The organism is Streptomyces triticagri (assembly GCF_003429565.1).
Taxonomy (GTDB): domain Bacteria; phylum Actinomycetota; class Actinomycetes; order Streptomycetales; family Streptomycetaceae; genus Streptomyces; species Streptomyces triticagri.
On the sequence record NZ_QUAK01000046.1, the window covers coordinates 1 to 50230 of the forward strand.

Consider the following 50230-nt stretch of genomic DNA (forward strand, 5'->3'; position numbering starts at 1 on the left):
GCCGCCGAGCCCGCGGCCGTGGACCTCGGAGCAGCCGCCCTGCCCGTGCTGCTCCGGAAGGCCGCGCTGCCGGCCGCCGCCCTCTGCGTCGCCGTGGTCCTCGTCCGCGGCCTGCGCCGGGCGAACCGCCGCGGCTGACGCCGGACGGGCCCGCGCAGCGGCCGCGTGGTCAGGCCTCCACCGGGAAGTCCGCGCGCACCGTGAGACCTCCGTCCGCGTTCGCCGTCGCCGTGATCGTGCCGTGGTGGGCGCGGACCACCGCGCGGGCGATGGCGAGGCCGAGGCCGTGGCCCGTACGGTCGCTGCGCACCCGGGAGTCGGCGCGGTGGAACGGCTCGAAGAGACGGTCCGTGTGCTCGGCGTCCACCCGCGGCCCGGAGTTGGTCACCTCCAGGGTCACCGGCCCCTCGCCGTACACCGACACATGGGCCCAGCCGTCCGGCACGTTGTGGGTCAGGGCGTTGTCCAGGAGGTTGTGCACCAGACGCCGAAGGAGCGCCGCGTTCCCCACCAGCGACCGGCCGGGCTCCAGGTCCGACTCCAGGCCGATCCCGGCCGTACGGGCTCGCGCCGCCAGCTCGCCGCAGGTCTCGGCGACGATCGCGGCGAGGTCCACGGGCTCGGTGTCGGGCTGCGCATGCTCGGCGCCGGCGAGCTGCAGCAGCCCGTGCACGATCTCGATGCTGCGCTCGTTGGCCGCCGCCAACTGCGGGGCGAGCCGGGCCAGTTCACCGCCCGACTGGTCCGTCGAGGCCAGCTGCAGCGCGGTGCGGGTGGCGGCCAGCGGTGTCAGCAGCTCGTGCGAGGCATTCGCGGCGAACCGCTGATGGGCCGCGAAGGAGCGCTCCAACCGCGCCAGTGTGCCGTCGAACGTGTCGGCCAGCCGCCGCAGTTCGTCCCGCGGACCCTCCGCATCGATCCGGTACGAGAGATCACCCTCGCCGGCCCGGGCGGCCGCCTCGCTGATGGCGCCCAGCGGGGCGAGCAGCCGGCGCGAAAGCAGCCACCCCGCGGCGAGCCCCAGCACCGCCACCACCGCCGCACCCGCAACGGACACCGTGAGCACCGTCGCCCACACGTCCTCCTTGGAGCGGACCTGCCGCGTGTCGGCGTACGAGCCGGGTGGATCGGCGTACGAACCGGGCGGATCGACGTACGGCGGCAGCTGCGGCAGCTCGTCCGCGGGCATCCCCGGCACGAAGTCCGGCACCACGCCGGGCCGCACCGGCGCCGAGCCCAGATCGTAGGACGGCAGATACCGCATCCCGAGATACACCGCCGCCACCATCAGCGCACCGGACACCACGAGCACACCCGCGAAACCGAGGAAGAGCCGGGTGTGGATGCTGACCCGGCGCAGCCCGATCACGCCCGCTCCGCCAGGTAGTAGCCGGCGCCGACCGCGGTGTGCAGGAGCGGCGGATCACCCAGCTTGCGCCGCAGGGTGTGCACGACGAGGCGCACCGCGTTGGTGAACGGATCGGCCGCCTCGTCCCAGGCCTTCTCCAGGAGGTACTCGGCGCCGAGCACCCCGCCGTCGGCCCGGATCAGCAGCTCGAGGACGGCCAGCTCCTTCGGCGTGAGCCGGATCTCCCGGCCCGCCCGCACCGCCTGCCGGCGATGGGTGTCGAGCGTGAGGTCCGCGACCCGCAGCACCGGCGCGAGCGCGGGAGCACTCCGCCGGTACAGCGCCCGCAGCCGGGCCACCAGCTCCGGGAAGTCGAACGGCTTGGCCAGATAGTCGTCCGCGCCGAGGCCCAGACCCGCCACCTTGTCACCGAGCCGGCCCGCGGCGGTGAGCATCAGGATCCGGCAGCCGGGATGCTCGGCCACCGTGCGGCGGCACACCTCGTCGCCGTGCACCTCCGGCAGGTCCCGGTCGAGGATCACGATGTCGTAGTCGTTGACCGTCAGCTTCTCCAGGGCCGCGGCCCCGTCGTGGACGGTGTCGGACGAGATGCCCTCGCGGCGCAGACCGAGCCCGATGACCTCGGCCATGAACTCCTCGTCCTCGACGATCAGTACGCGCATCGCCGGTGGTGCCTTTCCTCGTGTGCTGTGGCCCCATCCCTATCAGAGCCGGTGTTTGGCCGATGTATGAGAAGCCGCCGGACCCGGCCCGCCGCCGAACGCTGTCGAAAGCGTCCGATTCCTAGCGTGAGCGCGCACCGTACGAAGCCGACTCCCCGAGCCGCCTCCGTGGCCTGCTCCGAGTCCGACCGTGGAGACACCTTCCATGAACCTGTTCAAACGGGCCTGGTGGCGCCTGACCGCCACGCTCGGCAAGACCCTGCTGCTCACCGGCCTGTTCTTCGTCGTCTGCGCCCTCGTCCTGTCCGGATTCCTCATTCGCTCGGCCGCCGACCGGGCCGCGGCGGACGCGAAGGACCAGGTCGGCGCGGTCGCCACCCTGTCCTTCGACATCAACGCCCTCATGGAGTCCGGCCGGGCCGAGAACGGCGGGGCCTCGGGCGCGCGGATCGACCCGGACGACCGCCTGCGCAGCGGAAAGGCCGACGCACTCGGAAAGTCCCCGGTCGTCACCCGGTTCAGCTACAAGGTGGAGTCCGCAGGCCTCGCCACCGAGGACCTGAAGCTCTACCGGGCCGTGCCGCCGCCACCGGCCGCCGACACCGAGTCCGGCGACTTCTTCAAGGTCGAGGGCGTACGGGACCTCGCCGCCATGCCCTCGTTCCGCAACGGCACCTCGAAGCTCGTCGCCGGCAAGGGCATCGGCCCCGACACCGGGGACGGTGTCCTCGTACTGGAGAAGCGCCTCGCCGACGCAAACAAGCTCGAGGTCGGCGACGAGGTCACCATGCGCTCCTTCCCCGGCGACGGCAGCAAGGGCAAGAAGAGGCAGTTCACGGTGGCCGGCATCTACACCTCCGACACCGCGTCCAGCAGCCAGTACACCCCCGCGCTCGCCGACCCCGGCAATCTCGTCTACGCCTCCCCGAACGCGGCCGGCGCCCTGTCGGCGGTCACCCCCACCGACGAGGGCTCGGACATCCAGGAGGCCACCTTCACCCTGCGCAACCCCGGGGACCTGCCGAAACTCAAGAAGCAGGCCGCGGCGCTCGGCCTCGACCCGGACATCTATCCACTCGCGGTCAACGACAAGCAGTACAAGCAGCTCGTCGGCCCCATCTCCAAGACCGCCGGCTTCGCCACCCTCACCGTCTGGCTGGTCTCGCTGGCCGGGGTCGCCGTACTCTCCCTGATCGTCGCGAGCTCCCTGCGCGAACGCCGCCGCGAACTGGGCATCCTGCTGGCCCTCGGCGAACGCAGACCGCGCCTCCTCGGCCAGCATCTCGTCGAGATCGCCGCCTGCGCGATCGTCGCCATCGGCCTCGCCGTCCCCGCGAGCCAGGCGCTGGCCGGTACCGCGGGAAGCAGCCTGCTCGCCGGCGAGGTCTCCGACGCCGAGAACGACAAGGCCGACGAGGAGAAGAACTCGTACGCCGACTCCATGGGCGGCGCCGCACAGGACGAGGAACCGGCCGCCGAGCCCATCGAGGACCTGGACGTACGCCTCACCGGTGCCGATCTCGCCAAGGTCGGCGCCGCCGGACTCGGCATCGCCGCCCTCGCCACCCTCATCCCCGGCTACCGGGTCCTGCGCCTGAAGCCCCGCCAGATCCTCACGAAGGGCGACTGACCATGCCGTACGACGACCAGGCCCCGGTGCTGCAGTTCTGCGGCGTCGACAAGAGCTACCCGCTGGGCAACCGGGCCCGCCGGCGCACCGTCCTCAAGGACGTCAGCCAGGACTTCGCACCGGGCCGCATGTACGCCGTGGTCGGACCGTCGGGCAGCGGCAAGACCACCCTGCTCTCGCTCGCCGGCGGCCTCGACGCACCCTCCGCCGGTACGGTCCGCTTCCGCGGCCGGGACCTGGACCGCATCGGGCTCGACACCTTCCGCCGCCGGCACGCCGCCACGGTCTTCCAGTCCTTCAACCTCATCGGCTATCTGACCGCCGCACGGAACGTCACCTCGGCCATGGAGATCACCGGCGTCCGCCGGCGCGGCCGCAAGGACCGTGCCGACGAGCTCCTCGGCCTGCTGGGCATCGCGGCGGAGGACCGGCACCGGCGGATCCAGGAGCTGTCCGGCGGCCAGCAGCAGCGAGTCGCCATCGCCCGCGCACTGGCCTGCGAGGTCGACATCCTCTTCGCCGACGAGCCCACCGGCAACCTCGACCAGGACACCGCGGACGACATCGTGGACATCCTGCGGAAGGTCGCCCACGACGACGGCAAGTGCGTCGTCGTGGTCACCCACTCCGCCAAGGTCGCCGCCGCCTCCGACGAGGTCCTGCACCTCAAACGCGGCCGCCTGTCCCGGCGTTGACACCGGCCCGGCGCCCCCGGTGTGCACCCGCTGCTCGGCCTCCGGATGCGACAGGCCGTACGTCACGCTAGGCATGGACGTATGAACGCTTGGAGCATGCCCGTCGGCCGGGCGCGGGTCACCACGGCCTACAAGAAGCCCGGCGCCTGGGCGGCCGGATTCCATACCGGCGTCGACTTCGCCGTGCCGACCGGCACACCGGTCGTCGCCGTCGGGCCCGGGTCCGTGGTCGTCGCCGGCAATCAGGGCGCGTACGGGAACTGCGTCATCGTCGGTATGACGGACGGCAAGTACACCCTGTACGCCCACCTCAGCCGGATCGAGGTCAAGGTGGGCCAGAAGGTCACCGGCGGCCACCGCCTCGGCCTGTCCGGCGCCACCGGCAATGTCACCGGCCCGCATCTGCACTTCGAGGCCCGCACCACCAACACCTACAACGGCCACACCGACCCGCTCGCCTATCTCGCCGCACACGGCGTCGGCGGCACCGGGAAGCCCGCCAAGGCTCCCGCGAAGAAGGCCGCCGGCACCTACACGGTGAAGGCGGGCGACACCCTCGGTGCCATCGCCGCGGCCCAGCTCGGCAACGCCGCCCGCCACCCGGAGATCGCCGCGCTCAACGGCATCGCCGACCCGAACCTCATCAAGGTCGGGCAGAAGCTGAAACTCCCGCCGAAGTAGCCCGTCCCGCGCACCGGACGTTTCCGGCCACCGACCCGCCCGCCGTTGATCACCTCAGGGGTAGAATTCTCAGGGCTGTGAGACCGGGGCGGCCGGGGAGAGCGGCCGGACGAAGGGGCGGAGATGGCTGGACGCAGGAACGGGCACAAGGACGCCGTCGAGGCGGTCGTGGCGGACTGGGCGAGAGAGCGGCCCGAACTCGACACCAGCCCCCTGGAGGTGCTGGCCCGACTGCATCGCTCCTTCCTGCGTTACAACGCCCAGCTGACCAGCTCCATCGAGCGGCACGGCCTGTCCGTCGCCGGCTTCGACGTCCTCACCGCACTGCGCCGGGCCGGCGCCCCCTACCGGCTGACCGCGGGGCAGCTCGCCGACCAGGGCCTGGTCTCCTCGGCGGGCGTGACCCTGCGCATCGACCGCCTGGAGAAGGACGGCCTGATCGTCCGCGAGCGCGACGCCGACGACCGCCGCGTCGTCTACTCCCGGCTCACCGACGACGGCCTCGCAACGGTCGACCGCGTCTTCGCCGAACACCTCGACAACGAACGCCGCATGCTGGCCGAGGTCACTCCGGCCGAACGCCGCCAGCTGGCCCGCCTGTTGCGCAAGCTGGAGTCCTCGATACTCGCCGCCGACGACGCCTTCGACGAGGCCGAGGAGTCGGCGTAGCGCGCAGGCCGCGGGCGTACGACTGCGGGGCGGCACCACCGAAGTGGGCCGCCCCGCAGTCGTGTTCAGCGCCTCACTCGCTGCGCAGCATGTCCTCGACCCGGCTGCGGATCCCGTCCGTCGCCAGACCGCGGATCGTCAGCGTCGTACGCCGCCGCAGCACGTCGTCCGCCGTCTCGGCCCACTCGTGGTCCCTGGCGTACGCCACCTGCGCCCAGATCTCGGGGGCGTCGGGATGGATGCGCTCGGCAAGCGCCGGGTCCTCGTTCGCCAGCCGGGCGATGTCGAAGGACAGCGAACCGTAGTGCGTGGCCAGGTGCCGCGCCGTGTCCGCCGCCATCCGCGGCCCGGGCGCAGAGCCGTCCGCGAGGAGCCGGTACGCCACCGCGTTCGGGTTGGCGATGCCCGGCAGCGGAAGCCGCTTGGGCAGCGCCGACACCGGCTCCATGTCCTCGCCGAGCGGGTGCCCGGGCAGCTGGGCCAGCTTGTTCATCACGGTGCGGCCGATGTGCCGGAACGTGGTCCACTTGCCGCCCGCGACCGACAGCATTCCGCCGCGGCCCTCGGTGACGACCGTCTCCCGCTTGGCCTTCGAGGTGTCGCCCGGTCCGCCGGGCAGCACCCGCAGTCCGGCGAACGCGTAGGTGATCAGATCCGGCGACAGCTGCTGGTCGCGCACCGAGAAGGCCGCCTCGTCCAGGATCTGCCTGGTGTCCTGCTCGGTCACCGCCACATCCGCCGGATCGCCCTCGTACTCCTCGTCGGTCGTACCGAGCAGCAGCATGTCCTCCCACGGCAGGGCGAACGTGATCCGGTACTTGTCGATGGGCGTGGCCAGCGCGGCCTTCCACGGCGCGGTGCGCTTGAGCACCAGGTGCGCGCCCTTGGAGAGGCGGATCGACGGGGCCGCGTTCGCGTCCTCCATGGCCCGCAGCTTGTCCACCCACGGGCCGGTCGCGTTCAGCACGAGCCGGGCGTCCACGCCGAACTCGGTGCCGTCCGTACGGTCCCTGAGCTCCGCACCGGTGACCCGTCCGCGGGTGAAGCGCAGCCCGGTGACCTCCGCGTGATTGAGCACCGCGGCCCCCGATGCGACCGCCGCGCGGACCGTCATCAGGGCCATCCGGGAGTCGTTCATCTGGTCGTCGCCGTACACGGCCACGGCCTTGAGGTTCTCGGTGCGCAGTTCGGGCACGTCCTGCGCCGCGCGCGACGGGCTGAGCAGATGCCCCACCCCGTCACCGAACGCGGACAGCGCCGAGTACGCGAACACACCCGCGCCCAGCTTCGCGGCGCCGTGCGGCCCGCCCTTGTACACCGGCAGGTAGAAGGTCAGCGGATTGGCGAGGTGCGGCGCCACCTGACGGGAGACCGCACGCCGCTCGAAGTGGTTCTCCGCGACCAGCTTGACCGCACCGGTCTGCAGGTAACGCAGGCCGCCGTGCAGCAGCTTGGAGGACGCGGAGGAGGTGGCACCGGCGAAGTCGCCGGCGTCCACCAGGGCCACCCGCAGCCCGGCCTGTGCGGCATGCCAGGCGGTGGAGATGCCCAGGATGCCGCCGCCGATCACCAGGAGGTCGTAGGTAGCCCTCGACAGCTGTTCCCGGGTCTCGGCCCGGCTCGGATTCGAGCCGTCGGCCGGGTGCAGCCCGAGAGCCGGGAAAGCGGGGCTGCTCTGCAGGGTGGTCATGAGTCTTACTCCTCGTCCTCGATCCAGCCCATGGTCCGCTCGACGGCCTTGAGCCAGTTCTTGTACTCGCGGTCCCGCTGATCCGCTTCCATGCGGGGGGTCCACTCGGCGGCCCGGCGCCAATTGGCGCGCAGGGCCTCGGTGTCGGGCCAGAAGCCGACGGCGAGGCCGGCGGCGTAGGCCGCGCCGAGGCAGGTCGTCTCGGCGACCATCGGGCGCACCACCGGCGCGTCCAGGAAGTCCGAGAGGGTCTGCATCAGCAGGTTGTTGGAGGTCATGCCGCCGTCGACCTTCAGGGCCGTGAGCTCGACGCCGGAGTCCTTCGTCATGGCGTCGGTGATCTCGCGGGTCTGCCAGGCGGTGGCCTCGAGCACGGCGCGCGCGATGTGCGCCTTGGTGACGTACCGGGTCAGACCGGCGATCACGCCGCGGGCGTCGGAGCGCCAGTACGGGGCGAACAGACCGGAGAAGGCCGGCACGAAGTACGCGCCGCCGTTGTCGTCGACCGAGGACGCCAGGGTCTCGATCTCGGCGGCGGAGTTGATCAGGCCCATCTGGTCGCGCATCCACTGCACCAGGGAGCCCGTGACGGCGATCGAGCCCTCGAGCGCGTAGACCGGCTTCTGGTCGCCGATGCGGTAACCGACCGTGGTGAGCAGGCCGTTGTACGAATTGACGGGCGTCTCACCGGTGTTCATCAGCATGAAGGTGCCGGTGCCGTACGTGGACTTGGCCTCGCCCTCGTCGAAACAGGTCTGGCCGAAGAGCGCGGCCTGCTGGTCACCGAGCGCGGAGGCGACCGGGACGCCGTCCAGGACGCCGCCCTTGGTGGCGCCGTACACCTCGGCGGAGGACCGGATCTCCGGCAGCACCGCGGCCGGGATGCCGATGGAGTGCAGGATCTTCTCGTCCCACTGCATGGTGTGCAGGTTCATCAGCATGGTGCGGGACGCGTTGGTGACGTCCGTGACGTGCTGACCGCCGTCGGTGCCGCCGGTGAGGTTCCAGATGACCCAGGAGTCCATGGTGCCGAAGAGGATGTCGCCTCGCTCGGCGCGCTCGCGCAGCCCCTCGACGTTGTCGAGCAGCCAGCGGACCTTCGGCCCGGCGAAGTAGGACGCCAGCGGCAGGCCCGTCTCACGGCGGAAGCGGTCCTGGCCGACGTTGCGGCCGAGCTCCTTGCACAGGGCGTCGGTGCGGGTGTCCTGCCAGACGATGGCGTTGTGCACCGGCTCGCCGGTGTTCTTGTCCCAGAGCAGCGTGGTCTCGCGCTGGTTGGTGATGCCGATCGCCTTGACGTCGGCGGAGGTGATGCCGGCCTTGGCGACGGCGCCCGCCACCACGCTCTCGACGTTGGCCCAGATCTCCTTGGCGTCGTGCTCGACCCAGCCGGGCTTGGGGAAGATCTGCTCGTGCTCGCGCTGGTCGACGGCGACGATCCGGCCGTCCTTGTCGAAGACGATGCAGCGGCTCGAGGTGGTGCCCTGGTCGATCGCCGCGATGAACGGCCCGGCGCCGTGCGAGTGGGTGGTGTGTGCGTCGGTCACTGTGTGCTCCAAGAGTCTCGTGCGGTACGGCGTGCTCAGGCGAAGGCGATGTTGTACACACCGCCGGCGATGGCGCCACCGATCAGCGGTCCGGCGACCGGCACCCAGGCGTACGTCCAGTCGGAGCTGCCCTTGTTCGGCAGGGGCAGCAGCGAGTGCACGATGCGCGGGCCGAGGTCACGGACCGGGTTGATGGCGTATCCCGTCGGGCCGCCGAGCGAGAGGCCGATGCCGACCACGACGAGCGCGGTGATGAGTGCGCCGAGCGGGCCGAGGCCGTTGCCGTCGTCGTTCAGGCCCTGCGTGAGGATCGCGATGACCAGCACGAACGTGGCGATGATCTCGGTGGCCATGTTCTGTGCGGCGTTACGGATCTCCGGCGCGGTGGAGAAGATGCCGAGCACCGGACCGGGCTCGTCGGAGGCCGGCTTCTTGTCGCCGCCGGCCTGGCCGACGATCTCCGGGTCCGTCAGATGGGCCTGGAACTGGCCGTAGTACGTGATCCAGACCAGCACGGCGCCGATCATCGCGCCGAGCAGCTCGCCCGCCAGATAGACCGGAACGTCGCTCCACTCGGTGCCGCCCTCGACCGCGAGGCCGAGCGTGACCGCGGGGTTGAGGTGCGCGCCGGAGACGCCGCCCGCCAGATAGGCGCCGGTCAGGACCGCGAAGCCCCAGCCGAAGGCGATGGCGACCCAGCCGGCCTCATAGGCCTTGGAGCGCTTGAAAGTGACAGCGGCGCAGACGCCGCCGCCGAGCAGGATGAGTAGGGCGGTACCGATGGTCTCGCCGATGAAGATGTCGGAGCTGGACACCCGCGACTCCTTTGTCCTTCGTCCAGGGTGGACACCGAGAACGCGACACCACGAGTCCCGCCGGTGGTTCGCGCCCTCAGGTGAGGGCGTTGCTCGGATCCGCCTTGCCACACACTACCCCGTATTGCCGGTAGGTGTTCGACAATGCCGACCGATGAACGGCAGTTTTCCCTCGCGTCAATGGCCCGTCAAGGGCTGTGGGGGGCGAATCACGATCGTTACCGCCTGGGCGCTGCAGTACGGGATCGGCGCCCGGCAGGACATGCCGGACGGGTGGGTGCGACTGGCCGGTAGTAGGTGCCGGAAACGTTTCGCGCGAGGGTTCGACGGTACGCGGAGGGCGCCCTTCGCGCGAGAGGGACGCAGCGGGAAAGCGCGGGTCTGCGTGACCGGGTCCGTCGTGAGGGAGCGGTGCCGGTGCCGTCCGGCCGGTCCGCCCGCAGGATCCTGCCGCGCTGCGGCTCAGAAGCGTCCGGCGCCCAGGTCCCGGGACACCGCGCGGGCGCAGTCCCGCACCGCCGCGATCAGCTCGGCGCGCAGCTCGCCGTCCGCACACACCCGCTCCACCGCGCCGGTCACGCCGACCGCACCCACCGGCATCCGGCGCCGGTCGTGGATCGGGGCCGCCACCGATGCCACCCCGGTCCAGGTCTCCTCGACGTCCGCGGCCCAGCCGCGCGCCCGCGTCACGTCGAGCACCCCCTCGAAGTCCTCGAGGCCGGTCACCGTACGGGCCGTGAAGTCCTTCCGCTCCGACTCCACCACCTCGCTGTGCGCCACCGGGTCGTACGCGGAGAGAACCTTGCCGAGCGCCGTGGAGTGCAGCGGATGCATCGCCCCGACCTCGAGCACCTGCCGGCTGTCGTCCGGCCGGAACACGTGGTGCACGATCAGCACACCCTGCTGGTGCAGCACCCCGAGATAGACGCTCTCGCCGCTGGAGCGCGCCAGATCGTCCGTCCAGACCAGGGCGCGGGCGCGCAGCTCGTGCACGTCCAGATAGCTGTTGCCCAGGCGAAGCAGCTCCGCGCCGAGCTGATAGCGGCCGGAGGACGGGTCCTGCTCCACGAAACCCTCCTGCTGCAGGGTGCGCAGGATGCCGTGCGCGGTGCCCTTGGCCAGGTCGAGCGAGGAGGCGATGTCGGAGAGGCCGAGCCGTCGCTCGCCGCCGGCCAGGAGGCGCAGCATCGCCGCCGCGCGTTCGAGCGACTGGATGTTCTTGGCCACCGCGTCCGCTCCTCCGCGTCCGATCCCTGGTTCCACATCGGCCGGCTCCGGCGACCGTACGGTACGTCGTCGGCAGTGGTTCGACAATGCTGAACACTATCGGTCCATGCCGACCTTGTCCTAATGGCTGCGCAATGGCTGCGCAATGGCTGCGCATGCCGAGGCACTCGGCTCCCGCACTTCGCGGGCGCCGCCGCACCACCCCAGCATCATGGTCCTCACTTGGACGCCCCATACGGTGGGGGCCCCGTCCCGGCTACGCTGGCCGGGTGCGCCCTCGCCTGAGGGCGCAAAGCCGACAGCCGTCGCACTCCAGGGAGCTTTTCCATGGCCTCGTTGCCGACCGCAGCATCCGACAGCCGGTCCCGCGCAGACGCCCTGCGTCACGCACTCGCCACCCGGGTGGTGGTCGCGGACGGTGCGATGGGCACCATGCTGCAGGCCCAGGACCCCAGTCTCGAGGACTTCCAGAACCTCGAGGGCTGCAACGAGATTCTGAACGTCACCCGCCCCGACATCGTCCGCTCGGTCCACGAGGAGTACTTCGCCGTCGGCGTGGACTGCGTCGAGACCAACACCTTCGGCGCCAACTTCGCGGCCCTCGCCGAGTACGACATCCCCGAGCGCATCCACGAACTCTCCGAGTCCGGCGTCCGCATCGCCCGCGAGGTCGCCGACGAGTTCACCGCCTCCACCGGACAGCAGCGCTGGGTGCTCGGCTCGATGGGCCCCGGCACCAAGCTGCCCACCCTCGGCCACGCCCCGTACGGCAAGCTCCGCGACGCCTACCAGCAGAACGCCGAGGGCATGATCGCCGGCGGCGCCGACGCGCTCCTGGTGGAGACCACCCAGGACCTGCTGCAGACCAAGGCCTCCATCCTCGGCGCCCGCCGCGCCCTCGAGGCCACCGGCGCCGACCTGCCGATCATCTGCTCGGTGACGGTCGAGACGACCGGCACCATGCTGCTCGGCTCCGAGATCGGCGCGGCACTGACCGCCCTCGAGCCGCTCGGCATCGATATGATCGGCCTGAACTGCGCGACCGGTCCCGCCGAGATGAGCGAGCACCTGCGCTACCTCGCCCGCCACTCCCGCGTACCGCTGTCCTGCATGCCGAACGCGGGCCTGCCCGTCCTCGGCAAGGACGGCGCCCACTACCCGCTGACCGCGGCCGAACTCGCCGACGCCCAGGAGACGTTCGTCGGCGAGTACGGCCTCTCCCTGGTCGGCGGCTGCTGCGGCACCACGCCCGAGCACCTGCGGCAGGTCGTCGAGCGGGTCCGCGACCTCACGCCCACCGCGCGCGAACCGCGGCCCGAGCCCGGAGCGGCCTCCCTCTACCAGACCGTGCCGTTCCGCCAGGACACCTCGTACCTGGCGATCGGCGAGCGGACGAACGCCAACGGCTCGAAGAAGTTCCGCGAGGCGATGCTGGACGCACGCTGGGACGACTGCGTGGAGATGGCCCGCGACCAGATCCGCGAGGGTGCGCACATGCTCGACCTGTGCGTCGACTACGTCGGCCGGGACGGCGTCGCCGACATGGAGGAGCTGGCCGGCCGTTTCGCCACCGCCTCCACCCTGCCCATCGTCCTCGACTCCACCGAAGTGCCCGTGATCCAGGCCGGGTTGGAGAAGCTCGGCGGCCGTGCGGTCATCAACTCGGTCAATTACGAGGACGGCGACGGCCCCGAATCCCGCTTCGCGAAGGTCACCGCCCTCGCCAAGGAACACGGCGCCGCACTCATCGCCCTGACCATCGACGAGGAGGGCCAGGCCCGCACCGTCGAGCACAAGGTCGCCATCGCCGAGCGGCTGATCGACGACCTCACCGGAAACTGGGGCATCCACGAGTCCGACATCCTCATCGACACCCTGACCTTCACCATCTGCACCGGTCAGGAGGAGTCCCGCAAGGACGGCATCGCCACCATCGAGGCCATCCGCGAACTCAAGCGCCGCCACCCCGACGTACAGACCACCCTCGGCCTGTCGAACATCTCCTTCGGCCTCAACCCGGCAGCGCGCATTCTGCTCAACTCGGTGTTCCTGGACGAGTGCGTGAAGGCCGGCCTGGACTCGGCGATCGTGCACGCCTCCAAGATCCTGCCCATCGCCCGCTTCGACGAGGAGCAGGTCACCACCGCCCTCGACCTGATCCACGACCGGCGGTCCGAGGGCTACGACCCGCTGCAGAAGCTGATGGAGCTCTTCGAGGGCGCCACCGCCAAGTCCCTGAAGGCGGGCAAGGCCGAGGAACTGGCCGCGCTGCCGCTGGAGGAGCGACTGCGCAGCCGCATCATCGACGGCGAGAAGACCGGCCTCGAGGCCGACCTGGACGAGGCCCTCACCGAGCGCCCCGCCCTCGACATCGTCAACGACACGCTCCTCGAGGGCATGAAGGTCGTCGGCGAACTCTTCGGCTCCGGGCAGATGCAGCTGCCGTTCGTACTGCAGTCCGCCGAGGTCATGAAGATCGCCGTCGCGTACCTCGAACCGCACATGGAGAAGTCGGACTCCGAGGGCAAGGGCACCATCGTCCTGGCCACCGTCCGCGGCGACGTGCACGACATCGGCAAGAACCTCGTCGACATCATCCTGTCCAACAACGGCTACAACGTGGTCAATCTGGGCATCAAGCAGCCCGTATCGGCCATCCTCGACGCCGCCGCGGAGCACCGCGCCGATGTGATCGGCATGTCCGGCCTCCTGGTCAAGTCGACCGTGATCATGAAGGAGAACCTGGAGGAGCTCAACCAGCGCAAGCTGGCCGCCGACTTCCCCGTCATCCTCGGCGGCGCCGCCCTCACCCGCGCCTACGTCGAACAGGACCTGCACGAGATCTACGAGGGCGAAGTCCGCTACGCCCGCGACGCGTTCGAGGGCCTGCGCCTCATGGACGCCCTGATCGCCGTCAAGCGCGGCGTCCCCGGCGCCACCCTGCCCGAGCTCAAGCAGCGCCGCGTCAAGGCGGGCAACGTCCAGATCGAGGAACGCCCCGACGACGGCCCGGCCCGCTCCGACGTCGCCACCGACAACCCCGTCCCCACTCCGCCGTTCTGGGGCAGCCGCGTCATCAAGGGCATCCAGCTCAAGGAGTACGCCTCCTGGCTCGACGAGGGCGCCCTCTTCAAGGGTCAGTGGGGACTCAAGCAGGCCCGCACCGGCGACGGCCCGACCTATGAGGAACTCGTCGAGACCGAGGGCCGCCCCCGGCTGCGCGGCTGGCTCGACCAGCTGCACACCAAGAACATGCTCGAAGCGGCCGTCGTGCACGGCTACTACCCGTGCGTCTCCAAGGGCGACGACCTGATCATCCTCGACGACCAGGGCAACGAGCGCACCCGCTTCACCTTCCCCCGCCAGCGCCGCGGCCGCCGCCTGTGCCTCGCCGACTTCTTCCGTCCCGAGGAGAGCGGCGAGACCGACGTCGTCGGCCTGCAGGTCGTCACCGTCGGCTCGAAGATCGGCGAGGCCACCGCCGAACTCTTCGCCGCCGACTCCTACCGCGACTACCTCGAACTGCACGGACTCTCCGTCCAGCTCGCCGAGGCCCTCGCCGAGTACTGGCACGCACGCGTACGCAGCGAACTCGGCTACGCCGGCGAGGACCCCTCCCAGATGGAGGACATGTTCGCCCTCAAGTACCGCGGCGCACGGTTCTCCCTCGGCTACGGAGCGTGCCCGGATCTGGAGGACCGGGCCAAGATCGCCGAACTGCTCGAACCGGAGCGGATCGGCGTCCAGCTCTCCGAGGAGTTCCAGCTCCACCCCGAGCAGTCCACCGACGCCATCGTCATCCACCACCCCGAGGCGAAGTACTTCAACGCCCGCTGACACCCGCACACGGCCCGCGTGCACCCCGGAATCAATCCGGATGCGCCCCGGGCCCCGCGACGTACACTGGTCGGTCCAGTGCAGGCCGGTCGCCCCCTTCCGGGATCACACCCGGGAAAAGGGCGGCCGGCCTTCTCGTCCCTCACGGAGGTGTGCCGCATGACCAGTACGGTCCCCGCAGCCGGAAGCCTTCCCCATGCCCAAGGCGCCGTCCGAACGGCCCACGCCGCACGGCCCGGCGGAGCATCCCTCGACGCCGTGCTGCTCGACATGGACGGCACGCTGGTCGACACGGAGGGCTTCTGGTGGGACGCCGAGGTCGAGGCCTTCGCCGGCCTCGGACACGCCCTCGACGAATCCTGGCGGCATGTCGTGGTGGGCGGCCCGATGACTCGCAGCGCGGGCTTCCTGATCGAGGCCACCGGCGCCGACATCGCCCTGGACGAGCTCACCGTGCTGCTCAACGACCACTTCGAGCAGCGCATCAGCCGCGATCTGCCCCTGATGCCCGGCGCCCGGCGCCTGCTCGCCGAGCTGACCGAGCAGGACGTACCCACCGCCCTGGTCTCCGCCTCGCACCGGCGGATCATCGACCGGGTGCTCGACTCGATCGGCCACCAGCACTTCCGCCTCACCGTCGCCGGGGACGAGGTCGAGCACAGCAAGCCGCACCCCGAGCCCTATCTGCGGGCCGCCGCGGGCCTCGGCGTCCACCCCGCGCGCTGCGCCGTCGTGGAGGACACCACCACCGGAGTCGCCTCCGCGCAGGCCGCCGGCTGTCCCGTCGTCGCCGTGCCCTCGGTCGCACCCATTCCGCCGGGCGACGGACGCACCGTGGTCGCCTCCCTCGAAGAAGTCGATCTCGCCTTTCTACGGAAGCTCATCAAGTGACGCTCATCAAGTGGCGCTCATCAAGTGATGACGGAAATGCACTGAACCGTGCACCGAGCGTGTTCCCGTATTGCCGGCGAAAGACAGGGCGGGGCAAAGGGCGGACCAATTGCCGGCTGCGCCGACGTAATTCAGCGCCCACGCACTCCGATCCATGGCGTGATTTATGTCACTGAGTCGGCAGGTCGCGCGGTCTTGTATGTGCGGCTTGCCCGGTGTTCCCGGCCCGCAACTGTGGGGCCTTGTGTCCCGATTGGTCGACTCCTGCACCAAACCTTCCGGCGTCCGCATTCCGGTGCGTCACTTCCGCTGCCGCTGAGTGATTGGCGCCCAACTCCGGGCGCCGTGAGCACTCGTGGCGATTCGGACTAATCTCATGCCGAGGAAACATGACATTGCCCGGAACGCCGACACCACCCCCCGTCGGCGGACCGGGATCGGACGTTGGAGAACTTCGAGCATGAACCGCAAGACATTGGTGCTGCCGGCCCTCATCGGCCTGCTCGCCCCGGTGCTCGCCGCCTGTGGTGGATCGGACAGCGGGAACGACGGCGGCGACGCGATCGTCGTGGGCACCACGGACATGTTCTCCGCGTCGAGCCAGGCCCCGGCCCCGTTCGACCCGGCCTACGCCTACGACGCGGGCTCCTGGAACATCCTGCGCCAGACCGTGCAGACCCTGATGACCCTGCCCCGCGGTGGCGGCCAGCCCGAGCCCGAGGCCGCCGAGCGCTGCTCCTTCACCGACGAGCGCAGCCAGCGCTACGAGTGCACCCTCCGCAAGGGCCTGAAGTTCTCGGACGACAGCGATGTCACCGCCTCGGACGTCAAGTTCTCCATCGAGCGCGTGCTGAAGATCCGCGACAAGAACGGCCCCAGCAACCTGCTCGCCAATGTCGACACCGTCGAGGTCGAGGGCGACCGCACCGTCGCCTTCCACCTGAAGTCGCCCGACGCGACCTTCCCGCACAAGCTCGCCACCCCGGCCGCCGGCATCGTCGACCCCGACGTCTACGACAAGGCCAAGCTCCGCTCCGGCTTCCAGGTCGACGGCTCCGGCCCGTACACCGTCGAGGCCGAGGTCAAGGACAACGAGCTCGTCAAGGCCGTCTTCACCCAGAACCCGCACTACAAGGGCAATCTGAAGCCGAAGAGCAAGAAGATCGAGATGCGTCCCTTCGCCGACGCCGACGCCATGGGCAAGGCGCTCAAGAAGGGTGACATCGACCTGATGACGCGCACCATGACGCCGAAGCAGATCGAGCAGCTCGGCACCGGCAGTGACGACAAGATCGACCTCGTCGAGATGCCCGGCCTGGAGATCCGCTACCTCGCCTTCACCACCGACGCCCCCTCGGTGAAGAACAAGGCCGTCCGCCAGGCCATGGCTCAGCTCGTCGACCGCGGCGAACTCGCCGCCGAGGTCTACGGCAGCGCCGCCGAGCCGCTGCAGTCCCTGGTCCCCTCCACGGTCACCGGGCACACCAACTCGTTCAGCAACAAGTACGGCGAGCCCTCCAAGACCAAGGCCGCGAACCTCCTGCAGAAGGCCGGCATCGACACCCCCGTCGAGCTCACCCTGCACTACACGACCGACCACTACGGCGCGGCCACCAAGCAGGAGTTCGAGGTCCTGCAGAAGCAGCTGAACGACAGCGGCCTCTTCGACGTCAGCATCAAGGGCGCCAAGTGGGACAAGTTCCGTGCCGCACAGCTCGAGGGCGAGTACGACGTCTTCGGCATGGGCTGGTTCCCCGACTTCCCCGACGCCGACAACTTCATCGCACCGTTCCTCGACAAGGACAACTTCCTCGCCTCCCCGTACGAGAACCGCACCGTCCGCGAGCAGCTGATCCCCGCCTCGCGCCGGGAGGCCGACCGCCTCGCCGCCTCCAAGGACATCGAGCGCGTCCAGGACCTCGTCGCCGAGGACGTGCCCGTACTCCCGCTCTGGCAGGGCAAGCAGTACGTCGCCGCCCGCGACGACATCACCGGTGTCGAGTGGGCCCTCAACTCCTCGTCCAACCTGCAGCTCTGGGAGCTGGGACGCGGCGTCGGAGAGTGACCCGGCGGCGCACCGCGCCGCACACACGAGGAGGGCCGGCCCCGATCACCGGGGCCGGCCCTCCTCGTCGTCCACGACTCGTGTCACTGGGCGCCGGGACGCACCAGACCACTCTCGTACGCGTACACCGCCGCCNCACTGGGCGCCGGGACGCACCAGACCACTCTCGTACGCGTACACCGCCGCCTGCACCCGGTCCCGCAGGCCGAGCTTCGTCAGCACATGACCCACATGCGTCTTGACCGTCGTCTCACTCACGAACAGATCCGCCGCGATCTCCGCATTCGACAGACCCCGCGCCACCAGCTTCAACACCTCGACCTCACGCTCGGTCAAGGTGTGCAGCGTGTCCGGCACCGGCTCCTCACCGGACGGCAGATGGCCCGCGTACTTGTCGAGCAGCCGCCGAGTGATGCTCGGAGCCAGCATCGCCTCGCCGCCCGCGACCACCCGGATCGCCTGCACCAGCTCGTGCGCCGGCGCATCCTTCAGAAGGAAGCCGCTCGCCCCGGCCTTCAGCGCCTCCACCACGTACTCGTCCAGATCGAACGTCGTCAGCACCAGCACCTTCGCCGGACCGTCCCGGCCAGGACCCGTGATCTGCCGAGTCGCCTCCACCCCGTCCATCCGGGGCATCCGGATGTCCATCAGCACCACATCGGGCTGCAGCGCACGGACCTGATCGAGCGCCTGCAGACCGTCACCGGCCTCGCCGACGACCGCAAGATCCTGCTCGGCCTCCAGGATCATCCGGAAGCCGGTACGCAGCAGCGGCTGGTCGTCGACCAGCAGGACGCGGATCGCCACGACAATCTCCTTCGCTAGACCGGGCCCATTCTGCCCTGCGGCGCCGCTGCCGACCCGGGCGGGCCGACCGGAAGCGGATACGGCGGGGGAGTCCCACCGAACTCCGGGCAAACCGCCTGATGGTCGCACCAACCACACAACTTGGACCGTCGCGGCCGCCAGTCACCCGACTCCGTCGCACGACGGATCGCATCCCACAGCGCAAGCAGCTTCCGCTCCACCCGCTCCAGATCCTCCGACCGCGGGTCGTAGGTCAGCACATCCCCGCTGCCCAAATACACCAACTGCAGCCGGCGCGGCACCACACCCTTCAACCGCCACACCACCAACGCGTAGAACTTCATCTGGAACAGCGCGCCCTCCGCATACTCGGGGCGCGGAGCCTTGCCCGTCTTGTAGTCGACGATCCGGACCTCGCCCGTCGGCGCCACATCCACCCGGTCGATGATCCCGCGCAGCCGCAGACCGGAATCCAGCTCCGCCTCCACGAACAACTCACGCTCCGCAGGCTCGAGCCGCGTCGGATCCTCCAGCGTGAACCACCGCTCCACCAGCGCCTCCGCCTGCCCCAGCCAGCGCGCGAGCCGCTCACCCGGATCGCCGCCCTCACCACCGCCGCCGGACGCCTCCCCGCCCTCCTGCACACCCTCCGCGAACAACTCCGCCAACTCCGGACGAGCCTCACGCAGCCGCTCCCACTGCCCCGGAATCAGCGCCTTCGCCCGCGGAGCCGTCCGCTCACCGGCCGGCGCATCGAACAGCCGCTCAAGGACCGCGTGCACCAGCGTGCCGCGCGTGGCCGCCTCGCTCGGCTTCTCCGGAAGTTTGTCGATCACACGGAAGCGGTAGAGCAGCGGACACTGCATGAAGTCGCCCGCGCGCGACGGAGACAGGGAGGCCGGGCGCTCGGCGCCCTGCACGGCGTCGGTGCTGGTGTTCATGGGGAAGACCCTACGACCCGCCACTGACACCAGCCGCATACCATCGACGGCAGACCCCCTCGCACCGGGTCCAGCGCCCATAGAGGCGCCCGGCAGCGGGGGAAGCATCGAACGAGGGGACATCGTGGACGAACGCGGCGGGAGCGGACAGCCGCAGTCCGGCACCGGCGAAGCCGACCCGGCCACCGAGGAGGCCGCGCCGCAGCAGCCGCACGCCCCGGCCCGGGACAACCACCCCCAGGACCGGGCACCGGCCGCCGACGGCAAGGAGCCGGCCGACACCGGCACAGCACAGGGCACCGACGAGCCGACAGCCGACGAAAACCCGGCCCACACCGGCCCCGACACGGACCGGATCAACCTCCACAAACAAGCCCCCGACCACCCGAAGACCACCCCCGAACCCACCACCGCCACCCCCAAGCGCAAAGACCCCGGCGGCGGATTCCTCATGGGCCGGCCCTTCGGCGTCCCCATCTACGTCGCACCCAGCTGGTTCGTCGTCGCCGCCCTCATCACCTGGGTCTTCGGCATCCAACTCGAGCGCATCCTGCCCGAACTCGGCGCCGTCCGATACCTCATCTCCCTCTTCTTCGCCGTCGCCTTCTACGCCTCCGTACTCGTCCACGAACTCGCCCACACCGTCGTCGCCCTCCGCTACAAACTCCCGGTCCGGCGCATCCAACTGCAGTTCATCGGCGGCGTCTCCGAGATCGAGAAGGAATCCGAGACACCCGGCCGCGAATTCGTCCTCGCCTTCGTCGGCCCGCTGCTCTCCCTCGTCCTCGGCGGCCTCTTCTACCTCGGAATGCAGACCGTCCAACCAGGCACCGTCCCCGGCGTACTGCTCGCCAGCCTGATGTTCTCCAACCTCATCGTCGCCGCGTTCAACCTGCTGCCAGGACTGCCCCTCGACGGCGGCCGCATGCTCCGCGCCGTCGTCTGGAAGATCACCGGCAAGCCCATGAGCGGCACCATCGCCGCCGCCTGGGTCGGCCGCGCCCTCGCCATCAGCGTCCTCATCGGCCTGCCCCTGCTCACCCAGTCCGGCAAGATCGGCACCGACGCCATGGACGGCGTCGGCATGGACACCATCACCGACGCACTGCTCGCCGCCATCCTCGCCGCCATCATCTGGACCGGCGCCGGCAACAGCCTGCGCATGGCGCGCCTGCGCGAACACCTCCCCGAACTCCGCGCCCGCACCCTCACCCGCCGCGCCGTCCCCGTCGAAGCAGCCACCCCACTCTCCGAAGCCCTGCGCCGCGCCAACGACGCCGGCGCCCGCGCCCTCGTCGTCGTCGACCCCCACGGCGACCCCCTCTCCCTCGTACGCGAAGCAGCCATCGTCGGCGTACCCGAACACCGCAGGCCCTGGGTCGCCGTCAGCGGCCTCGCCCAGGACCTCACCGACGGCATGAAGGTCTCCGCCGAACTCTCCGGCGAGGAACTCCTCGACACCCTGCGCGCCAACCCCGCCACCGAATACCTCGTCATCGAGAACACCGGCCAGATCTACGGCGTACTCTCCACCGCCGACGTGGAACGCGCCTTCGTCAAAGCCATGGCCAGGAACAACTGACCACCCCACCCTCCCGGCCCCCGCGTGGTCAGCGGCCCCGCACCGGGCCGGTAGGCTGGACGCCATGTCCGAACCGACCGGTGCCGCCCGCCGCCGCGGGCCCTTCAAGGTCGGGGACCAGGTCCAGCTCACCGACCCCAAGGGACGCCACTACACGTTCACGCTCGAAGCAGGGAAGAACTTCCACACCCACAAGGGTTCCTTCCCGCACGACGAGCTGATCGGCGCTCCCGAGGGCAGTGTTGTCCGAACCACCGGGAACGTGGCCTACCTGGCCCTGCGCCCCCTGCTCCCCGACTACGTCCTGTCCATGCCCCGCGGCGCCGCCGTGGTCTACCCCAAGGACGCAGGCCAGATCCTGGCCTTCGCCGACATCTTCCCCGGCGCCCGCGTCGTGGAAGCAGGAGTGGGCTCCGGATCCCTCAGCACCTTCCTGCTGCGCGCCATCGGCGACCACGGCATGCTGCACAGCTACGAGCGCCGCGAAGACTTCGCCGACATCGCCCAGCAGAACGTCGAGCGCTACTTCGGCGCCCCGCACCCCGCCTGGCAGCTCACCGTCGGAGACCTCCAGGACAACCTCAGCGACACCGAGGTCGACCGCGTCATCCTCGACATGCTCGCCCCCTGGGAATGCCTCGAAGCCGTCTCCAAGGCCCTCGTCCCCGGCGGCATCGTCTGCGCCTACGTCGCCACCACCACCCAGCTCGCCCGGACCGTCGAATCCATCCGCGAGATCGGCTGCTTCAACGAGCCCAACGCCTGGGAATCGATGATCCGCAACTGGCACATCGAAGGCCTCGCCGTCCGCCCCGACCACCGCATGATCGGCCACACCGGCTTCCTGCTCACCGCCCGCCGCCTCGCGGACGGCGTCGAGCCCCCCATGCGCCGCCGCCGCCCCTCCAAGGGCGCCTACGGCGAGGACTACACCGGCCCCAACGCCGACGGCGGCACCCCCAGAAGCTGACGCCGCCCACCACCACCCGCCCAACGCACAGCCGCCGCCGCCCAGTTCCCGCCGCACAGCGAGAACTCGGCGGCGGCGGCTTTTCGTTGACAACCCGGACCCCGCCGTTCCACCCCGATGTGAGGTATGGCACGATGCTGGCCACCCCCACCGGCACAGCCCTCACAGGAGACCCTCCTCGTGCAGCACCCCGCCGTCCCGGAGCTCGCCCACACCCACACCCGCCCCATCCACTGGCTCGCCACCGCCCTCGCCGTGGCAGCCGTCGTCGCGGCCTCCTCCTTCATCGGGCCCCGCAACGCCACCGCGGCCCAGACCGACAGCCCCGAACCGGCCGCCGCCCCGGCACCCGCCGCCACCGCCCCCGACGCCGGCAGCGTCGACTACCCACTCCAGTGCGGCACCGCCGAACCCGACATCACCCACCACGCCACCGGCGACCTCGACCGCGACGGACGGCCGGAAACCGTCGCCGCCGTACGCTGCAAAGCCGGCTCCGGCACACCGCCCCACGGCATCTACGTCATCACCCAGCCACACACCGGCGAACCGCGCGTCGTCGCCACCCTCGTCGACCCCGACGAACGCCTCACCGTCACCGACTTCGCCGTGCACGACGCCACCGTCACCGCCACCCTCCTCGGCTACTCCGCACCCACCGTGCCCAGCTGCTGCCCCGACACCCGCGAAAAAGCCGCCTGGAAGTGGAAGGACCAGTCCTTCGTACGGTCCCGACAAGCCGCCGCCCACAGCGCCTGACCCACCCCGCGACAACCGAAAGGGCCCGGCCCCGCACTCCGACCAGGAGCAGGGAACCGGGCCCTTCACACACCTCGCCGCCACCCTCCCCACCAAGGACATGGCGCAAGCGCAGAACTACGGAGCGTCCGGACCGTACACCTCGACACTGTCCGAAACCCGCCGCACATGAATACAGTCCCCCGGGCACTCCTTCGCGGAATCCGCCACATCACGCAGCAACGGCAGCGGCACCCGAGTCGTCGCCCCCGGATCCTGCAACAGCTCGTCGGCCGCACTCTTCACATACGCCAAGCCGTCGATGTCGAGCTCGAACACCTCCGGTGCGTACTGCGCACAGATGCCGTCGCCGGTGCAGAGATCCTGATCGATCCAGACCTCCAGTTCCTCACCGGCCTCACCGGAAGGGCCCTCCTGCGTCACGGTCATGTCTCCTGCCATCTCTCACGTCGTGCCACACCGACACCGTACAAGTCGGGCCAGCCCTGACGGGTGTTGAACGTTCCGACGATACAACCGCCCGCTTTCCGATGTTGTTCGGTGGGTATTGAGCTGGCAGGAGCAGCTACGCAAGGGTGAAGATCGGACACAGCCCGTCCCTGTTTGTGATCTAGGGGTTTCAATCAGCACCGGCCCAGGTAGGGTCAGGAAGCGTCCAGCTCCCCTTGGAGGAGGTGAGGACCGTGGCAGCCCACGACGACGACATGAACCGCGGCATCCGCCCGGGTCGAGGGTCCGAAGACCCTGCCGGTCAGATTGCCTATCTCGAGCAGGAGATCGCCGTCCTGCGACGCAAGCTCGCCGACTCTCCGCGACACACGAGGATTCTCGAAGAGCGGATCGTCGAGCTGCAGACCAACCTGGCAGGAGTGTCCGCCCAGAACGAACGCCTGGCGAACACCCTCCGTGAGGCCCGCGACCAGATCGTGGCCCTCAAGGAAGAAGTCGACCGGCTCGCACAGCCCCCAGCCGGCTTCGGCGTCTTCCTCACCGCCAACGAGGACGGCACCGCCGACATCTTCACCGGCGGCCGCAAACTCCGGGTCAACGTCAGCCCGAGCGTCGAACTCCCCGACCTCAGGCGCGGCCAGGAAGTCATGCTCAACGAAGCTCTCAACGTGGTCGAAGCCATGGAATACGAGAGCGTCGGAGACATCGTCACCCTCAAAGAGATCCTCGAGGACGGCGAACGAGCCCTGGTCATCGGACACACCGACGAAGAACGAGTGGTACGCCTCGCCGAACCACTCCTCGACGTCACCATCCGCCCCGGCGACGCCCTCCTGCTCGAACCCCGCTCCGGCTACGTCTACGAGGTCGTACCCAAGAGCGAAGTCGAAGAACTGGTCCTCGAAGAGGTCCCCGACATCGACTACAACAAGATCGGCGGCCTCGGCAACCAGATCGAACTGATCCGAGACGCCGTCGAACTCCCCTACCTCTATCCAGACCTTTTCAAAGAACACGAACTCCGGCCCCCCAAGGGCGTCCTCCTCTACGGCCCCCCCGGCTGCGGCAAGACACTCATCGCCAAAGCCGTCGCCAACTCCCTGGCCAAAAAGGTCGCCGAGGTCACCGGACAACCCGCGGGCAAAAGCTACTTCCTCAACATCAAGGGCCCGGAGCTCCTCAACAAATACGTCGGCGAAACAGAGCGGCACATCCGCCTCGTCTTCCAGCGCGCACGCGAGAAGGCCAGCGAAGGAACCCCCGTCATCGTCTTCTTCGACGAGATGGAATCACTCTTCCGCACCCGCGGATCCGGCGTCAGCTCAGACGTGGAAAACACCATCGTCCCGCAGCTCCTCGCCGAGATCGACGGCGTCGAAGGCCTCGAGAACGTCATCGTGATCGGCGCCTCCAACCGCGAGGACATGATCGACCCCGCGATCCTGCGCCCCGGCCGGCTCGACGTCAAAATCAAGATCGAACGACCCGACGCAGAAGCAGCCAAGGACATCTTCAGCAAGTACATGAAGTCGTCCCTGCCCCTGCACTCCGACGACCTGGCGGAACACGCGGGCGACCGCGACTCCACCTCCCAGGCCATGATCCAATCCGTCGTCGAGCAGATGTACGCCGAATCCGAGGAGAACCGCTTCCTCGAAGTCACGTACGCCAACGGCGACAAGGAAGTCCTCTACTTCAAGGACTTCAACTCCGGCGCCATGATCGAAAACATCGTCGGCCGCGCCAAGAAAATGGCCATCAAGGCCTACCTCGAACAGAACCAGAAGGGCCTCCGCGTCGCGCACCTCCTCCAAGCGTGCATCGACGAATTCAAGGAGAACGAAGACCTCCCCAACACCACCAACCCCGACGACTGGGCCCGCATCTCCGGCAAGAAGGGCGAACGGATCGTGTACATCCGCACCCTCGTCACCGGAAAACAGGGCGCAGACACCGGACGCTCCATCGACACCGTGGCCAACACCGGCCAGTACCTGTAAAACCCAGGGCGGCTGCGGGTGCCCACGGCGGGCACCCGCAGCCCACTGCTTTCCGGGCACCGAGCAGAGCCGCAGCAATGACTGAATTGATCTCCCCACCAGGGCAAAGCCCATCTAGGCTCATCCCTACCGCCGAGTCGCGCAGTGCGGGGACGGGCACCGCACACGCACCGGAGAACCAGCGGTACTTGAGCGCCGCTCCCGAACAGGAGCGCCGCCGGGCAAGGAGGGCCGCATGACCGTACGGCGAGTAATGGGCATCGAGACCGAGTACGGCATCTCCGTACCCGGACACCCCAACGCCAATGCCATGCTCACCTCGTCCCAGATCGTCAACGCCTACGCGGCGGCGATGCACCGGGCACGACGCGCCCGCTGGGACTTCGAGGAAGAGAACCCGCTGCGGGACGCCCGCGGCTTCGACCTCGCACGCGAAGCCGCCGACTCCACCCAACTCACCGACGAAGACATCGGCCTCGCCAACGTCATCCTCACCAACGGCGCCCGCCTCTACGTCGACCACGCCCACCCCGAATACAGCGCCCCCGAAGTCACCAACCCCCGCGACGCCGTCCTCTGGGACAAAGCCGGCGAACGCATCATGGCCGAAGCCGCCGAACGAGCCGCACAACTCCCCGGCGCCCAGCCCATCCACCTCTACAAGAACAACACCGACAACAAAGGCGCCTCCTACGGCACGCACGAGAACTACCTCATGAAGCGGGAAACCCCCTTCTCCGACATCGTGCGCCACCTCACCCCCTTCTTCGTCTCCCGCCAGGTCGTCACCGGCGCCGGCCGCGTCGGCATCGGCCAGGACGGCAACGAACACGGCTTCCAGATCAGCCAGCGCGCCGACTACTTCGAAGTCGAAGTCGGCCTGGAAACCACACTCAAGCGCCCCATCATCAACACCCGCGACGAACCCCACTCGGACGCCGAGAAATACCGCCGACTCCACGTGATCATCGGCGACGCCAACCTCTCCGAGATCTCCACATACCTCAAACTCGGCACCACCGCCCTCGTCCTCTCCATGATCGAGGACGACTTCATCGCCGTCGACCTCGCCGTCGACCAGCCCGTACGCACCCTCCACCAGGTCTCACACGACCCCACACTGCAACACCTCATCACCCTCCGCAGCGGACGCACCCTCACCGCCGTCCAACTCCAGATGGAGTACTACGAGCTCGCCCGCAAATACGTCGAAGAACGCTACGGAGCCGACGCCGACGACCAGACCCGCGACATCCTCCACCGCTGGGAAGACACCCTCACCCGCCTCGAAACCGACCCCATGAGCCTCGCCGGCGAACTCGACTGGATCGCCAAACGCGAACTCATGGAAGGCTACCGGCGCCGCGACAACCTCGACTGGGACGCCGCCCGCCTCCACCTCGTCGACCTCCAGTACGCCGACGTACGCCCCGACAAGGGCCTCTACAACCGCCTCGCCGCCCGCGGCAAGATGCAGCGCCTCCTCGACGAGGACAGCGTCCAGCGGGCCCGGAGCAAGCCGCCCGAGGACACCCGCGCCTACTTCCGCGGCCGCTGCCTCGAGCAGTACGCCGACGACGTCGCCGCCGCCTCCTGGGACTCGGTCATCTTCGACCTCCCCGGCCGCGACTCCCTCCAACGAGTCCCGACCCTCGAACCACTACGCGGAACGCGAAACCACGTGAAGGCCCTGCTCGACCGCTGCAGGACCGCGGAAGAGCTGGTCCGCGTGCTCTCCGGCGGCTGAAAGCCGGCCGGCCGGGGAATCACTGGGGTGGGCCTCGCACGTTGAGAAAGTGCGAGGCCGATGTCGGACCACGGCTATAGGGTCTGATCAAGAAACGTCGACACCGAGCGGGGTGAGGTACATGGCGACCAAGGACACCGGCGGCGGGCAGCAGAAGGCGACACGTTCCACCGAGGAGACCGAGGAGCAGGTCGAGGACGCGGCCGTCTCCGAGGACCTCAAGGAACGCCAGGAAAAACTGGACGACGACGTGGACTCGGTCCTGGACGAGATTGACGATGTCCTCGAGGAGAATGCTGAGGACTTCGTGCGGAGTTTCGTTCAGAAGGGCGGGCAGTAGCTCGCATTTTCCTTTGAATCGAAGGTGTGGGGGGTGTCGGGCTTCAGGTGAGCGAAGAGCAACAGGTGAAGCGCTGCTCGCGGTGCAAGGAGCGGAAGCCGCGGGCGGCCTTCGCCGGCAACAGGTCGGCCAAGGACGGGCTCCAGGCGTACTGCCGGGAGTGCTGGTCGGCGTATCACCAGGAACGGCAGCTCGCGAAAGGTAAGAACGTTCGCCCACGGGTGGCCGTGCCCGCCGGGCACAAGTTCTGCCGCGGTTGTGGCGAGATCAAGCCTCACAGCGAGTGGCATCGCAACGCCACGGCTTCGGACGGGCTCGCCTCGTGCTGCAAGGAGTGCAAAGCCGCCAGAGGGCGAGCAGGTCACCTCAAGAGTCAGTACGGCATGACCGAGGCCGAGCGGGACGAGTTGATTGCCGCTCAGAAGGGCCTCTGTGTGATCTGCCTGAAGGCTCCCGCCGTTCATGTGGATCACGACCACGAGACGGGTAGGGTCCGTGGCGTACTGTGCTTCAACTGCAATTCGGCCCTCGGCAAGTTGGGGGATGATCCCGACGCTCTGACTCGGGCCATCTCATACCTGGAAGGAATCCCGTGGAAGCCAATCCTCGTAGCACCGGGCGTCTACCAGCTGCCTTCCTGACGCCGGGGTCCTCGTCGTTCGTGGACTTCCTGTCGGAGCATCAGCCGGAGATGTTGCCGGGCAATCGTCAACTGCCGCCCGTGAAGGGCATGGTGGAGGCGCCGCACGGCACGACGATCGTGGCGACGACGTTCCCGGGGGGCGTGGTGCTCGCCGGTGACCGTCGGGCCACGATGGGGAACATGATCGCGCAGCGGGACATCGAGAAGGTGTTCCCGGCCGATGAGTACTCGGCGGTGGGTATCGCGGGTACGGCCGGTCTGGCGGTGGAGATGGTGAAGCTCTTCCAGCTGGAGTTGGAGCACTTCGAGAAGGTGGAGGGTGCGCAGCTCTCGTTGGAGGGCAAGGCGAATCGTCTGTCGACGATGATCCGGTCGAATCTGGGCATGGCGATGCAGGGTCTGGCGGTGGTGCCGTTGTTCGCGGGGTATGACGTGGATCGCGGCAAGGGTCGGATCTTCTCGTACGACGTGGCGGGTGGCCGGTCGGAGGAGACGGGTTTTGCGGCGACGGGTTCGGGTTCGGTGTTCGCGCGTGGGTCGATGAAGAAGTTGTATCGCGAGGATCTGTCGGAGGAGCAGGCGACGACGTTGGTGGTTCAGGCGTTGTACGACGCTGCGGATGACGATTCGGCGACGGGTGGTCCGGATCTTGCGCGGCGGATCTATCCGGTGGTCACGGTGATCACGGAGGACGGTTTCCGGCGTCTTGGTGAGCAGGAGTCGCAGGAGCTTGCGCGGGCGATCACGGATCGTCGGATGCAGCAGCCTGATGGTCCGCGGGCGGAGCTGCTCTGACGTGGCGGTTGCGTCTGCGGTTGTTCAGGGGCCCGTCGGGCTTGTGCCGGAGGGGTTGTTCACGTCATTGACAGGAAGGGACGGGTAGCCGGTGTCGACGCCGTTCTATGTCTCACCTCAGCAGGCCATGGCCGACCGTGCGGAGTATGCGCGGAAGGGTATTGCGCGCGGTCGCAGTCTGGTTGTGCTGCAGTTCGCCGACGGCATTGTGTTCGTCGGTGAGAATCCGTCCCGTGCGCTGCACAAGTTCAGCGAGATCTATGACCGGATCGGTTTTGCGGCCGCGGGGAAGTACAACGAGTACGAGAATCTGCGGATCGGTGGTGTGCGTTATGCGGATCTGCGGGGTTATACCTATGACCGTGGTGATGTGACGGCGCGCGGTCTGGCGAACGTGTATGCGCAGACCCTTGGCACGATCTTCTCGAGCAATGCGGAGAAGCCGTACGAGGTGGAGTTGGTGGTTGCCGAGGTCGGTGATGAGGCCGAGGGTGACCAGATTTATCGCTTGCCGCATGACGGGTCGATCGTGGATGAGCACGGTTCGGTGGCTGTGGGTGGCAATGCGGAGATGATCAGTGGGTTTCTTGATCAGCGTCATCGGGACGGGATGACGTTGGCGGAGGCGTTGCAGCTTGCGGTGCAGGCGTTGTCTCGGGAGCCGAACGGCGGTGAGCGGGAGATTCCTGCTGAGCGTCTCGAGGTGGCGGTTCTTGACCGTACGCGGCCGCAGCAGCGGAAGTTCAAGCGGATTGTGGGGCGGCAGTTGTCGCGGTTGCTCGAGTCGGGTTCGGGTTCGGGTGCTGGGGCGGCTGAGGGGGACGGTTCTGAGGAGTCGTCGTCTTCGGAGGATGCTGAGGAGTAGTCGGCCCGCGTTGGTTGTGCTGCGCCCTCGTGCCGTTGTTGCGGTGCGGGGGCGCGGTGCTGTGGTGGTGTGGGGTCAGGTGGGTGGTGGTGCGGTGGAGTCGCGTACGACGAGGGTGGTGGGGAGGGGGTCGGTGCGGGGGGTGCGGCCGTCGAGGAGGGCGAGGAGGGCTTGCATGCCGCGTTCGCCGACTTGTTCGGCGGGGAGGTGGATGGTGGTGAGTTCGGGTTCGAGGGCGGTGGCGAGGGTGAGGTCGTCGAATCCGGTGATGGAGAGGTCTTGGGGGATGTGGAGGCCGAGTCGGCGGGCGGCTTTGCTGGCGCCGGCGGCGATGAGGTCGTCGTCGCAGACGAGTGCGGTGGGGCGTGGGCGGGTGGTGTGGAGGGCGTGGAGTGTGGTGTCGAGGGCGCCGTGCACGGTGAGGGGGGTGGGGGCGGTGCGGAGTGTGGTGTCGGGGGTGTCCTGGAGGGCTGTGGTGAGGGCGTGGGCGCGTACGGCGAAGGTCCAGGAGTCGATGTCGGCGGCGAGGTGGAGGATGTGGCGGTGGCCGAGTGCGGTGAGGTGGTGGGCGATCTGGTGCATGCCGTCGGCGAGGGCGAGGTTGACGTGGGTGGCGGGGAGGGGGTCGTCGGGGTCGCTGTCGAGCATGACGAGGGGGAGGGCGGCGCCGCGGATGGCGGTGAGTGAGGTGGCGGCCATGGAGGAGGCGATGACGCCGTCGAGTGCGGTGCTTGCGGAGGCGAAGGGGTCCTTGGCGGGGCCGATGCCGGTGGGTGAGGGGTAGACGACGACGCCGAAGTCGTGTTGGGCGGCGATGCGTGCGGCGCCGGTGTAGACGCGGGCGAAGAAGTCGTTGGTGAGGGCGGGGACGACGAGGAGGGCGGTGCGGGTGGTGCCGAGGCGGAGGTTGCGGGCGGCGAGGTTGGGGCGGTAGCCGAGGCGTCGGGCGGCGTCGCGGACGCGTCGGGCGGTGTCGGGGGAGACGCGGCCCTGCCATTTGTCGCCGAGGACGAGGGAGACGGCGGCTTGGGAGACGCCGGCGGCGCGGGCGACGTCCTTGCCGGTGGGGCGGGTGCTCGCGGCGGGTGGGGTCACCGGTGTCTCCGTGTGCGGGGTGCGGTGCGGTGGTCCTGTCGGTGGACCTGGGGTTGGCGGTCATGGTACGTATGGCCTCGGACGTTATACGTAAAACTTGGTGGGGTCGAGAAGGGCGGGCCATGGCCTCGGGATATCTGGACCTGCTGCGTACCCGGCATGCGGCGCGGTTGCTGGCGGGCACGCTGGTGGGCCGGCTGCCCAATGCGACCGGCCATATCGCGATCGTGCTCTTCGTGCGTGCGGAGGGCGGCAGTTACAGCCTGGCGGGTGCGCTGGCGGCGGTGTACGGGATCGCGACGGCGGTGGGGCAGCCGCTGCTCGGGCGGGCGGTGGATCTGCGCGGGCAGCCGCGGGTGATGCTGCCGGCTGCGGTCCTTTCCGGTCTGGGGATGGCGGCGTTCGCGCTGGTGGGGATCGATGTCCTGGCGCTGGCCTATGGGGGCGTGGCGGTGGCGGGGTTGTTCACGCCGCCGCTCGAGGGAGGTCTTCGGGCGCTGTGGCCGAGTGTGCTCGGCCGCTCGGACCGGGTGCATTCGGCATATGCGCTGGACGCGGTGGCGCAGGAGGTGATGTTCACGGTCGGACCGCTCCTGGTGACGCTTGTGGTGTCGCTGTGGTCGGCGGCCGCCGCGCTTCTGGTGATCAATGCGATCGGGGTTCTCGGGGCGCTTTCGGTGGTGGTGTCGGAGCCGTCGCGGGCGTGGCGGTCGGCGCCGCGTGCGGCGCACTGGCTGGGTGCGCTGAGGTCGCCGGGGTTGCTTGCGCTGCTGGGTTCGTTCTTCTTCGTGGGTATGGCGCTCGGTTCGATCACGGTGGCGGGGGTGGCGTACGCGGATGATCACGGGCGTGAGTCGGTGTACGGCTGGCTGATGGCGGGGCTCGGTCTCGGTGCGCTGATCGGTGGTGCGCTGTACGGGGCGCGGCAGTGGGCGGGTGTGCCGGAGCGGCGGTTGCGGATTCTGGTGGGGCTGCTTGCGTTGGGCTATCTGCCGTTGGTGCTGACGCCGGGTGTGGTGGCGATGTGTCTGCTGGCGGTGGTGTCGGGTCTGTTCCTTGCGCCGTCGCTGGCGTGCGCGTTCGTCGTGGTGGATCGGCATGCTCCGGTGGGTACGGTGACGGAGGCGTTCTCGTGGCTGGTGACGACGTTCGGGGTGGGTGCGGCGCTCGGCACGGGTGTTGCGGGGCCTGCGGTGGAGGTCGGTGGTACGGCGTCGGGGTTCGTGGTGGCGGGGGCCGGGGGAGTGGCGGCGTTGCTCGTTCTGGTGCTGACGGGGCGGGTCCTTGCAGTTCCCGGGCGTGGTACGGCTCCTGGCGGTGCGTCGGAAAGTGATCGAAACGGTGCGGCCGAACACGGTTTCAGCGCGGGTCATCAGGCGTAATGTTCAGTCATGGACCGCCGCATTTTCGGGCTGGAGAACGAGTACGGCGTCACGTGCACGTTCAGGGGACAGCGCCGTCTGTCGCCTGACGAAGTGGCGCGCTACCTCTTCCGCCGTGTCGTGTCATGGGGCCGCAGCAGCAATGTGTTTCTGCGGAACGGCGCCCGCCTCTACCTCGACGTGGGTTCCCATCCGGAATACGCAACCCCGGAATGTGACAACGTGACCGAGCTGGTCACCCACGACAAAGCCGGGGAACGCATCCTGGAAGGCCTCCTCGTCGATGCCGAACGCCGCCTGCACGAGGAGGGGATCGCGGGCGACGTCTACCTCTTCAAGAACAACACCGATTCGGCGGGCAACTCCTACGGCTGCCACGAGAACTACCTGGTGGCGCGGCACGGGGAGTTCTCCCGGCTCGCGGACATCCTGATCCCTTTCCTGGTGACCCGTCAGCTGCTGTGCGGTGCGGGCAAGGTGCTGCAGACTCCGCGTGGTGCGGTGTACTGCGTGAGCCAGCGGGCCGAGCACATCTGGGAGGGCGTCAGTTCGGCGACCACCCGGTCCCGGCCGATCATCAACACCCGGGACGAGCCGCATGCGGATGCGGAGCGGTATCGCCGGCTGCATGTCATCGTCGGCGATTCGAACATGTCGGAGACGACGATGATGCTGAAGGTCGGTGCGACCGACCTGGTGCTGCGCATGATCGAGGCGGGCACGGTGATGCGTGATCTGACGCTGGAGAATCCGATCCGCGCGATCCGGGAGGTCAGCCACGACATCACGGGCCGGCGCAAGGTGCGTCTGGCCAGTGGCCGTGAGGCGTCGGCGCTCGAGGTGCAGCAGGAGTACTACGAGAAGGCCGTGGACTTCTGCGAGCGCCGCGGGATCCGTACGGGCACGGTGGAGCGGGTCCTGGAGTTGTGGGGCCGCGCGCTCGAGGCGATCCGGGACGAGGATCTGGACCGTATCGACACCGAGATCGACTGGGTCATGAAGTACAAGCTCATCGAGCGTTACCGGGCGAAGAACAACATGACGATGTCGCATCCGCGGGTCGCGCAGATAGACCTCGCATATCACGACATCCACCGCCGTCGTGGTCTTTACTACCTCTTGGAGAAGAAGGGACAAGCGGCCCGTATCTGCAACGACTTGAAGATCTTCGAGGGCAAGTCGGTGCCCCCGCAGACCACTCGGGCGCGGCTGCGCGGTGATTTCATCCGGCGGGCGCAGGAGCAGCGGCGGGACTTCACCGTCGACTGGGTGCATCTGAAGCTCAATGACCAGGCGCAGCGCACGGTGCTGTGCAAGGACCCGTTCCGGTCCGTGGACGACCGGGTGGAGAAGCTGATCGCCGGGATGTGAGCCGGGCATGTGACCCGGAGATGTGAGCGGAGTGGTCCGTGTCACGGGCGTGCTGCCCTGATGTGGAACGCAACGCGAGGCGCCGTACGTTGCTCGTGCGGCGCCTTCTCCACGCCGTAGAGTTGCGCGCACCCGACCAGACGATCGATCGATGATGAGGCCCCCCGTGCGCCGACGTTCCCTGCTTCTCGCCGTTCCCGCCGGACTGCTCACGCTTGCCGGCTGCGGTGACGACGAGGCCGACAAGTCCAAGGCCAAGTCCAGCAAGAGCCCTTCCGAGTCCAAGGCGCCCAACGCGAAGATCGTGGCCGGGCCGCTGCCGGAGGTCACCAAGGGCACCAAGTTCGGTGACAAGCCGACCGTCGCGAAGGGCCCGGGCAAGCCGTCGAAGGATCTCGCGGTGAAGACGCTGATCGCGGGCGACGGCGGCAAGGTCGTCAAGGGCGACTATCTGCAGGCGGACTATCTGGGCCAGATCTGGGACACGGCCAAGGTGTTCGACAACTCCTACGACCGTGGCAAGCCGGCCGCGTTCCCGATCGGGACGGGCAAGGTCATCCCGGGCTGGGACCAGGGCCTGGTGGGCAAGAAGATCGGCAGCCGGGTGCAGTTGGCGATCCCGCCGGCGCTCGGGTACGGCAAGCAGGGCAATCCGCAGGGCGGTATCAAGGGCACCGACACCCTGGTGTTCGTGGTCGACATCGTCGGCACCTTCAACGGCAAGAGCTCCGCCAAGGGCAAAGAGGTCGCGCAGAGCAACATCGACCTGCCGAAGGTCGGCACGAACACGGACGGCAAGGCCCCCAAGATCGACGTCCCCAAGAAGGACGCTCCGAAGAAGCTGGTGTCCAGCTATGTGATCGAGGGGGACGGCCCGGAGCTCAAGGAGTCCGACGGCGTCCTGGTCCAGTACAAGGGCGTGCTGTGGGACGGCGGCAAGGAGTTCGACTCGACGTACAAGCGTGGCGAGCTGGCGCAGTTCATGCTGTCGCAGGTCGTCAAGGGCTGGTCGCAGGGCCTGAAGGGCAAGAAGGCCGGCAGCCGGGTGCTGATCGTGGTGCCGCCGGACCTCGGCTACGGCGACAAGAAGCAGCAGGGCATCCCGGCCAACTCCACGCTGGTCTTCACCGTCGACATCCTGGCCGCTCTGTAAGACTGTCCCGGTTGCCCATCCGCAGAAGAGCACAGGAGCACGTGTGAGCATCGACAAGCCCGAGGTCGACTTCCCCGGCGGCGAGCCGCCGGCCGATCTCGAGATCAAGGACATCTGGGAAGGCGACGGCCCCGAGGCCAAGGCGGGCGACACCGTCCAGGTCCACTACGTGGGTGTGTCCTTCTCGTCCGGCGAGGAGTTCGACGCCAGTTGGAACCGCGGTACGCCGCTGGCGTTCCAGCTCGGTGCCGGCCAGGTCATCAGCGGCTGGGACCAGGGCGTCCAGGGCATGAAGGTGGGCGGTCGCCGTCAGCTGACGATCCCGCCGCACCTGGCCTACGGAGACCGTGGCGCCGGCGGCGGCCGGATCGCTCCCGGCGAGACGCTGATCTTCGTCTGCGATCTCGTCTCCGTCTGAGTACCGGTTGGAGGCGGGACCGGCCCGGGTGGCCCGGGCCGGTGCGCCGGACGGTCGGGGCCCTCGCCTCCTCCTTGGGTTCAAGGGGCGGTGGGGGCCCTCGGCTTTTGTCGCGACACCCCGGGGCGGTACGGTCGACGGTCCAGGAGCGCTCTTTGGGGAAGGTGTAGGTCGTCGATGGCGATTGCCAAGGCCGAGCGGCTGATGAATCTGGCGCTGTGCCTGCTCGGCACGCGACGGCCGCTGAGCAAGCGCGAGTTGCGCGGTTCGATCGAGGCCTACCTGGAGGCCGCTTCGGACGAGGCCTTCAACCGGATGTTCGAGCGGGACAAGGACGATCTGCGCGAGCTCGGCCTGGTCATCGAGACCGTGGAGAGCCTGGACGGCGAGACCGGATATCTGGCCCGCCGCGACAGCAACCGGCTGCCGCCCGTCACCCTCGACGCGGAGGAGGCCGCCGCGCTGGGCCTGGCCGCCAAGGTGTGGCAGCAGGCGCGCCTGGCGGGCGCGGCCAGTGGCGCACTGCAGAAGCTGCGTGCGGCCGGGATGCCCGAGGAGGCCGCCGAGCCCCGCGAGACGCACAGCGCCCTCGAGCCGCGTATCCCGGTGCACGAGGCCGCGTTCGAGCCGCTGATGCTCGCCTGCCGGGACCGCCGGCCCGTCGTCTTCGACTACCGCAAGGCCACCGCGGCCCGGCCCGCCACCCGGCATGTGGAGCCCTGGGCACTGGAGTGCTGGCGCGGCCACTGGTATCTGGCCGGCTGGGACACCGACCGCGGCGCGGAGCGCGTCTTCCGGCTCTCCCGGATCACCGGCCGGGTCCGGTCGAGGGCGGGCCGGTTCACCGCCGAGGTGCCCGATGTCGTGACCGTACGGGAGACGGTGGCCGGTTGGGCCGGGGAGATCGCCGAGCGTTCGGCGCGAATCCGGCTGCGTACGGGCTCCGGCTATCCGCTGCGCGCCAGGGCCACGGCACAGCGGGAACTCGGGGACGGCTGGGACGAGTTGGAGATCCCGTACGGGCACGGCCTGGACGCCTGGCTGGTGGAGTTCGGCCCCGATGTGGTGGTGCTCGAGCCGGCCGAGCTGCGGGCCGAAGTGGTGGACCGGCTGCGCGCCGTGGCCAAGGACTGAGGGGGAGACCGAGCGGACATGGCCGCGAACGCGATCGACCAGACCAGGCGGATGCTGTCCCTGGTGACCTATCTGCGCGAGCGCCCCGGCGCCCGGGTGGGAGATGTCGCCCGGGCCTTCGGTGTGACCGAGGACGAGCTGATCTCCGACCTGGACGTACTGCCGTTGTGCGGGACGAGCTTCCGAGGCGGTGATCTGCTCGACATCGACACCGACGGCGAGCGGATCTGGTGGCACAACCCGGACGATGTGGCGGCCCCGCTGCGCCTGGCCGCGGACGAGGCGACCGCGTTGCTGGTCGCGGCCCGTGCGGTCGCGACGCTGCCGGGCCTGCGCGAGGGCGACCGGGAGGCGCTGGTGCGGGCCACGGCCAAGCTGGAGGCCGCGGCCGGCGAGGCGGCCGGTGCCAGTGACCGCCTCTCGGTGACCTTCGAGTCGGAGGGCGGGGTGTTCGCCGAGGTCGACCGGGCCATCTCCGAGCGCCGCAGGCTCTGGCTGAAGTACTACTCGCCGGCCCGCGACGAACTGGCCGAGCGTGAGGTGGACCCGATCCGGCTCTTCGCCCTCGGGCACACGTACATGGAGGCCTGGTGTCTGCGCTCGGAGGCGCGGCGCACCTTCCGGCTCGACCGGGTGGCCGAGATCCGGATCCTCGACGAGGCGGCGGCTCCGCCCGAGCTGGAGCTGCGGGACCTGTCCGAGGGGCTTGTGCAGCCGTCGGCCGACGACCCGGAGGTCGTCATCGAGGTCGGGCCGTCGGGCCGCTGGGTCGCCGAGTACTACCCGCACGACAGCGCGCAGGACACGCCGGACGGTGGTCTGCGCATCACCCTGCGCACCCCCGATCCGGCGTCGCTGCGGCGCCTCGCGCTGCGGCTCGGCCGGGACGGGCGGATCGTGTCGCCGCCCGAGCTCGCCGAGAGCGCCCAGCGCGCGGCGACGGATGCGCTGGCCGCCTACGAGGAACAGGGAGAGCCGGTATGACGGTGCTGACGGCGGTGCCCGGCGCGACCCGCGTCCCGGTCCTCTTCCGTGCCGCCTGCCCCGACTGCCGGGCACGCTTCGAGCTGTCGGCGGGCGCGCTGCGGCTCGCGATAGGGGCGAGCCGGCGCACCACGTTCTACTCGTTCACCTGCCCGGAGTGCGGAGTCGCGGTCCGCAAGCCGGCCGGGGAGCGGATCGTCGAACTCCTCACCGGCGGCGGGGTACGGACCCTGCGTCTGCACTCCGGCGTCAAGGCCTAGGGGGACGCGCCCCCTAGGGACCCTCCCTGCCCGGGCCATGCTCTAGCCCTGCCCGGGCCATGCTCTAGGGTTGCCGCATGTTCTGGCCCATGCTTGCGATCGTCCTGGGATTCAGCGGTCTCGCCGTGCTCGGGGTGCTCGCGGTGCGGGTGTTCCTGGAGGTCAGGCGCCTCGGGCAGCAGGTCGCGGCGACCTCGGTGAAGATCAACCGGGCGGCGGAGGACCTGGAGCGGGCGGCGACCGATGTGGCCCGAGCGGGCCGCGACACCGTCTGAGCGGCCACCGGAGCCGATCCGTCCGGCCCGCGCACGGGGCCTGTCACCTCCGGCACCGGGGCGAGTACGCTGCAATGACAGTGGTCCCGGGACGAGGTGGGAGCGCAACGGGGAGTATGCACGGGGATTGCCCTGCGTTTACTCCTGCGGGTTACGATCGCTGCCAAGCCCCGGGGGTCGGACGGACGTCCGGTCACCGCACAAGACACCTGTCGTCTCGGTGAAGAAGGTATTCAGCTATGGGTAGGCTCGGCACCACCGAGATCATCCTGATCCTCGTCGTCATCGTGCTGCTGTTCGGCGCCAAGAAGCTGCCGGACATGGCCCGTTCGCTCGGCAAGTCCGCGCGGATCCTCAAGAGCGAGGCCAAGCAGATGAAGAAGGACGAGTCGCAGACCGCGCCGGCCGACCCGCCGCAGCAGGACGACTCGGACCAGGACCAGTCCGCTCCCCGTACGATCCAGGCCGCCCCCGGCGACGTGACCAGCTCACGCCCGGTGAACGAGCCGACCGACCGTACGACGCAGCGCTGATCCCGAGCAGGCCCAGGCAGGCCTGCCGCACGAGATGAGGACGTGGGTTGCCCAAGTCTGCCCGCAAGTTGGAGAAGGACCCCGAGGGGCGGATGCCGCTCGCGGACCACTTGCGTGAACTCCGTAACCGGCTGGCCAAAGGGCTGCTCGCCATCACCGCGGTCACCATCGTGGCCGCGTTCTACAGCGAGGAACTGATGAGGTTCCTCTCCGACCCGGTGCCGCGCTGCGAGGGCGGCCTGGGCGAGACCACCGGCGGCAGCTGCGCCGTGGTCTCCTTCAACACGCTGCTCTCCCCGTTCACCACGACGGTCAAGGTCAGCCTCATGGCCGGCATCATCGTGGCCAGCCCGGTGTGGCTGTACCAGCTGTGGGCGTTCGTCGCGCCGGGCCTGCACAAGAGCGAGAAGCGGTACACGTACTCCTTCGTCGCCGCCGCCGTGCCGCTGTTCGCGGGCGGCGCCTATCTCGCCTATCTGATCCTGCCGATCAGCATGAAGGTGCTGCTCGGCATCACGCCCGACGGCTCGGCGAACATCCTCGCCCTGGACGACCTGCTCGACTTCACGGTCCGCATGGTGCTCGTCTTCGGCCTCGCCTTCGAGCTGCCGCTGCTCCTGGTGATGCTGAACATGACCGGGATCGTGACCGGCCGCCGCATGGCCGGCTGGTGGCGGGGCGTCGTGATGGGCGTCTTCATCTTCGGCGCGGTCGCCACCCCCACCACCGACCCCGTCGGCATGATCGCCCTCGCCGGGCCGATCATCGTGCTCTACTTCATGGCCGTCGGCTTCTCGCTGCTCAACGACCGGCGCCGGCACCGCAACAACCCCGACGCCGAGCTCAGCGACGACGAGGCCTCCGACATCGACCTCACGCCCTCGGACGTCGACGACGACACGGCCGTACCGGCGGCCCGCGCGCTGCCCGAGCAGGCGAGCTCCGACAAGGACCGCCGGCTGAACGGTTTCGACGACGTCACCTGAGCTTGTAGGGTCCTCGCGCACACGTACCGTACGGGGGGACCCTCAGTGACCAGCGACGTCACCCTTTTCGTCAATCCCACCGCGGGGCGCGGCCGGGGCGCCCGAGCGGCGCAGCCGGCCGCTGCCGCACTCCGGGCCGCCGGATTCTCCGTGCGTACCGTGCTCGGCACGGACGCCGCCGACGCCCTGACGCGGGCGCGGGAGGCCGTACGGGACGGCACCGGGGCGCTGATAGCCGTCGGCGGCGACGGCATGGCGAATCTGGCGCTGCAGGCCGTGGCCGGCACCCGCACCCCACTCGGCCTGGTCGCCGTCGGCACCGGAAACGACTACGCCCGCGCACTCGGCCTGCCGGTGCTCGCACCCGAGGAGGCCGGGCGGGCCGCCGCCGAGGCACTCAAGGGCGCCCGGCTGCGCGAGCTCGACCTGGGGCGGATCGGCGATCGCTGGTTCGGTTCGGTGCTCGCGACGGGCTTCGACTCGCGGGTGAACGACCGGGGCAACCGCATGCGGTGGCCGCGCGGCCGCTTCAAGTACGACCTGGCGATCCTCGCCGAACTCGCCACCTTCAAACCGACACCGTTCCGTATCGCGCTCGACGACGGCCCGGTGCGCGACATCGACGCCACCCTCATCGCGGTCGGCAACGGCACCTCGTACGGCGGGGGCATGCGGATCTGCGCGGACGCGGAGATGGACGACGGGCTCTTCGACATCACGGTCGTCGGCGACTGCAGCCGTACGACGCTCCTGAAGGTCTTCCCGAAGGTCTACAAGGGCACGCATCTCAGCCACCCGAAGGTCACCGTGCACCGGGCCGCGAAGATATCCCTGGAGGCGGCCGCGACCACCGGATACGCGGACGGCGAGCCGCTCGGCCCGCTGCCGCTGACCGCCGAGTGCGTGCCGGGGGCGGTCGGCGTGCTCGTCCCGTAGGGCGTGCCCGGTGCGTGGATGAAGACAGCGACCTGTGTCAGCGGTGGCGGGTAGGCTCGAAGGCAAGATGACAGAGGACCTCTCACCGGCCGAGCGGTACGAGGCAGCACGTAAGCGGGCTGTCGAGCAGGCCACCGCACTCGCGTCCTTCCGCGAGATGTACGACTTCGGTCTGGACCCGTTCCAGATCGAGTCCTGCCAGGCACTCGAGGCGGGCAAGGGCGTGCTGGTCGCCGCCCCCACCGGCTCGGGCAAGACGATCGTCGGCGAATTCGCCGTGCACCTCGCCCTGAGCCAGGGCAAGAAGTGTTTCTACACCACGCCGATCAAGGCGCTCTCGAACCAGAAGTACGCGGACCTGGCCCGCCGTTACGGCTCCGACAAGGTCGGCCTCCTCACGGGGGACAACAGCGTCAATGCGGACGCCCCGGTCGTCGTCATGACCACCGAGGTCCTGCGGAACATGCTGTATGCGGGCTCCCGTTCGCTGCTCGGCCTCGGGTACGTGGTGATGGACGAGGTGCACTACCTCTCCGACCGCTTCCGTGGCGCCGTCTGGGAGGAAGTGATCATTCACCTCCCCGAGTCGGTCACCCTGGTCTCACTGTCGGCCACGGTGTCGAACGCGGAGGAGTTCGGCGACTGGCTCGACACCGTCCGCGGCGACACCGCGGTGATCGTCTCCGAGCACCGGCCCGTGCCGCTCTTCCAGCACGTCCTGGCCGGCCGGCGGATGTACGACCTCTTCGAGGAGGAGTCCTCGGCCAAGAAGCGCGAGGTCAATCCCGATCTGACGCGGATGGCGCGGATGGAGGCCAGCCGCCCGGTGCACGGCCGCGACCGGCGCCGCGGGCGGCACATGCGCGAGGCGGACCGCGAGCGCGAGCGCCGGCAGCGCTCCCGGATCTGGACACCCGGCCGCCCCGAGGTGATCGAGCGCCTGGACGCGGAGGGGCTGCTCCCCGCCATCACCTTCATCTTCAGCCGCGCCGGCTGCGAGTCCGCCGTACAGCAGTGCCTGTACGCGGGCCTGCGGCTCAACGACGAGGCGGGGCGCCGCCGGGTGCGCGAGATCGTCGAGGAGCGCACGGCGGCCATCCCGGACGAAGACCTGCACGTCCTCGGGTACTTCGAGTGGTTGGAGGCCCTCGAGCGCGGCATCGCCGCCCACCATGCGGGCATGCTGCCGACCTTCAAGGAGGTCGTCGAGGAGCTCTTCCTGCACGGCCTGGTCAAGGCCGTCTTCGCCACCGAGACCCTGGCCCTCGGCATCAACATGCCTGCGCGCTCGGTGGTGTTGGAGAAGCTCGTCAAGTGGAACGGCGAGCAGCACGCCGACATCACCCCCGGCGAGTACACCCAGCTCACCGGCCGGGCCGGCCGCCGCGGCATCGATGTCGAGGGGCATGCCGTGGTGCTCTGGCAGCGCGGGATGAACCCGGAGGAGCTGGCCGGCCTCGCCGGCACGCGCACGTACCCGCTGCGCTCCAGCTTCCGGCCCTCGTACAACATGGCGGTGAATCTGGTCCAGCAGTTCGGGCGGCACCGCTCGCGCGAGCTGCTCGAGACGTCCTTCGCGCAGTTCCAGGCGGACCGGGCGGTCGTCGGCATCTCCCGCCAGGTCCAGCGCAACGAGGAGGGCCTGGCCGGCTACAAGGCCTCGATGACCTGCCACCTCGGTGACTTCGACGAGTACGCCCAGCTGCGGCGCGCCCTCAAGGACCGAGAGACGGAACTGGCCAAGCAGGGCGCCGTGCAGCGCCGGTCCGCCGCGTCCGCAGCCCTGGAGAAGCTCAAGCCCGGCGATGTGATCCATGTGCCGACGGGCAAGTTCGCCGGGCTCGCCCTGGTGCTCGATCCGGGCCTGTCCGGCGGGCGGTCCAACGGCCACCGCGGCTTCGAGCACGCCGACGGTCCGCGCCCGCTGGTCCTCACCGCCGAGCGGCAGGTCAAGCGGCTCGCCGCGATGGACTTCCCGGTGCCGGTCGAGGCGCTGGACCGGATGCGGATCCCGAAGTCGTTCAACCCCCGCTCCCCGCAGTCCCGTCGGGACCTCGCCTCCGCGCTGCGCACCAAGGCGGGACACATCAGGCCCGAGAAGCACCGGCGCGGACGCTCCGCCGCGGTGGACGACCGCGAGATCGCGCGGCTGCGCGCCGCCATCAAGGCGCACCCCTGCCACGGCTGCGACGAGCGCGAGGACCACGCCCGCTGGGGCGAGCGGTACACCAGACTGCTGCGCGACACCAAGCAGCTGGAGCGGCGCATCGAAGGCCGTACCAACACGATCGCCCGGACCTTCGACCGGATCGTCAAACTCCTCGGCGAGCTCGACTACTTGCGCGGCGACGAGGTCACCGAGCACGGCAAGCGCCTCGCCCGGCTCTACGGCGAACTGGACCTGCTGGCCAGCGAATGCCTGCGCGAGCGCGTCTGGGAGGGCCTGAGCCCGGCCGAACTGGCCGCCTGCGTCTCCGCGTTGGTCTATGAGGCACGGGCCGCCGACGACGCCATCGCACCCAAGCTGCCGTCCGGGCAGGCCAAGGTGGCGCTCGGCGAGATGGTCCGCATCTGGGGCCGGCTCGACGGCCTGGAGGAGGACTTCCGGATCAACCAGGCGGAGGGCGTCGGCCAGCGCGAGCCGGACCTCGGCTTCGCCTGGGCGGCGTACATGTGGGCGTCCGACAAGGGGCTCGACGAGGTGCTGCGCGAGGCCGAGATGCCCGCCGGTGACTTCGTGCGCTGGTGCAAGCAGGTCATCGATGTGCTCGGGCAGATCGCGGCGGCCGCACCGGCCGAGGGCAGCACGGTCGCCAAGAACGCGCGCAAGGCCGTGGACGCCCTGCGGCGCGGGGTGGTCGCCTACTCGTCGGTCGGGTGAAGCGGGCCGGCGTCAGGCGGCGGGCGGGTCCGGCTCGGCCGGTCCGTCGGGCGCCGGTGTCTGCGCCGCCCAGGCGGCGGGGTCGTCCCAGGCCGTGAGGGTCCGGGAGGTCTCGAAGCGGTGCCGGGCACCGGTGACCGGATCGGTGAACTCCAGGACTCTGGCCAGGAGTTGCAGAGGCCGGGAGAAGTCTGCCCGGTCCGGGTCGCCGACCTCCGGGTACACCGGGTCGCCCAGGATCGGGATGCCCAGGGTGTTCATGTGCACCCGCAGCTGGTGGGTGCGGCCGGTGCGGGGGAGCAGCCGGTAGCGGGCCGTTCCGTGTGCGTGCCCGGGGAAGTCCCCGAGGTCCGGCAGGTCGCGGCGGTCGAGCAGTTCGACGCGGCTCTCCGCGTTGATCGGGCGGTCGGGCAGTTCGCGGGCGGCCATCACGCCGGGGGTCTTCTCGATATGGCTGCGGACCGTGCGGGGGAGCTCGAGATCCGGGCGGTACGGGGCGAGCGCCTCGTACTCCTTGTACACGCGGTGCTGTTGGAAGAGCAGCTGGTAGGCGCCGCGGACCTCGGGGCGGACGGTGAACATCACGAGGCCGGCCGTGAGCCGGTCGAGGCGGTGGGCGGGGGAGAGCCCGGGCAGGTCCAGTTCGTGCCTCAGGCGCGCGAGGGCGGTCTGCGCGACGTGCCGGCCGCGGGGTGTGGTGGCCAGGAAGTGCGGCTTGTCGGCGACCAGCAGACGCTCGTCGCGGTACACGACGTGGATCGGGAACGGTACGGGGGGCTCCGCCGGGAGGTCGCGGTGGAACCAGAGGTGGGTGCCGGCGGCGTAGGGGGTGTGCGAGCCGATCGCCCGGCCGTCCTTGTCGACCACCTCGCCGCGGTGGATCATCGCGTCCACGGTGTGCGCGTCCGCGGGAAGGCGGGCGACCAGGTGGTCGCGGAGGGTCGGCCAGGTGTGGGTGCCCTGGGCGGGGGTGCGGATCCGCATCGGGTCCACGCCGTGCTGCGGGGGCAGCGGGGAGGGTGGGGTCCGTTTGCGGTTTCGTCTGGGCATTGCGCCAGGGTATGGGCTTGTTGTTGCGTTCCAGGCATCGGCCTGGCGGCCTCGTCCTCAATCGCCGGACGGGCTCAAATGGAGCCCGTCCGGCGATTGAGGACGATCCAGGGCGTCACGCCGAAGCGGGTTCGCTCTCCTGCTCCGCCTCCACCGTCGCGTTCCAGTCCCGCTTCGAGGCCTGCCAGCCGTCCTCGTTGTGGCCGAGGCGCCAGTAGCCGGAGATCGACAGGTGCTCGCGCGGGACCTCGCGGTCGATGCGCAGTTGGCGGCGGATCTCCTTCACGAAGCCCGCCTCGCCGTGCACGAAGGCCTGCACACGACCGGCCGGGAAGTCGAGCCCGGCCAGGGTCTCCACCAGGAGCCGGCCGACGGGCTGACCGCCCCGGTGCAGATAGGTGATCTCCACGCCGTCCGGTCCTTCGACCTTCTGCTCCTCCTCCGGCCCCGACACCTCGACGTACGCGTGCACCACGGCGCCGGCCGGCATCCGCTCGATCGCCGCCGCGACCGCGGGCAGTGCGCTCTCGTCGCCGAGCAGCAGATGCCAGTCCGCGTCGCTCTCCGGTGCGTATCCGCCGCCGGGGCCGAGGAAGCGCAGGGTCTCGCCCGGCTTCACGTGCGCCGCCCAGGGGCCGGCCAGGCCCTCGTCGCCGTGCACCACGAAGTCGATCACCAGCTCGCGGCTCTCGGGGTCCCAGCTGCGCACCGTGTACGTACGCGTGACCGGCCACTGATCACGCGGGAACTCCTCGCGGATCCGCTGGATGTCGAAGGGCTCCGGGTACCTCGCGCCCTCCGGCGGGAACAGCAGCTTCACATAGTGGTCCGTGCAGTCCCCCGCCTGGAACTCGGACAGACCGTCGCCGCCGAAGGTGATCCGCTGCATGTGCGGGGTGAGTCGCTCGGTGCGCAGAACCTCCCCGAGGTGCGTCTTCGGCTTCTTGCGTTCCGGACGTTCCGCCACGGAGGCCTCCCTGACCATCAGCTAGCTTAGGTAAACCTAAGTTAACACCTCATCCCTGGAGGATGGAGAGCAGGCGGCGCAGGGAACCTCCCAGACCCCAGCGCTCGGCCAACTCGTCGAGTGCGGCCGGGTCGTGCGGCTCTCGGGGCAGGGTGTGGTCGACCTCGGGCACCGGGACGTCGCCGGCCACCTTGACCACCTTGGGGGCCACCGCGATGTAGGGCCGGGACTCGTCCAGGCGGCGGCGCTGGGTGGGTGTCAGCTTCGACGTGCGGTCGTCCACCGCGGCCATGATGCCCGCCAGGTCGCCGTACTCCGCCAGGAGCTTCGCCGCGGTCTTCTCGCCGATGCCGGGGACGCCGGGCAGACCGTCGCTCGGGTCGCCGCGGAGCAGCGCCAGGTCCGCGTAACCCGGGCCGTCCACCGCGTACTTCTCGCGCAGCAGTGCCTCGTCGGTGATCTGCAGGGTGCCGACGCCGCGCAGCGGGTACAGCACGCGGATCGCGCGGGCGTCGTCGACGAGCTGGAAGAGATCGCGGTCGCCGGTGACGATGTCGACCGGGCCGGGGGCGAGGCCGGTCAGGGTGCCGATCACGTCGTCCGCCTCGTATCCCGCGACGCCGATACGGGCGATGCCGAGGGCGTCCAGTACGTCCTCGATGATCGGGACCTGGGGCGAGAGGGTGTCGGGGATCTCCTCGGTGTCCGGGTCGTCGGTCTCGGCCGGGGCCTCCTCGGCCACCCGGTGTGCCTTGTACGACGGGATGAGGTCGACCCGCCACTGTGGGCGCCAGTCGGCGTCCATGCAGGCCACGAGGTCGTCGGGGCGGTGGTCGAGGACGAGGCGGGTGATGAACTCGAGCAGACCGCGCACCGCATTGACCGGGGTGCCGTCCGGGGCCTTCACGGAGTCCGGGACGCCGAAATAGGCACGGAAGTACAGGGACGCGGTGTCGAGGAGCATGAGGCGACGTGTTTGCTGGGTCACACGGGCATCATGCCGCAGCCCACTGACAGCGGCTCCCGCGACGGCGTGCCTGCCCGGCGCGGGCGGATCGGGCGGAGGGTCCGGTGCCGGGTCGGGCGCCGGGCCGGGCGGCCTCCCCGGGGGTGCGCGAACCGTGAATCGTCAGGGTGCGTTCGCGGAGAACCATGGGTAAACGTCTGCGCAATGTGAGCTGGAACACTCATGCGTTTGTTGTGAGTAAGCCCGGGCAGGAGCGAACTCGGAGCGATCCCGATTGCGGTTTCAACTAACTGTTGTTCGGGCCGAGACGGGCCGACCCCGTCCGCTCCACGGCCCGCCGGCGGGGGAGGCGGGCCGTCCACGTTCGACACGAGAGGTATATGTGTCCAGGCTTCAAGCCGAGCACCTCTACAAGGTGTTCGGGAGACAACCCGAAGACGGCGTGCGCAAGCTCGAAGGCGGTGCCGACCGCGACGAGCTCCGGGCCGAAGGCACGACGGCCGCGGTGATCGATGCGTCGTTCACCGTCGAGCCGGGCCAGATATTCGTCGTCATGGGTCTGTCCGGCTCCGGCAAGTCCACCCTTCTTCGCATGCTGAACGGACTCCTGGAGCCCACGGCCGGGCGCGTCATGTTCGACGACCAGGATCTGACCGCACTCAACCCGCGTGACCTGCGCGCCGTGCGCTCACGGAAGATCAGCATGGTCTTCCAGCACTTCGCGCTTTTCCCGCACCGCAGCGTTCGTGACAACGCTGCCTACGGCCTCGAGGTGCAGGGCGTCGAGCGCGAGGAGCGCACCCGCCGGGCGAACGAGGCCCTCGAACTGTGCGGCCTCGCCGGCTGGGAGGACTCCTGGCCCGACGAGCTGTCCGGCGGTATGCAGCAGCGTGTGGGCCTGGCCCGTGCGCTCGCGACCGACGCGGACCTGCTCCTGATGGACGAGTCCTTCAGCGCGCTCGACCCGCTGATCCGGCGCGATATGCAGGACCAGCTGCTCGAGCTCCAGAAGACCCTGAAGAAGACCATCGTCTTCATCACCCACGACCTGAACGAGGCCATGCGGCTCGGCGACCAGATCGCCGTGATGCGCGACGGCCGCATCGTCCAGACCGGCACCGGCGAGGACATCCTGGTCCGCCCGGCCAACGACTACGTACGCCGCTTCGTCGAGGACGTCGACCGCACCCGGGTGCTCACCGCCGGCTCCATCATGGAGAAGGCCAAGGCCGGGCAGACCCTCGACAAGAAGAAGGTCGCCGACGGCGACAGCGCGAGCGTCACCGCCGAGACCCCGGTCGCCGAGCTCTTCGGCCCGCTCTCCGACGGCAGCACCGAGATCGAGGTCACCGGCGAGAACGGCGAGCTCATCGGCGTCGTACCGCGCGACCGGCTGCTCTCCGTACTCGCCGAGGACCCCCGGTTCGACGAGCTCGAAGGCGGAGTGCCGGAGCCGCGGGACGCCAAGGTGGTGAAGTCCGGTGCCTAGGTTCCAGTTCGGTGACTGGGTCGAGGACGCGGTCAAGTGGCTGCAGACCCACCTCGCCTGGCTCTTCGACGCCGTCAAGGCCGTGCTCGGCGGCATGTACGACGGGGTCTACGCAGTACTCAGCGGTGGCGAGCCGCTGCTCATCGCGGGCATCTTCGCGGTCGTCGCCCTGTGGCTGCGCGGCCTGCTGCCCGGCGTACTCGCCTTCGTGGGCTTCGCCCTGATCGACAGTCTCGGGCTCTGGGACGACGCGATGGCCACGCTGTCGCTCGTCGTGGTCGCCGCCGTGATCACCATCGTGATCGCCGTGCCGCTCGGCATCTGGGCCGCGCAGAACAGCAAGGTCAGCGCCGCCGTACGGCCGGTGCTCGACGTCATGCAGACCATGCCGGCGTTCGTCTACCTGATCCCCGGCGTGATGTTCTTCGGCGTCGGCGTCACCCCCGGTGTCATCGCCACCATCGTCTTCGCGATGCCGCCCGGCGTACGCATGACCGAGCTCGGCATCCGGCAGGTCGACGGTGAACTGGTCGAGGCCGCCGAGGCCTTCGGCACCAGCCCGAAGCACACCCTGACCCGGGTGCAGCTGCCGCTCGCGCTGCCGACGATCATGGCCGGCATCAACCAGGTCATCATGCTCGCGCTCTCCATGGTCGTCATCGGCGGCATGGCGGGCGCCGGCGGCCTCGGCGAAGAGGTCTACGCGGCGATCACCCAGCTGCAGGTCGGCCTCGCCGCCGAGAGCGGTGTCGCGGTGGTCATCCTCGCCATGTACCTCGACCGCATGACCGGCGCGCTCAACCAGCGCGTCTCGCCGCTCGGACGCCGTGCCGCCGCCAAGGCGCAGGCCGCCGCGGGCAAGCTCAAGTTCGCGCACTACCGGCCCGGCACCGCCGTGGCCACCGTCGGTGTGGTCGTCCTCGCGCTCGTCGCGGGCGGCCTCAATCTGGCCGGCTCCGACGACAAGGGCGCCGCCGAGGCGGGCTCCGACGTCGGCAAGGGCAAGAAGATCTCCATGGGCTACATCCCCTGGGACGAGGGCATCGCCTCCACGTTCCTGTGGAAGGAGATCCTCGAGCAGCGCGGCTACGAGACCGACATCAAGCAGCTCGACGCCGGCCCGCTGTACTCCGGTGTCGCCCGCGGCGACGTCGACTTCCAGACGGACGCCTGGCTGCCGACCACGCACAAGGACTACTGGGACAAGAACGCCGAGAACCTCGAGGACCTCGGTTCCTGGTACGGCCCGACCTCGCTCGAGCTGACCGTCCCGAGCTACGTCAAGGGCATCGACTCGCTCGAGGACCTCAAGGGCCAGGGCAAGAAGTTCAAGGGCAAGATCATCGGCATCGAGGCCAGTGCCGGAATGATGAAGACCCTGAACGACAAGGTCCTCAAGGAGTACGGCCTCGAGGGCGAGTACAAGGTCGTCTCCTCGTCGACCTCCTCGATGCTGGCCGAGCTGGACCGCTCCATCAAGAAGAAGGAGCCGGTCGTCGTCACCCTGTGGTCCCCGCACTGGGCCTACGGAGCCAACGACCTGAAGAAGCTCAAGGACCCGAAGGGCGCCTGGGGCAAGGGCGAGCAGATCCACATCGCTGCGCACAAGGGCTTCTCCAAGAAGGACCCGACCGTCGCGAAGTGGCTCAAGGACTTCAAGTTCAGCGAGAAGCAGCTCACCAGCCTCGAGAACGACATCAAGGCAGCCGGTGAGGGCAAGGAGCAGGACGGCGTCAAGGCCTGGCTCAAGAAGAACCCCGGCGTGGTCGACAAGCTCGCCCCGGTCCCCGGCGGCGAGAAGAAGCAGGGCAAGGAGGCCGGCAAGGCCGTCAACATGGGCTACTTCCCGTGGGACGAGGCCATCGCCACCACCTACCTCTGGCAGAACATCCTGGAGGACCGCGGCTACAAGCCGTCCGTGAAGCAGCTCGACCCGGGCCCGCTCTACACCTCGCTCGCCCAGGGGCAGATGGACGTCCAGTTCGACGCCTGGCTGCCGACCACGCACAAGGAGTACTGGGACAGATACAAGAACAACCTGTCCGATCTCGGCTCCTGGTACGGCCCGACCTCCCTGGAACTCTCGGTGCCCAGCTATGTGAAGGGCATCGACTCGCTCGAGGACCTCAAGGGCCAGGGCAAGAAGTTCAAGGGCAAGATCATCGGCATCGAGTCGAGCGCCGGTGAGATGAAGCTTCTCAAGGACAAGGTCCTCAAGGAGTACGGCCTGGAGGGCGAGTACGAGGTCGTCTCGTCCAGCACCTCCTCGATGCTGGCCGAGCTGGACCGTTCCATCAAGAAGAAGGAGCCGGTCGTCGTCACTCTCTGGTCCCCCCACTGGGCGTACGCCACGCACGACCTGAAGAAGCTCAAGGACCCGAAGGGTGCCTGGGGCGAGGGCGACCAGATCCGCACCGTGGGCAAGAAGTCCTTCGGCAAGGACTTCCCCGAGCTGACCAAGTGGTTCAAGGACTTCAAGCTGTCCGAGAACCAGCTGGCCACGCTGGAGGCCGAGATCCAGAAGGGCGGTGTGGGCAAGGAGAAGGAGTCCGCCCGCCGCTGGATGGACGCCAACCCCGAGGTGATCGACAAGCTGGCGCCCGTCAAGGACTGACGTCCGAGGGCGGCACACCGGTAAGCGGGTGGGGCCCGCCGCAGGTCATTCGGCCTGC

General features: G+C 69.3%; 42 protein-coding genes and 1 pseudogene. 30 read left to right on the forward strand and 13 right to left on the reverse strand.

Annotation, left to right across the window (positions count from 1 at the left end; all coding sequences use genetic code 11):
* Positions 1-169: 169 nt before the first annotated feature.
* Both DY218_RS08835 and DY218_RS08840 read right to left on the reverse strand, forming a co-directional pair.
* Positions 170-1369 (reverse strand): sensor histidine kinase, encoded by a 1200-nt coding sequence (locus tag DY218_RS08835; RefSeq protein ID WP_233521441.1) that lies wholly within the window; start codon positions 1367-1369, stop codon positions 170-172.
* Positions 1366-2031, reverse strand: coding sequence for a response regulator transcription factor (locus DY218_RS08840; protein ID WP_128555372.1), 666 nt, complete (start codon positions 2029-2031; stop codon positions 1366-1368). The genes DY218_RS08835 and DY218_RS08840 overlap by 4 nt, the downstream gene beginning before the upstream one ends.
* A 205-nt stretch (positions 2032-2236) precedes the next feature.
* Between DY218_RS08840 and DY218_RS08845 the strand changes: the two genes are divergently transcribed.
* The 4 genes from DY218_RS08845 to DY218_RS08860 all read left to right on the forward strand — a co-directional run bounded on the left by DY218_RS08845 (position 2237) and on the right by DY218_RS08860 (position 5706).
* Positions 2237-3661 carry an ABC transporter permease gene (locus tag DY218_RS08845; protein ID WP_128555373.1) on the forward strand — a complete coding sequence of 475 codons (1425 nt, stop codon included), beginning with the start codon at positions 2237-2239 and terminating at the stop codon, positions 3659-3661.
* Positions 3662-3663: 2 nt separating this feature from the next.
* On the forward strand, positions 3664-4356 hold the full coding sequence (locus tag DY218_RS08850; RefSeq protein ID WP_128555374.1) for an ABC transporter ATP-binding protein: 693 nt from the start codon (positions 3664-3666) through the stop codon (positions 4354-4356).
* Between the two features lie 81 nt (positions 4357-4437).
* On the forward strand, positions 4438-5037 hold the full coding sequence (locus tag DY218_RS35700; protein ID WP_325051981.1) for a peptidoglycan DD-metalloendopeptidase family protein: 600 nt from the start codon (positions 4438-4440) through the stop codon (positions 5035-5037).
* Positions 5038-5160: 123 nt separating this feature from the next.
* Positions 5161-5706 carry a MarR family winged helix-turn-helix transcriptional regulator gene (locus tag DY218_RS08860; protein WP_128555375.1) on the forward strand — a complete coding sequence of 182 codons (546 nt, stop codon included), beginning with the start codon at positions 5161-5163 and terminating at the stop codon, positions 5704-5706.
* Positions 5707-5779: 73 nt separating this feature from the next.
* Here the strand turns inward: DY218_RS08860 and DY218_RS08865 are convergent, their stop codons facing one another.
* The 4 genes from DY218_RS08865 to DY218_RS08880 form a co-directional block, all read right to left on the reverse strand.
* A complete protein-coding gene (locus tag DY218_RS08865; protein WP_128555376.1) occupies positions 5780-7396 on the reverse strand; it encodes a glycerol-3-phosphate dehydrogenase/oxidase in 1617 nt (538 codons plus the stop codon).
* 5 nt (positions 7397-7401) lie between these two features.
* On the reverse strand, positions 7402-8943 hold the full coding sequence (gene glpK / locus DY218_RS08870) for a glycerol kinase GlpK (protein ID WP_128555377.1): 1542 nt from the start codon (positions 8941-8943) through the stop codon (positions 7402-7404).
* A gap of 35 nt (positions 8944-8978) precedes the next feature.
* Positions 8979-9758, reverse strand: coding sequence for an MIP/aquaporin family protein (locus tag DY218_RS08875; protein ID WP_128555378.1), 780 nt, complete (start codon positions 9756-9758; stop codon positions 8979-8981).
* 462 nt (positions 9759-10220) lie between these two features.
* The gene (locus DY218_RS08880) at positions 10221-10985 is read right to left on the reverse strand and encodes an IclR family transcriptional regulator (protein ID WP_128555379.1); all 765 of its coding nucleotides are present in this window, start codon (positions 10983-10985) and stop codon (positions 10221-10223) included.
* A gap of 327 nt (positions 10986-11312) precedes the next feature.
* On the opposite strand from DY218_RS08880, the gene metH reads away from it, so the two are divergent.
* The 3 genes from metH (at position 11313) to DY218_RS08895 (ending at position 17778) form a co-directional block, all read left to right on the forward strand.
* Positions 11313-14822 carry a methionine synthase gene (gene metH, locus DY218_RS08885; RefSeq protein WP_128555380.1) on the forward strand — a complete coding sequence of 1170 codons (3510 nt, stop codon included), beginning with the start codon at positions 11313-11315 and terminating at the stop codon, positions 14820-14822.
* A 159-nt stretch (positions 14823-14981) separates the two neighbouring features.
* On the forward strand, positions 14982-15713 hold the full coding sequence (locus tag DY218_RS08890) for an HAD family hydrolase (protein WP_128555381.1): 732 nt from the start codon (positions 14982-14984) through the stop codon (positions 15711-15713).
* 460 nt (positions 15714-16173) lie between these two features.
* Positions 16174-17778 carry an ABC transporter substrate-binding protein gene (locus DY218_RS08895; protein ID WP_128555382.1) on the forward strand — a complete coding sequence of 535 codons (1605 nt, stop codon included), beginning with the start codon at positions 16174-16176 and terminating at the stop codon, positions 17776-17778.
* A gap of 136 nt (positions 17779-17914) precedes the next feature.
* On the opposite strand, the pseudogene DY218_RS08900 reads toward DY218_RS08895, so the two are convergent.
* Positions 17915-18585: pseudogene (locus DY218_RS08900) on the reverse strand (response regulator); the annotation flags it as partial.
* Positions 18586-18599: 14 nt separating this feature from the next.
* Positions 18600-19526, reverse strand: a complete 927-nt coding sequence (locus tag DY218_RS08905; RefSeq protein ID WP_128555383.1) for a RecB family exonuclease — start codon at positions 19524-19526, stop codon at positions 18600-18602.
* Positions 19527-19650: 124 nt separating this feature from the next.
* On the opposite strand from DY218_RS08905, the gene DY218_RS08910 reads away from it, so the two are divergent.
* The 3 genes from DY218_RS08910 to DY218_RS08920 all read left to right on the forward strand — a co-directional run bounded on the left by DY218_RS08910 (position 19651) and on the right by DY218_RS08920 (position 22837).
* A complete protein-coding gene (locus DY218_RS08910) occupies positions 19651-21108 on the forward strand; it encodes a site-2 protease family protein (RefSeq protein WP_128555384.1) in 1458 nt (485 codons plus the stop codon).
* Between the two features lie 64 nt (positions 21109-21172).
* Positions 21173-22078 carry a tRNA (adenine-N1)-methyltransferase gene (locus DY218_RS08915; protein WP_128555385.1) on the forward strand — a complete coding sequence of 302 codons (906 nt, stop codon included), beginning with the start codon at positions 21173-21175 and terminating at the stop codon, positions 22076-22078.
* A gap of 180 nt (positions 22079-22258) precedes the next feature.
* Positions 22259-22837: a hypothetical protein gene (locus tag DY218_RS08920; RefSeq protein WP_128555386.1), complete on the forward strand. Its 579-nt coding sequence runs from the start codon at positions 22259-22261 to the stop codon at positions 22835-22837.
* Positions 22838-22954: 117 nt separating this feature from the next.
* Here DY218_RS08920 and DY218_RS08925 read toward each other — a convergent pair whose 3' ends face one another.
* Entirely contained in the window at positions 22955-23266 is a 312-nt protein-coding gene (locus DY218_RS08925; RefSeq protein WP_128555387.1) for a ferredoxin, read from the reverse strand.
* A 254-nt stretch (positions 23267-23520) separates the two neighbouring features.
* Between DY218_RS08925 and arc the strand changes: the two genes are divergently transcribed.
* The 6 genes from arc to prcA all read left to right on the forward strand — a co-directional run bounded on the left by arc (position 23521) and on the right by prcA (position 29677).
* Positions 23521-25287, forward strand: a complete 1767-nt coding sequence (arc, locus tag DY218_RS08935; protein WP_128555388.1) for a proteasome ATPase — start codon at positions 23521-23523, stop codon at positions 25285-25287.
* Positions 25288-25522: 235 nt separating this feature from the next.
* Positions 25523-27034, forward strand: coding sequence for a depupylase/deamidase Dop (gene dop / locus DY218_RS08940; RefSeq protein ID WP_199566672.1), 1512 nt, complete (start codon positions 25523-25525; stop codon positions 27032-27034).
* 121 nt (positions 27035-27155) lie between these two features.
* Positions 27156-27374 carry a ubiquitin-like protein Pup gene (locus DY218_RS08945; protein ID WP_119288907.1) on the forward strand — a complete coding sequence of 73 codons (219 nt, stop codon included), beginning with the start codon at positions 27156-27158 and terminating at the stop codon, positions 27372-27374.
* Positions 27375-27421: 47 nt separating this feature from the next.
* Positions 27422-28015 (forward strand): endonuclease VII domain-containing protein, encoded by a 594-nt coding sequence (locus DY218_RS08950; protein WP_128555389.1) that lies wholly within the window; start codon positions 27422-27424, stop codon positions 28013-28015.
* Positions 27967-28812, forward strand: a complete 846-nt coding sequence (gene prcB, locus DY218_RS08955; protein WP_128555390.1) for a proteasome subunit beta — start codon at positions 27967-27969, stop codon at positions 28810-28812. The genes DY218_RS08950 and prcB overlap by 49 nt, the downstream gene beginning before the upstream one ends.
* Before the next feature lie 91 nt (positions 28813-28903).
* Entirely contained in the window at positions 28904-29677 is a 774-nt protein-coding gene (prcA, locus tag DY218_RS08960; RefSeq protein WP_128555391.1) for a proteasome subunit alpha, read from the forward strand.
* Between the two features lie 75 nt (positions 29678-29752).
* On the opposite strand, the gene DY218_RS08965 is transcribed toward prcA, so the two are convergent.
* The gene (locus tag DY218_RS08965) at positions 29753-30772 is read right to left on the reverse strand and encodes a LacI family DNA-binding transcriptional regulator (RefSeq protein ID WP_128555392.1); all 1020 of its coding nucleotides are present in this window, start codon (positions 30770-30772) and stop codon (positions 29753-29755) included.
* Positions 30773-30894: 122 nt separating this feature from the next.
* Between DY218_RS08965 and DY218_RS08970 the strand changes: the two genes are divergently transcribed.
* From DY218_RS08970 to DY218_RS09025, 12 genes are all read left to right on the forward strand, one after another.
* Positions 30895-32154: an MFS transporter gene (locus DY218_RS08970; protein ID WP_128555393.1), complete on the forward strand. Its 1260-nt coding sequence runs from the start codon at positions 30895-30897 to the stop codon at positions 32152-32154.
* Between the two features lie 9 nt (positions 32155-32163).
* Positions 32164-33525, forward strand: coding sequence for a Pup--protein ligase (gene pafA / locus DY218_RS08975; protein WP_119288896.1), 1362 nt, complete (start codon positions 32164-32166; stop codon positions 33523-33525).
* Between the two features lie 166 nt (positions 33526-33691).
* Positions 33692-34678: an FKBP-type peptidyl-prolyl cis-trans isomerase gene (locus DY218_RS08980; protein WP_128555394.1), complete on the forward strand. Its 987-nt coding sequence runs from the start codon at positions 33692-33694 to the stop codon at positions 34676-34678.
* Positions 34679-34721: 43 nt separating this feature from the next.
* The gene (locus DY218_RS08985; protein WP_128555395.1) at positions 34722-35096 is read left to right on the forward strand and encodes an FKBP-type peptidyl-prolyl cis-trans isomerase; all 375 of its coding nucleotides are present in this window, start codon (positions 34722-34724) and stop codon (positions 35094-35096) included.
* 177 nt (positions 35097-35273) lie between these two features.
* Complete coding sequence (locus DY218_RS08990) at positions 35274-36230, forward strand: helix-turn-helix transcriptional regulator (protein WP_128555396.1); 957 nt, start codon at positions 35274-35276, stop codon at positions 36228-36230.
* An 18-nt stretch (positions 36231-36248) separates the two neighbouring features.
* On the forward strand, positions 36249-37214 hold the full coding sequence (locus tag DY218_RS08995; RefSeq protein WP_128555397.1) for a helix-turn-helix transcriptional regulator: 966 nt from the start codon (positions 36249-36251) through the stop codon (positions 37212-37214).
* Positions 37211-37474: a CpXC domain-containing protein gene (locus DY218_RS09000; protein ID WP_128555398.1), complete on the forward strand. Its 264-nt coding sequence runs from the start codon at positions 37211-37213 to the stop codon at positions 37472-37474. The genes DY218_RS08995 and DY218_RS09000 overlap by 4 nt, the downstream gene beginning before the upstream one ends.
* 77 nt (positions 37475-37551) lie before the next feature.
* Positions 37552-37749, forward strand: coding sequence for a hypothetical protein (locus DY218_RS09005; RefSeq protein WP_128555399.1), 198 nt, complete (start codon positions 37552-37554; stop codon positions 37747-37749).
* Positions 37750-37988: 239 nt separating this feature from the next.
* Entirely contained in the window at positions 37989-38282 is a 294-nt protein-coding gene (tatA, locus tag DY218_RS09010; RefSeq protein WP_128555400.1) for a Sec-independent protein translocase subunit TatA, read from the forward strand.
* Positions 38283-38374: 92 nt separating this feature from the next.
* Positions 38375-39268 (forward strand): twin-arginine translocase subunit TatC, encoded by an 894-nt coding sequence (tatC, locus tag DY218_RS09015; protein ID WP_128555409.1) that lies wholly within the window; start codon positions 38375-38377, stop codon positions 39266-39268.
* Between the two features lie 45 nt (positions 39269-39313).
* Positions 39314-40204, forward strand: a complete 891-nt coding sequence (locus DY218_RS09020; protein ID WP_128555401.1) for a diacylglycerol kinase — start codon at positions 39314-39316, stop codon at positions 40202-40204.
* 67 nt (positions 40205-40271) lie between these two features.
* Positions 40272-43085, forward strand: coding sequence for a DEAD/DEAH box helicase (locus DY218_RS09025; RefSeq protein ID WP_128555402.1), 2814 nt, complete (start codon positions 40272-40274; stop codon positions 43083-43085).
* A 12-nt stretch (positions 43086-43097) separates the two neighbouring features.
* Here DY218_RS09025 and DY218_RS09030 read toward each other — a convergent pair whose 3' ends face one another.
* The 3 genes from DY218_RS09030 to DY218_RS09040 all read right to left on the reverse strand — a co-directional run bounded on the left by DY218_RS09030 (position 43098) and on the right by DY218_RS09040 (position 46066).
* Entirely contained in the window at positions 43098-44135 is a 1038-nt protein-coding gene (locus tag DY218_RS09030) for a pseudouridine synthase (RefSeq protein WP_128555403.1), read from the reverse strand.
* Between the two features lie 115 nt (positions 44136-44250).
* A complete protein-coding gene (locus DY218_RS09035; RefSeq protein WP_128555404.1) occupies positions 44251-45102 on the reverse strand; it encodes a siderophore-interacting protein in 852 nt (283 codons plus the stop codon).
* A 49-nt stretch (positions 45103-45151) separates the two neighbouring features.
* Entirely contained in the window at positions 45152-46066 is a 915-nt protein-coding gene (locus DY218_RS09040) for a 5'-3' exonuclease (RefSeq protein ID WP_128555410.1), read from the reverse strand.
* Between the two features lie 385 nt (positions 46067-46451).
* On the opposite strand from DY218_RS09040, the gene DY218_RS09045 reads away from it, so the two are divergent.
* Positions 46452-47558, forward strand: a complete 1107-nt coding sequence (locus DY218_RS09045) for a quaternary amine ABC transporter ATP-binding protein (protein ID WP_128555405.1) — start codon at positions 46452-46454, stop codon at positions 47556-47558.
* Complete coding sequence (locus DY218_RS09050) at positions 47551-50172, forward strand: ABC transporter permease/substrate binding protein (RefSeq protein ID WP_128555406.1); 2622 nt, start codon at positions 47551-47553, stop codon at positions 50170-50172. Before DY218_RS09045 ends, DY218_RS09050 begins: the two co-directional genes overlap by 8 nt.
* Positions 50173-50230 lie beyond the last annotated feature (58 nt).

Bases quoted from the DNA above. Each gene is read 5' to 3' on its own strand.
- DY218_RS08840 (WP_128555372.1), bottom strand. From the start codon at position 2,031: ATGCGCGTACTGATCGTCGAGGACGAGGAGTTCATGGCCGAGGTCATC.
- DY218_RS08845 (WP_128555373.1), top strand. From the start codon at position 2,237: ATGAACCTGTTCAAACGGGCCTGGTGGCGCCTGACCGCCACGCTCGGC.
- DY218_RS08850 (WP_128555374.1), top strand. From the start codon at position 3,664: ATGCCGTACGACGACCAGGCCCCGGTGCTGCAGTTCTGCGGCGTCGAC.
- DY218_RS35700 (WP_325051981.1), top strand. From the start codon at position 4,438: ATGAACGCTTGGAGCATGCCCGTCGGCCGGGCGCGGGTCACCACGGCC.
- DY218_RS08860 (WP_128555375.1), top strand. From the start codon at position 5,161: ATGGCTGGACGCAGGAACGGGCACAAGGACGCCGTCGAGGCGGTCGTG.
- DY218_RS08865 (WP_128555376.1), bottom strand. From the start codon at position 7,396: ATGACCACCCTGCAGAGCAGCCCCGCTTTCCCGGCTCTCGGGCTGCAC.
- metH (WP_128555380.1), top strand. From the start codon at position 11,313: ATGGCCTCGTTGCCGACCGCAGCATCCGACAGCCGGTCCCGCGCAGAC.
- DY218_RS08890 (WP_128555381.1), top strand. From the start codon at position 14,982: ATGACCAGTACGGTCCCCGCAGCCGGAAGCCTTCCCCATGCCCAAGGC.
- DY218_RS08895 (WP_128555382.1), top strand. From the start codon at position 16,174: ATGAACCGCAAGACATTGGTGCTGCCGGCCCTCATCGGCCTGCTCGCC.
- DY218_RS08905 (WP_128555383.1), bottom strand. From the start codon at position 19,526: ATGAACACCAGCACCGACGCCGTGCAGGGCGCCGAGCGCCCGGCCTCC.
- DY218_RS08915 (WP_128555385.1), top strand. From the start codon at position 21,173: ATGTCCGAACCGACCGGTGCCGCCCGCCGCCGCGGGCCCTTCAAGGTC.
- DY218_RS08925 (WP_128555387.1), bottom strand. From the start codon at position 23,266: ATGACCGTGACGCAGGAGGGCCCTTCCGGTGAGGCCGGTGAGGAACTG.
- dop (WP_199566672.1), top strand. From the start codon at position 25,523: ATGACCGTACGGCGAGTAATGGGCATCGAGACCGAGTACGGCATCTCC.
- DY218_RS08945 (WP_119288907.1), top strand. From the start codon at position 27,156: ATGGCGACCAAGGACACCGGCGGCGGGCAGCAGAAGGCGACACGTTCC.
- DY218_RS08970 (WP_128555393.1), top strand. From the start codon at position 30,895: ATGGCCTCGGGATATCTGGACCTGCTGCGTACCCGGCATGCGGCGCGG.
- pafA (WP_119288896.1), top strand. From the start codon at position 32,164: ATGGACCGCCGCATTTTCGGGCTGGAGAACGAGTACGGCGTCACGTGC.
- DY218_RS08990 (WP_128555396.1), top strand. From the start codon at position 35,274: ATGGCGATTGCCAAGGCCGAGCGGCTGATGAATCTGGCGCTGTGCCTG.
- DY218_RS08995 (WP_128555397.1), top strand. From the start codon at position 36,249: ATGGCCGCGAACGCGATCGACCAGACCAGGCGGATGCTGTCCCTGGTG.
- DY218_RS09000 (WP_128555398.1), top strand. From the start codon at position 37,211: ATGACGGTGCTGACGGCGGTGCCCGGCGCGACCCGCGTCCCGGTCCTC.
- DY218_RS09005 (WP_128555399.1), top strand. From the start codon at position 37,552: ATGTTCTGGCCCATGCTTGCGATCGTCCTGGGATTCAGCGGTCTCGCC.
- tatA (WP_128555400.1), top strand. From the start codon at position 37,989: ATGGGTAGGCTCGGCACCACCGAGATCATCCTGATCCTCGTCGTCATC.
- tatC (WP_128555409.1), top strand. From the start codon at position 38,375: ATGCCGCTCGCGGACCACTTGCGTGAACTCCGTAACCGGCTGGCCAAA.
- DY218_RS09025 (WP_128555402.1), top strand. From the start codon at position 40,272: ATGACAGAGGACCTCTCACCGGCCGAGCGGTACGAGGCAGCACGTAAG.
- DY218_RS09030 (WP_128555403.1), bottom strand. From the start codon at position 44,135: ATGCCCAGACGAAACCGCAAACGGACCCCACCCTCCCCGCTGCCCCCG.
- DY218_RS09040 (WP_128555410.1), bottom strand. From the start codon at position 46,066: ATGCTCCTCGACACCGCGTCCCTGTACTTCCGTGCCTATTTCGGCGTC.